The organism is Corynebacterium diphtheriae, assembly GCF_001457455.1.
In the GTDB taxonomy this organism is placed as follows: Bacteria; Actinomycetota; Actinomycetes; order Mycobacteriales; family Mycobacteriaceae; genus Corynebacterium; species Corynebacterium diphtheriae.
The window spans coordinates 459662-517332 of the sequence record NZ_LN831026.1 but is presented as its reverse complement, the minus strand read 5'-3'; the positions used below and the strand labels follow the sequence as shown (position 1 = coordinate 517332).

Sequence of the window (57671 nt, the reverse complement as noted above, 5' to 3'; positions counted from 1 at the left end):
ATGTTTGAAGGTGCGCCACAGTGTCAGGGTCGCATTCTAAAGTCTCTTCGACTCTTAGTAATTCAGTGGGCTGGGAATCAAGATAGCGGGCAGATCCGTCTAGGGGAACGACGGCGTTACGACGTGCTGCAATGATCGCTGTCGGAATATCATCAGCAATGCCGACGAAGCTTTCCATGCCGCTTTTTGAGGTGACGTCCATAATTTTTTCTGTTGTCTTTTCTTCGCTCCCGTGGAAGGCCGCCGCTCCTTGAACGTCGATAAGCACAATACCTGGGCGAGCGATCTCGACATTCGCTGCAACCTGATCGATGTCACGAACAATGCGTTCAAACACTCGGGTATCACGTTCAGGGCTGTAGGGCACCATCGTGACGTTTTCGTCGAGGGCAAGGGCATGTTTTACTAGCATGCCCCTTCGTATTCCAGCTTTTCGCGCACGCGCATTACACACCATTACCCGCCGCTGGTCCACAATCATTACTGCACGATGGCCTTGCGCAATACCGTCACTGTATGCGGCTTGGACCGGCCAATCTGGAAACCATAAAGCCAGCGCACGCATGAGTTTCTTTAGACCACTTTCATCGTTGTTTTCTCAGCAGCAGGAGCTATGTGCTTGCCGACTATGACTCTCGAAGTTCGATAAAAACCCTTGGCTATGCCAGTGACGGTGATTTCTACAGCCTTAATACGCCCTGTCCCTTTCCCGATCCCGTGGTATCCCACCACCGCGGAAGCTAAACGCGCTGCAGGTGAAACGACATGATCTCCCATCATGATCACGCAGCCAGCATCTGATCGTAAAGAATTACGAAATCGTTGAGTTTGGAGCGGCGTGTACGTCCTAGGAGTAGGCCCTGCACGTGTGATCACAAGATCGCATCCGTGTGCAAGGGCTGTAACAACACGTAATGAGGTGCGTTCTTGCTGGGGCACAGCAAAAATCCGCTCATAGCACCCTCCGTATCCCAGCACACCCGCATAGTTAAGATCTGGCCAGCCCACAACACCTACCCTCCTACCTGAACCGCTCACTTGTGCGATAAATAAAATAGCAAGTAATGGGGCAATAGTAGACTCTACAATCATCCCCCGAGGCAGCCCACCCCACGGCAACACGTGGGACAGTGGATCAGATAACGGAATAATGTTTTTATCTGCAGTTTTACAATTAGAATCTAAAGAAAAATCCCCGCTTTTGGATATGGACTGCATGCGCGAACGAAGTAAAGAAATCCGCTCATCAACAGCCATGGAGGCAAGATCCTTCCCCACCGCAAAAGGTCGAACACTCGTTTGAATCATGTGGCTATAATAGAACCTGTGTGAACACCCCGTCAAGCCTTACGTAGCAAAGGAACTGCTAATCTTGCCCATTATGAATGGCCTATCAAGCTCAATTTCCGCAACAGCATTGCCTACGCCCATCCCCACCCCACTAACAGTGCGCTTTATCAGCTCCGCTCTCATTGCTGTAGCAGTTGCAGTCTTGACCACCAGCCTTGCACGCGAGATACAAGTAATCACGCTTCTCATCAGCGCAGGTGTCGCTTTCCTAGTTCTCTTTTCCCACCCTTATCGCAAAGAGATCCGCACATTCCTCGAAAACCGCAACCTGCACTACACCCCCAAGTTTTCCCAGGTTGTTCCCCTATTCTTCGTATGGTTAGCACTCATGCTCGCCACCTTATTAGCACCAGCCCCCTTCTGGGTTACCGCCATCGCATTCTTCATTACCTTCGGATGGATGTGGCTAATATTCCCGCATGTCGACGGCACCAGAGCACTGGCGTTCGTCGACACGCCACCGCGTACGTAACCCTTCGTAGTTTTTACTTCAGGAAGTCCTGACCAGCAACGGTTTTAGGGAGCTGCAGCGCAGGCAAATCCTTCGTAATTCGAAGCCGCCAGCTGCTCCCAGCTCACGGTAGTCCACGTGTCCGAACCGGAATCAAAGACGAAAGCAGTGGGCGCTTTGTCCGCTTCGTCGAGCCTTCTTGCCTGCAAGTCTCACTAATGATGTAAGAATCAATCCCCTGCCCCCTTCAAAGAATCAGGCGTAAGGCTCTTCTCCTCAGACATTCCAGAGTTCCAACCACCGATAAAAATATCTGGGGGTTTAGCAACGACTGCTTCAAAAGAAGGCGAACCTTCCACAACATCTGCTGCAGCACCAACCGACAACACCATCGAAATAATGTTGGCATCATTGACAAACAGATTGTCTGCCTGCGCATAAGTCACCCCCTTACCACAGTTGGTAACCGTCACACCATTATCAGCCGCACTTTGTTGAGGCTCATCCGATTGACCACAGCTAGTAAGCACTACAGAGGCACTCAATACAGGAACAAGCAGAGGGAAAAGTTTAGATTTCACGCGAAAACACTCCTTTTGGGGATCGCAACACGAAGGAAGCGTCGATAAGCATGCTTCTGCCATCAAGCCTTACGCATGTGCCCCCGCCTGCTTAGAACGCGAAACAAACGAAAACCAGCCCCAACTGCGCGCCGCACGTCCCCCACGCGCTAATCCAAATCGTGCGACTGTGCCCACCGAGAAAGCGCATGACGATTCGACTGCTGTGTCTTGCGCAAAATATTCGACGCATGCGTTTCGACGGTCTTCACCGAAATGAACAACTCCGCCGCAATCTCTTTGTAGGTATAACCACGAGCCAACAACTTCAAAACCTCCAGCTCCCGGCGCGTCAACGCATCCACAATAGGATCCGCAACCGGTTTACCTTCCTCAACAGCGCGATCAGATTCTGGAGCATTGACCACACCAGCACCAACCGGATCGGGGCGCGCGAAGGCATCCAAAACAAATCCAGCGAGTCGTGGCGAAAACACTGCATCGCCATCATGGACTCGGCGAATAGCATCGACTAATTCTGCACCCGAGATCGTCTTGGTCACGTAGCCCCGAGCGCCAGCACGGATAACCGAAATTACGTCCTCGGCGGCATCCGAAACACTTAGTGCAAGGAATCGACGATTCCTTCCGATACCTTGCTGCGAAAGGATGCTGCGTACAACAGCTACGCCGCCACCATCGGGCATGTGGACGTCGAGAAGCACCACGTCTGGGTCTGTGGCGTTGATGCCGGCAATGGCGTCGGCGACGGTTCCCGCCTCGCCAACAATATCGACGGCATCGCTAATTTCTGCTTTCACACCAGCCCGGAAAACACTGTGGTCATCGACGAGGAATACTTTCATGCCTTCTATTGTCCGTCAAAAGGCATTCGAATCACGACTTCCGTGCCGTTATTGGAGGTGATTTGTGCTTCACCGCCACAGCGTTGCACTCGAGCGATAATGGAATCACGCACACCGTGACGGTCTTCAGCAATTGCATCCAAATCGAACCCAGGACCTCGGTCACGCACATAGATTTCCACGTTGTCAAAACACTCGGCATAGACGTCGATACTAGGAACTCCTGCATGTTTGGCAGCATTGACCATCGCCTCTCGAGCAGCAAAAACTGCAGCGTGCGTGTTGTGGTCAATAATGCGATCTTCGCCCACCGTGACAGGATGAACAGTCACGCCAAACATGTCTTCGACCTCTCCACAGGCCCGTTCAATCGCAGCGAAAAACGAGACATTATCACGGGGAGCAAAAAGCCATTGCCGTAATTCACGTTCTTGGAAGCGCGCAAGTTTTTGTACCTCCGCTTCGGTGGAACGCTTTTGAATCAACGCCAGTGTTTGCAGGACGGAATCGTGAATTCTTGCCGCAATCTCCGCACGTTCATCTGCTGCAGCGCGTTGTCGGCTTTCTTCGGTGTAACGACGCCACATCTGCAAGCCAAACGGTACAGCCAACGCGGAAACCCCTAAAAGAGTAAGCGCAACAGCAAGCAGTGCTACCCCGAAGCCACTATCGCCACCCCATTCCACGGTGGCAAGAACGATACCGGTAAAAACGAAAACTGTTCCCACAGCAATAATGACAATCGAATATTTGGAATTAAAGCGGTCGTATGCGATCCACGACAGCACAATGCCGATGGCACAAATGGTTAGGGAAAGCAGCAACGGCGTGGAAATTCCTAGGAAAGAATTGGCGATTCTTCCCGTCAACACCGCGCCTGCGAACGCGGCGAAGACTAGAAGCCAGTTGGTCAGCGTGGCTGATGAGCTTTGATCTGTATATATTGTGGTGTCGGCATTATGGCCATTATGGGTAGTGCCAGCGTTATCTTCCGATTCCGGACGCGTCGGGATGAAAAGCCACACGGCGACGTAAAAGAGGATGCCGATTCCGTTAACAAAAGATAACAGTGCGAGAACCCAGCGCACTGTCACAACTTTGACGCCTAGATAGTTGGCGAGTCCTGCTGCGACACCGGCGACTATGCCGTGGGAGCGGTCGCGGTAATAACGGGGAAAAGCTGGCTGCATGTGGATTATTGTTGCATGTGCCGTGGCCACGGGCACATAGGGGATGTCCCTGAATGTTCAGGGTTTTTGTTTTTAAGGGTGAAGTTCAGGGCTATCCCTGATGTGGGGAGGGCGCGGTGGTCGGCACAATGGGGGTCATGGAAACAACGTGGAAAAACATGTGGGATACTCGCCCAGTTCGACTGCCTAGAGATCAGGGCGGCAATGCCAAGATTGCTGGTGTGTGTGAGGGAATCGGTGTGCGGTATCAGATCGATCCCACTTTGATTCGTATCCTTTTTGTTCTCCTGCTGTTTTCTGGCTGGGGACTGGCACTGTACTTAGTGGCGTGGCTGACTATGCCGAAGTATTCAATGCGCTACTCGCCGTGGGAATTGGTTGTACAGAACACCTCTTCCGCAGGGACAGTGGGCGCAACTGGGCAGCCGATGTCGGATGCAGAAAAACAACAGAAGCAGACTGGTTGGGTGCTGATAGCGTTTCTTCTTTTCATCGCGTTTACTACGGCGTGGGGAGATGTGTTTCGGTTCTCTAGTATTGCGGCAATAGCTATATTCGGTGCTAGTTGGTATCTGTTGCATCAGCGCACTCCGATACCACCGGTGGGTTTGTTGTTCCCCACGGATAGGGAGCCAGGCCCTCATGCTGAGGGGTTCTCCACCGCAGCCGACTCTTCTGCGCCAACGGTAGATTTAAGTGGTTATTCTCCCGTGCAAGGGCATGCTACACCGGTCAGTGGTGAGCAACCTCCCGCATGGGATCCGCTAGGAGCAGCTCCGTTTGCTTGGGATTTGCCGGATCCTGCTGAGCAGCCGCAGCCGAAGAGGAAGCATCGTACGCCGTGGGTGATTGGATTGGTAGCGTTGCTATCTGCTGCCGCTATTGGTTGTGCCGCTGTTGTGTTTGCGTTCGTGGGTATAGCTCCGTGGGTGTCTTCGGAGTCGGTGGGCAGCGTTGAGATGCGCCCCGCTACCAGCACGGAGCTTGCGGATGAGTACACCACCGATGTGGGCGATATTTTGTTAGATTTGCGCGATCTTCACAAGCTTGACCGCGATCGTGAGGTTGTTGTTCAATCAACCATCGGCGATATTGATGTTCGCTTGCCTGACGATATCCGCACCACTGTTACCTGCAAGAACAAGGTGGGCAGTTCCTCTTGCCCGCCGGATACCGTCAATAGTAAAGCCGATGGCAGCACGCTTCGTCTTGTTGTCATCAATGACATCGGGGATATCAGCGTCTCTTAAAACCTTTTCGGGTTGCGGCTATGCCTCGAGCTGGGCACGGATCTCCTCGCAAAGATTGCCCAGCTCATACCAGTCGTCCTCATCAATGCCGTGGGAGAAGAGATAATCTTCCGGCGCAAGCGCATAGTGTTTTAGCGCCATGGTGATGGGAAGCAGCTCGTCGGTGGCGGCGTCGATACGCATGAAACGATCCTCCGGGCCCCCAATCCGCGCGATACTAAACCGCCCCACTTTCTTCGATTCCAGCACTAACACCGCTAAATCGATGACAAACTGAAACGCCGAGTCAAAATGCCATCCATCACCATCAAGTGAAGCCTGTGTGTAATTACCGCTGAGCTGCGCGAGCTGAAAGTCTTGGAAAATCTCTGAGGTGGGAAGGACTTCACGATTCTTTCCAGCAAGATACTGCGCCAGACGCTGACTATCGGCGCTATCGCCAAAGTACTTTCCCCAGTACTGATCGATAATCATCGCGAAACCTCCATGCATCACTCTTAACTACTGCCCAGCACACTACTACGTGACCCCACTACGCAAGCACACGCAACAGTGTATAGGCTCACACCCCCACTACCCCCTACACTGATAAGAGTGACTTCCCCCGACCCCACCACCATCCCCACCATCCTGCGGCTTGTCGAAAATATCTGGCAAGGCCAACCAAACCTCAGCCTCGTCGCAATCCTCGACATCCTGTGCAATCATGGCCTCGATTGGGACAGCACCCCCCTCCGACACCATCGCAGTTCTTCGCGCCTACCTCGACGATTTTCCCACCACGCTTAGCGAGGACACCCTAGCAAGCGGCCGCACCTTCCGCATCCGCACCACCTCCCCCACCTCGGAATTCATCATCTGCGGGCATCGCATAGCCGCCCTCGGCAACGCCCCCACGACGTGGGAATTCGAGCACCTCACCCGCGCAGAAATCCACCAACCACTGCGTATCGACGCCCACCGCTACGGCGTCATCACGCACATCGACAACCTCGGAGATCTCACCCCCGCCACCGCCACGAGTCTCCTCGTCACGCTTGCGCCTTTTCTTCACGACGCCCCCACGCTCGTGCTGAGCAATGCCAGTACGCGGAAAGTCATCGCCTACACAACAAAGAATCGTCGGAAAGAATCGTCGATTCTTTCCGGAAATCTCATCAAATATGCGATCGGCGGGCGTTGTGTTGTGGCATCGCCGTCAGGGGAGGTTGTGGATTTAGGTGAGGTGGTGTCAGTAATGGCGGTGGGTTAACAAGCACGAAGCCCCCACGCTGTGCAGTGGGAATTGCTGCATATGTGGGGGCTTGGTGTTGGAACTGTGTGGGGATTATTCCCACTCGATGGTTCCTGGTGGCTTGGAGGTGCAGTCGAGGACGACGCGGTTGACGTCTGAGACCTCGTTGGTGATACGTGTGGAGATTTTCTCGAGCACGTCGTAGGGCAGTCGGGTCCAGTCTGCGGTCATGGCGTCTTCGGAGGAGACGGGGCGTAGGACGATGGGATGTCCGTAAGTGCGGCCGTCGCCTTGGACGCCGACGGAGCGGACGTCGGCAAGCAAAACTACTGGGCACTGCCAGATTTCGCTGTCGAGGCCAGCTGCGGTCAGCTCGGTGCGGGCGATGAGGTCGGCTGCGCGTAGTGTTTCGAGGCGCTCTTCGGTGACTTCGCCGATGATGCGGATGCCGAGGCCGGGGCCTGGGAAGGGCTGGCGGTTGACGATTTCTTCAGACAGACCGAGTTCGCGACCCACTGCGCGTACTTCGTCTTTGAACAGTAAGCGTAGTGGCTCGACGAGTTGGAATTCTACGTCGTCGGGCAGGCCACCCACGTTGTGGTGGCTCTTGATGTTGGCGGTACCAGAGCCGCCGCCGGATTCTACAACGTCTGGGTAGAGGGTGCCTTGGACGAGGAAGTCCACGGTGGAGCCTTCGGGGGCGTCGTCGAGAATGCCGGCGACTGCGCGTTCGAAGGAGCGGATGAATTCTGCGCCGATGGCTTTGCGCTTAGCCTCTGGTTCGGTGACACCTGCGAGCTTGTTCAGGAATGCTTCGCGCTCGTCAACGGTGACGAGTTTTGCACCGGTTGCGGCGACGAAATCGGTTTGGACCTGTTCGCGTTCGCCTGCACGCAGCAAGCCATGGTCGACGAATACGCAGGTGAGGCGGTCGCCGATGGCGCGCTGGACGAGTGCTGCTGCGACTGCAGAGTCAACACCACCGGAAAGACCACAGATAGCGCGGCCTTCTGGTCCGACCTGTGCGCGGACTGCGTCGATAAGCTCTTCGGCGATGTTGGCTGCGGTCCAGTTTTGCTCAAGGCCGGCGATCTCGGTGAGGAAGCGCACCATGACTTCTTGGCCGTGTGGCGAGTGCAGAACCTCTGGGTGGTATTGCACGCCTGCCATGCGCTTTTCGGCGCATTCGAAGGCTGCGACGGGTGCGCCTTCGGAGTGGGCGGTGACAACGAATCCCTCTGGTGCAACGGAGACAGCGTCACCGTGGCTCATCCATACTTTGTGGGTTTCTTCGAGGTCAGCGTGAAGAATGCCGCCATCGACGGTCATTTCGGTGCGACCGTATTCACGGTTGCCGGTGTTGGCCACGGTGCCGCCTAGGGCGTGGGTCATAGCTTGGAAGCCGTAGCAGATGCCGAAGACGGGGATGCCGAGTTCGAGAACCTGTGGGTCAAGCGATGGTGCGCCGTCGGCGTAAACCGATGATGGGCCACCGGACAGGATCAACGCCGCTGGGTTTTTGGCCTTGATTTCTTCAACCGTGGCGGTATGCGGGACGACCTCGGAGTAGATGTTAGCTTCGCGCACACGCCGAGCGATCAGCTGGGCGTATTGCGCGCCAAAGTCTACAACCAAGACTGGATTGTGTTTTTGGGAAGTTTGCTGCGTCACGGCCAAAATCTTACCTGACGTGCCCGCATAATCCCTCACTGTCTGTCATTTTCCTGCGTATCGACGCCCCCAGCACCCCGTCTACACAACATGGCCGGTAATTGTAATCGACGAGTAGAACTCGCTGACATCGCGGATTCCTACTTCTAGAAACACCAGTGGCGTGGTGTCGGGGAGGTTGTTTTGGCTGCGCGTTTCCGCTTCTTTGCGTTCGTAGTCTGCGGGGTGACGTCGATAATGCGGAGTGTGCAACCACGGCCATGCGGGTGGTGCAGGCAGAAACGCGAATTCTTTCCGGACGTTCGATCATGTTGGCCAACGGTTATGTAGATAAAAATTAGGGTAATGACGAAAATTCGGCGGTTGCCGCCATGGTTGCTGGCGTGCGTCGTTGGGTGCGCAGGGGCGCCTATCGACCATAACGTGACCGCGCAGGCACCGGATTGATGATCGACATTGGTTTTGAAGATACCCGTGACGATGAGGGCTACGGCGAGGATGACACCGACGAGAGGGCGAGATCGGGCGACCCAGCTGGGTGTCATTCCTGTTATTGCGCAATATGCTGGGGTGCTTGTATCTGTCCTACTCGCTACTGCTTTCCACTTGCAGCTCCGTATCCGACAGTGCAAGTGATTAATCCAATGAAGCCGCATCCGATCGCTATTTCTTGCGGTAGTGACAGTATCAACAAAACGCAGCTAGCTACGTAAGCAAAAGTTGCAATGAAGAACCACCACGCTGCGGCTGTAGATCTATATCTGACCAGAGGGTGATTTGGTCTGGAACTATAAGCAGCTGGTATAGCAGTAGCGCAAAGGATAGCCGCGCAAATCATCACGGAGAGCGGAAACCAAATACTACCCAAAATTCCTCAACTTAATAACAGCAGCAAGGACGGCACCTGCGAACTTTAGGCGCATCGCCTGACTGCTAAGCGCACCCAATACAGGGCCTCCAGCGCAGCCGAAGATAGCATTCAAAACCCGATCAGGTGGCGGAACGTTCGAATTAGCTTGATGCACCATTGCTTGCAACGCTGAAGGAACGAGACTTGACAACGCCCCCTTAGCACACCACGCGACTCCAGCAAGAGCAAGTGCTGCAACTGCGGGCAATGCTCGAGGCTGCGGTCCAACGACAGTGCAGGCATCAGCCTCTTCGGCTGGGAAAGCCTCTTCGGCACCGGAAACCTAGACCCCATCGGAGTCGCCTTCGTCCTCATCGCCGGATTCTTCTGGGGCATGTACATCCTCGCCAGCGCCAAAGTCGGCAGACTCATCCCCGGCAGCGGAGGACTCGCTCTCGGCATGCTCATCGGCAGCCTGATTCCACTCCCCCTCGGCGCCGTCAACCTTCCCCTCTTTTTCACAAGCTCCCACCTCATCGCGCTTGCCATCGGCACCGCAATCCTCGCCTCCCTAATTCCCTACTCCTTCGAAATGGCCGCGTTACGACGTCTCCCCTCCGCCATATTCGGAATCCTCTGCTCCCTCGAACCCGTCTTCGCAGGCTTCTTCGGCTGGCTACTACTCCACCAACCCATCAGTACCATCAGCGTGATCGCCATGGCGCTCGTCATCACCGCCAGCGCGGGAACCACAATTAATGCGAACCGGAAAAACACGCCAAAAGTTTCTGTCACGCTCAACGAGACGACCTAGCATAAACTAAGGAGCATATTTCACGACGTGACACTAAGACCGGAAAGAATCGACGATTCTTTCCGCGTGGACTATTTCAGTGTGATTCGTGAGGAATGGCCGCAGGTGCAGCAGCGACTAGAACAGCGCGTCGATACGCTACTGGCGCGCACGCGCAACGAGTAACTTCAGCACGGCAACAATAAGAACCACTAGGCTCAGCCCTGCGGTCATTCCAAGGATCAAGAACACTAAGCCAACAGTCCATAGGCCGGTCGCATCGGAAGGCATTGCCATTCCGGACCAGCCGCCGGCGTAACCAGCGATCGCACCCCACGTCGCTGGAACAGCACGCATGAGTATCGACGCCCACCGCCACGTGCACCACACTGCCCACGCGACCATCAGCGCACCCGATATTGCTACCTGTATCGGCGAATACTGCGAAGAATTTCCCCAGCTCATGGTGAGGATCCAGTTCACAAGTCCGACAACAATGCCCCATGCCATGTCGCTTGCTAGCTGCCGGCGAGCATTCCGAGGAACGCGCACCATGGCCCACAAGTACCCAGGCAGTGCTAACACCACGATCACCGTCACTGCTGCCACTATCATGACCATCAATCTAATACATCAGAACTAGCCACGTTCTTATTTCGAGCAATAAGGAAAAGCGCAGGCAAAATAAGTACTGCGTTGCCCACAGCCATCACTGCAGCCATGACGACGACTCCCCAATGGTCAGCAACAAAACCAAGCAGGAATGCGCCAGCCGGAATAAGAACGCGATCAGTTTGAGAAATCCCAGCGAAAAGTCCCTTGTGTTCATCGGGTGCCAGCAGCAGCGTTGCTGTGCGGTTCGAGGTGCGATACAACTGCCCAACGAATCCCAAAAGACACACACAGACTGCACCTAAAATAATCATCTTCGGTAACGCCGCGACCACCGCAAGAAAAACAGTAGGAAGCGTCAACGCAATCGCAGCCCCCACCGCCAACACTGCAGGCGGGGTGGCTAAAACTTTCTTCATCAACACCGCACCGATCACTGCGCCCACGCCACCAGCAGCGGAAAGGATGGCAATGCCCCGCTGCGCATCATCAGCAAACAACGTATGTGCGATCACCGGCATCATCGCAGTATAGGGAAAGACACACAACATGGGACCTGCAGCGATCACAAGCTGCGCACCTAGCCGTGGGTGATCACCGACCACACGAATAGCTGTACGCCACGGGGTTGCAGCTGACGAAGACGGCGCAGCCGCAGGAGGCGTCGATACGCGAGGCAACGCCAACGACGACACCGCCGCCACCGCATACCCTGCCCCACACAACGCCACCACCAGCGCCGAACCGCCCGCCGCCATCAACACGCCGGCAAGCGCAGGGCCAACAACCAGCGACAATGTGATCACCAACGACAACGACGCCATCGCCGACATCAACTCACCCGAACCACTCATCGCAGCAACCGTCGCATTACGAATAGCCGGCTCAGCCGACGTCACCGCAGCACGCACCGCCACCGCAACAACCACCATCCACACCCCGCGTATCGACGCCCCCTCACCCTGCACATACATCACGCACGCCATCAGAACCGTCATCACGGCACCCACTGACAACACCACCGCCAGCAACCGAGTCGGCTCCACACGATCTGCACGTGCCCCCAACCACGGGCCCGCCACCGCGAGCGGAACAAGCCGCGCCAACGTCACAGCACCCACCATCGCCGACGACCCCGTAGCGTGAAAAACCCACCAATTTAACGCCACCAACTCAGCAGCAGCAGAAATACGAGACACCAGCGCCTGGCCCACCATGAGCCGAATCGCTGAACGCATCCTCACAGCTCCTTCCTTATCCTCCCCCGATCTATACGCCTAGGCCCACGCAGGATTAGCCGCCAACGGATTACGCTCCTCTACATAAATATCCGCACTAGACCCCTGCAAACTCATCGACACAAACCCCTTACGCCGGATCGTTTCTCGCCGCATCCACTCCATATCCACAGCCGGCAACATCCCCGCAGCTTCCTGCACAAACCGATTGATCTGCACATGCACCCGCTCCCACAAACTCTGCGCATCCACACCCCGTGCCTGGGAATATTCGTCGACAATGCCATCAAGGTTGCCAAACACCGACGCATAAAAGCCCTTATTCACAAACTCCTCATGGTCATCAGTCAACGTGATCGCGCCGGGTTCAAAAACCTGATCACTGGCCCACTGCTGTAGCCGAGGAGCCCACGCCCGCAAGCCCGAAAAGTCGCGCAGCATTATGCCGCGATACACCGGTGTCTTACCGCTGAGGTCAATGCGCACCAGCGTATTTTGCAGGTGCTGCTCTAACGCAATGCCTTTCACCATCATGAGTCCGAGGACTGTCGACATCAGGTCGTACACATAGTCGTCGAAAAACTCCTCATTAATATCGCGCAGCGGACTTGGAACCACACCTTCATGCCCGCGCAAAGCACACGCACTTACCGCGATTTCACCCGGCGCGAGATACGCTGTGGCGTCGTCACGCAGGAGCACCGAGAGCCCTCTTTGGCGTGTTTTTCGGAAGGAATCGTCGATTCCTTCCGACCTTTCATCGCGGCTAAGGGCTAATCCGCTCAATTCTGGGACCACCACTGCGCGCGGTTGCACATTGGTTTCTCTACGAAGTTGTTCCAATGCGGTGGCAACTAGGCCGGCAACTCGGGGCGTACCGAGTGCGCTGTCTTGGGAGATCGAGCGTCGTGTGGAGGTCAACGTGACATCGACAGCGCATTTGATAAAGGGTCGAGTCCCGCTGGGGGTAGGTGCATGTGGAACTAAGGTGCGCAACGAGATGGTGGGATGTGCGGCGATGGCGATATTGGGAATCGGCACCATCGTGTGGTCAGCAATGTCCTCGGCAAATGCTTCGCGGATGACATGTTCTAGTTGCCAGGGGTGCACGGGGATGATGGCGTAGGAATCTGCGTCGAGTCCCTGTTCGTGCAGGTGAGTACGCGCGTATGCGATGTGGTGTGGGAAGTGGTGGGCGATCAGTTGGACACAGTCGGCTGTGGTGGAGGTGTCGATCATTCGCTTATCGACGCCCACCAGACGCAGGTCGGTACTCATGCCAGCTTCGGGCCCGTAGGCTGCGGATTCTTCGATGCTGAATCCGCGCCGTAGTTTTGCGAGGGGGTGTACGTTGTGACCGCTGATGGCGTAGGAGTCGGCGGCAATCATGGCTGCGTGCGGTGGTAGGCCCTTGAGAAGATCCCAGTAGCTTTCTGGGGTGTTCACACGGGAGGTGACTTGGGCACGAACGAGGGCTAGGTTTTCCTCCGCATTGGCGATGTCGTCTCGAAGGGTTGGGAAGGAATCGTCGATTCCTTCCCTAACAGCAGCATCGTGGAGTCGGGTCGCTAAGGTTTCGTGGGCCCAATCGGAGTATGGTGCGCATGCGGCGCGGAGGGACTCTGGTGTGAGTAATTCGAGGTTTTCGAAAGGGTTGATGTCTGCTACATATTCTTGTTCGGTGACAGCTCCCGATAGCCGCATGCCGAGGACTCGTTTAACTGGCAAAACGGGCCCCAAGATGCGTTGGAAGACGATGGCGACCGTGTCGGCTGGGTGCAGGTGGGAGGCGGTGGTACGCCAATATTCTCGGGCGATGTGTGTTGAGAGTGCGAGGTTAATGCGCTGCTGGGCTGGTTTGGTTATAGCAGCGGCTGTGATGAGGTTGCGGTGTAGGTTGGCTACGAGTGGATAGAAGACTTTGTCGATGAGTCGAATGAGGTCGTTTTCTATCAGTGCGGTGGCGCGCAGCTTGTCGACGATGGGGTGCGCGGCAAGGGGTCCGTTTGCCCAGAGTCGACAGCCGCCTAGGTCACGGACGACGATGCGGTGGGGCATGCCGTCGCGAAGAATGATGATGGTGTTTTGGGGGTGTGGTTCGAGCGCTATTCCCCATCGTGCGATGAGGGCTACGGCTGGGACGAATAGGAGCTTTCCGAGTGCGGTAAACCAGTCGGTGGCGATGTCGTCGCGGTGGCGGTTGTGGCGGTGGCTGAGTTCGTCGATGAGGTCTGCTGCGATGGTGGCGCCGGTGAGTGGGTTGCGTGCTAGCAGCGTTGCGACGGGCATCGCGATCTCGTCATCTGCTTTTCCTGTCGGGTCGTCGCGAAGCACGGCGCCAAAACAGTGGGCGCGGATTCCGCTGTCGGCATTCCAGCGGATGGCGCTGCGGTCATAGGCAACGCTAAATGCTGGTTGGTCGATGTCGGTTCGGGGAATGAACCCGGCGTCGAGGGTGCAGGCGTCGTCGATAATGCTGGCGATGGCGGGCGCTGCGACGGCTCCTGCTGATACTCCTCGCACTGCGCCGGTGAGCTGGATTTCGAGCGCCACTTTGATGTGCATGGAACCAGTAGCGTCGCTGACACGCAGTGTGCGCACGGACATGAGGGGTTCTGCGGTGGCGGTCGTTTCGAGGAGCACGATCGTTCCAGAGGCGATTTCTTCAGCAAATTCGCTGTTAATCACGTTGTCCCATTGGAATGGGTGCACGGGGATCACGCTGTGATGGTGTAATTCACGACGCTCTAGCTCAGCGTTTAGTCGCGCGCCCAATAGCGGCATGGCTTCACTGATGGTTTCTACTGGGTGTCCTCCTACGACGACGGCATGGTCGGTGTCGACGGCGACGAAGCGTAGCTGGATCGTTTCTGTTTGTTCTGGGAGGACGTGTAGGAAAGAATCGCCGATTCCTAACGAAGTCTTAGCCGCAGGATGTGCAGGATGCCCGTCGCAGACGAGTTGTTCGCAGCGTGCCAACATGGCAGACGATCCGCGGTCTTCTAGTCGACAACGCTGTCGCAGGGCTTGGATGAGGTCGCTGTAGGGAGTCTGGGACGTATTGGTTGCGGTTTGTGCATTCAGCGCTTGTTCCCAGCGTTGTGTGATAGCGGTGCGTGCGCGGTGGAGACCCACCACGCTGTCGGCGATTTCGGCGCAGGCACGTTCGAGGTTGGTGGGCGTGATGGTCAGCTGGTTGTCCTGCGCTAGTTGACGAAGCAGGTCGGCTGGCGGGGTTGTGGTGTTGGTGAGTTTGTGGTGTGTCTCAGGGGTGATCAGGTGTTCGTCGATGAGTGCGGCTAGGAGGCGACCGCGGATGTCGGATTCACAATTACTCTGGGATATATAACCATTTTCTAACACATTAGGCGAAGCTACCCTAAACTATCGTTTGATGCCATAGGCAATCGGAAGTTGGCGATTCGTCTCTGGATCGGTCACCATCATGGTAGAAATACCAAAAGCCTGCTCAATCAGCCCAGAATCCAACGTTGACTGCGTTGGCCCTTGCTGCAAAACTTCCCCATTTTTCATCACCACCACATGGTCGGAATACTTTGCCGCATGCGCCATATCATGCAACACCATCACAATCGTGCGGCCTTGCTGATTCAGCTCATGAACCAGATCAAGAATCGCCAATTGATGCGCAGGATCAAGGAAGGTCGTGGGTTCGTCGAGAAGCAAAATTCCGGTTTCTTGCGCCAGCGTGACCGCGATCCACATGCGTTGTTTCTGCCCACCGGACAATGCCATGGCATCGACGTCCAAAAACTCAGTGATACTCGTCGCCGCAGCAGCCCGCTCAATGGCAGCATGATCTGCCGCACTTAACGACGCAAACGCGCCCGAATATGGATAGCGTCCAAAAGAAATAAGCTCACGCACCGTCATGCCGTCTGGGACCACCGGCTGTTGCGGAAGGAATGCAAGATTCCGTGCGAACTCCCGCGCACCAAAATCCGCAATAACTCGGCCATCCAACGTCACCTGGCCGCTTTCTGCACGCAGCTGCCTGCCAAGCACCTTCAGCAGGGTCGACTTTCCGCTACCGTTTGGCCCGATCAACGCGGTAATCTTGCCCGCTGGAACGTCGAGCGAAACATCTCGAACAATCAATTCTGCCCCGTACCCTGCAGACATCGACGTACAGCCCAAGGACTGTTGCGGCATTGTTGCTGTGGAATTACGGTCCATGTTTTATTTCCTCTTCACACTTGTCACGCGATGAACTAAGTAAATAAAGTACGGCGCACCAACGATCGCGATGAGCGCGCCTACTGGGATTTCTGTTGGCGCGAATGCCCATCGGCCAACCGCATCGGTAGCAACCACTAGCGCAGCACCCGCCACCGCAGCCACAGGAATTTGGCGCGATAAGGCCTGCCCTACCAGTAACTTCGCGGCATGCGGAATAATCAATCCGACGAATCCGAGCACGCCTGCCGCAGCCACGGCAGCAGAGCCACATGCGATGGCTACGCCCAGTGCCACTAACCGCAAGGCCCGACTACGCACACCAATGCTCGTCATCATCGCGTCGTCAAGCGCTAATGCATTAAAGTGCTTTGCACCGATTAAAGCTACAACGCATCCGATGATAACTACGGGTGCAACTGTCATCGCATCGGCCATCGTTCTGGCATAAAGCGAGCCTTTAAGCCACGTCATCGCCGCACCCGCTTCAGGGGCAACGCGTACCAGCAACAGTTGGGTGACGGCGGCAAGCCCAACAGACACGGCAACACCTGTCAGCGCCAACCGTGCCGGATCGAAGATCGACTTCCCTGCTGCCAGCAAAACCACCACGGCACCGAGCAGCGATCCCGCAAAGGCGATCGGGGTGAGCGCAAGCGGCGACAGCTGCCCGAAGCCAAGCAACGCCACTACGGCAGCGAGCCCACCACCGGCCGTGATCCCCAGCGTATCGGGGGCCGCAAGCGGGTTGCGTAACGACGTCTGCAGCAAACTGCCTGATACCGCCATACCAACACCCGCTAGTACTCCCACCACGATGCGCGGCATGCGGTAGCGCCAATACAAGCTTTCGCCACTGATGAGCCCAGCAACAACCTCGGGCAAAGATTTTTGCACCGCCCCAATAGCCATGCCCAACAAGCATGCCAACACCAAGCAAGCAGTACTCACAACAAGAGCGATAACAAATGTCTTTTTCTGCGCCATTACTTACCCTGCCTCTTCGTTCCCGACCCCAGCGAACGAATCCCCCACAGCAATAGCGGCACGCCTGCAATACCTGTCAAGATTCCCACGGGCGTTTCCGCAGGAGCCCACAATGTTTGCCCGACAGTATCGGCGACTAGCAGTGTGGTGGCGCCAACGGCTGCAGCGACCACGAGGCTACGTCGATGCGCTCGCCCCGCGATACGTTGTGCCACTACCGCAGCCAGCAAACCCAAAAAACCAATAGGGCCAGCAGCAGCTACACATGTCGCGGTTAGCACCACTGAGGCAACGATCGCCAAGGTCCGTACCCGCGCCGGATGCGCACCAATCGCGCGACTGACGGCGTCTCCTGTCCCAAGAGAATCGAAAGCTCTTCCCCCAGCAACAAGTACCGGAAACAGCATCACGAAAGCACACAACGCTGGCCACAGATCGCCCATACGCACACCGGCGAGGCGACCATTAAGCCACGCCAAAATGGTAGTCAATTGTGCTTCATCGAGAACCAAAAAGATGGCGGTCAAGGCACTAAATACTGCCGAGACAGCAATACCCAGCAGCACCATTTTTTGCACTGCATGGGCGCCACTGAGTTCAGGTCCGGCACCACGCACGCTCAACGAGATGGTAAAACCTGCGGCCAAGGCCCCACCGATGAGCGCCCCAGGCAATAGATAGGCACCGGTAGCAGAACCGGTGATAAAGCTCGAAGCTACTGCACCAAACGCGGCTCCGGCGTTGACTCCAGTGATGTGGGGATCCGCTAATGGATTAGAGGTGGCGGTACGCAGCAGGACGCCGCCAACACCTAGGCATGCTCCAACGATAAGGGCGGCGAGAAGACGATCGCGGGCAAGACTGAGCAATTCTGGGAATAGCTGAGGGGCATCGGCTGGTGCCGATACCCCAGATATGCGCCACCATACGATAGCCACAACAACTATCCCGCAGGCAAACAGGCTCGCCAATACAGCACGGGATTTCATAAACCTACAGTTAACAAATAGTCAGTGTTTTTAAGAGTTGATGATCTGATCGAGCATGACTTCTGCAGCCAGCGGGCCACGCGAACGTGACCACGTATCTTGCTCAACGTCGACGATGTTAGACACAACATCTGCATAAGGGCTAGAACGGAATCCCTCGATGTCGTTGTAGAGGTACATCACGTCAAGCTTCATCTCTGGCAGTTTGTCGCCGGTGAGCTCTGCAACGTCGGTCTTCGATTCAATGGCAGACTTCTCGCCGTCGTAGCCGTAGTCATAACCAGCAGCGGTGAGCAAAGATCCGGCAAAGGAATCTTTCACCCAAGTGTAGAGGGTGTTCTTGGACCAACCAATCAGCGCAGTGCGGGTACCTGGCTCTACTTTGTTTTTCGCTTGGGCAACCTTGGACTCGATACGGGTACGAACTTCCTTAGCTTTGTCTTCCGCACCTACCTTGGTGGCAATGTCATCCATGGCGTCTAGAACTTCGGTGTAGGAGGTATCACCGTAGGCGTGGGTGGGAGCGATCTCTTTGAGCTGATCCATGATCGCTGCTTGGCGAGTAGGGCTTGCCAGAATTAGGTCAGGTTCTAGCGACTGGATGACTTCCAAGTTTGGCTGCTTTGCTTGGCCTACCGACGTCACACCCTCGAGCTTGCCTTTTAGTGTCTGAGGCTCCTTGGACTTGCCGATCTCCACAATGCCTACTGGGGTGATACCCAATGCATGAAGGATTTCCTCATAGCGCCAGTCCAAGGCCACGACGCGGATACTCGATGGGTCTTTTTTCGCCTCTGCGGTCGTCTCCCCTGACTTGTCAGAGGAACATCCAGCAAGGGTTAGCGTGACGACGAGAACCAGCGCGAGTGCTGCGAACAAAGCCGAGGCTTTAGAACGCGCAACAGAGATTAATGGATTTACATGCATAGCTTCCCAAGGTAACACAACCCTAACTATCAGGGGAATGGGGTTAGCCCCATCGATATCTAATCGAAACAAAACGCGCACCCCGCCTCATGTTGGCAGTGTGCGCGTTGTAGCAAACCGTTAACGGCAGTTAGAACTGAACTGTCAGATCCACTTTTTGGAAGCTCTTCAAGTCCGTGTAGCCGCACTTAGCCATCGCACGTTTGAGGCCGCCGACGAAATTCTCTTCGCCGAACACATTCGTAGATGGGCCGTGCAGCAACACTTCCAAGCTCACTTGCTCAGTTTTCGGCATGACACCAGCGGTGCCGACCACGCCACGAGGGAATCGAGGGTGTGCCGCGGCAGATGGCCAGTACAGTCCCTTGCCGCCAGCTTCGGCAGCACGAGCTAGTGGCTCACCCAAGATCACAGCGTCGGCACCACATGCAATCGCCTTGACAGCGTCACCGGAGGTGAAGATTTGACCGTCTGCGATCACGTGCACGTAGCGTCCACCGGTTTCATCCAAGTAATCCCGGCGCGCGGCAGCAACGTCGGCGATGATTGTTGCGAGAGAATCGTCGATTCCTAGCGCACAATCGTTAGTATTTTGCCCACCGCCGGCAATGATGCCTACGGCACCGGCGCGCATGAGATGCAGTGCCGTGGTGTAGTCGTTAACACCACCGGCGATGACTGGAACATCAATGGAGCCGATGAATTCCTTGAGGTTGAGTGGTTCACCGTTTGTTTCCACGTGCTCAGCGGAGATGATGGTGCCCTGCACGATGAGGAGCTCAGCACCTGCTTTGATCAGGATGGGAGCAAGTTCGTGGCAATGCTGTGGCGATACACGTACTGCAACGGTTGCGCCCGATGAGCGAACTTGTGCGATGCGCTCGACGAGAAGGTCGGTGTCGAGTGCAGCAGCATGGAGTTCTTGGAGCTTTTTGGTGGCACGGTTGCATGATCCGAGGTCGAGTTCGTCGTCGCCGTAGGCGGTGATGACTTCTTGGATTGCTGCGTCGAGGTCAGCGTGGCGACCCCAGAGGCCTTCCGCGTTGATCACGCCGAGTCCACCCTGCCTGTCCATCTCGATCACGAAGTCTGGTGTTGCCAGAGCATCGGTGGGGTGTGACATGAACGGGATGTCGAAGGTGTAGGCATCGATGTGCCAGGTGGTGTCTACGTCCTTGGACGAGCGGGTGCGTCGTGATGGCACGATAGCAACGCTGTCGAGGTGGTAGGTACGGCGGGCCTCGCGACCCATTCCGATTTCGACGTAATCACGCATGAAAGAAGACCTTTCAGATTTTCCGGTTTAGTGGTAGTTAGGTGCTTCGACGGTCTGCTGAATGTGGTGAGGATGTGATTCCTTCAAACCAGCAGAGGTGATTTGAACGAAGCGTGCGTTCCACAAGTCATTAATCGTAGCCGAACCGGTGTATCCCATGGCAGCGCGCAGGCCGCCGACGAGTTGATGGGTGATGGCATCGATGGAGCCACGGAATGGTACGCGGCCTTCGATTCCTTCCGGAACCAGCTTGTCTTCGCTCCTTACGTCTGCTTGGAAATAGCGATCCTTGGAATAGGAACGCTTCTCACCAGATAGGCCGCGGCCTTGCATAGCACCCATGGATCCCATGCCACGGTAGCGCTTGTACTGCTTGCCACCGACAACCACGATGTCGCCTGGGGCCTCTGCGGTACCAGCCAGCATGGAGCCGAGCATGACGGTGGATGCACCGGCGGCGAGGGCCTTGGCGATATCGCCGGAGAACTGCATACCACCGTCAGCGATGATCGGTACACCTGCTGCGTGTGCGGGAACGGAGGCCTCCATGATGGCGGTGATCTGTGGTGCACCAACGCCTGCTACGACGCGGGTGGTGCAGATGGAGCCTGGTCCAATGCCAACCTTGATGGCGTCAGCGCCGGCTTCGATCATGGCCTTGGCTGCAGAACGGGTTGCGAGGTTACCACCGATTACGTCGATACGATCGCCCCATTCTTTCTTGACGCGCGAAACCATGTCCAGCACGCCCTTGGAGTGTGCGTGCGCGGAATCGACGACGAGGACGTCCACACCGGCGTCGACAAGCGATCCGGCACGAGTCCACGATTCTTCGCCGACACCAATGCCTGCGCCAACCAGGAGGCGGCCAGTAGCGTCCTTGGAGGCGTTCGGGTACTGCTCGGTCTTGACGAAGTCTTTCACCGTGATCAGACCGACGAGTTTGCCTTGCTTATCGACGATAGGCAGCTTCTCAACCTTGTTGGTACTCAGAAGGCTGAGTGCTTGTTCCTTGGTCACGCCTTCCTCAGCGACGACCAAGGGCATAGGAGTCATAACTTCAGAAACCTTGCGGTCGAAGTTCTGCTCAAAGCGCATGTCGCGGTTGGTACAAATACCGAGAAGTTTTCCTTCAGAATCCACAACCGGAATACCAGAAATGCGAAAGCGTGCGCACAGCGCATCTACTTCGGCGATGCTCATGTCTGGGCTACAGGTTACTGGGTCAGTGACCATTCCAGACTCAGAGCGCTTGACCGTCTCAACGTGAGCAGCCTGCTCCTCAATGGAGAGGTTACGGTGCAAGATACCCATGCCACCTTCGCGCGCCATAGCGATAGCCATGCGGGATTCAGTCACGGTGTCCATAGCTGCGGAAACAACTGGGATGTTCAAGGAGATATTTCGGGTCAGCTGAGTGCAGGTGGACACCTCGCTTGGGATTACCTCAGAAGCGTCCGGAAGTAGAAGTACGTCATCGAAAGTCAATCCCACGAGGGCTACCTTGTTGGGGTCGTCGCCACCAGTGGAAACGCGCTGCTGCGTCATGCATTTACTCCTGAGAAAATACGTTTTGGGCTGCCTTAGGTTATCGCGTGTACACGATGTTCCTAGATTAGCCCCTATACACATAATTGGAGAATAAGTTATAACCACTTAGGCGACGGTTGCCCCACACACTAGCGGGGCAATAGGGTGGGACACGTGAACTTTGATTGGCAAATGCCCCGCGATCCTTTCGCCGACGATCCCAATGATCCGGCGTCGTTTATCGAAGACGACGAACAAGCCCCTCCCCTTACCGAGGCTGAACGTCAACACATCAGAGAAGACCTTGAGCTGGTCAAGCGCTTTAAAGAGGCCTTAGAGCCCCGTGGAATTAATGGAATCTTTTTCCTCTGCGAGGACTGCGGCGAGGATCATTACTACGACTGGGACATCATGGCTGCCAATATGCGAGCCACCCTCGCCGGTGAGCTCGCCCCCGTACATGAGCCTAGTGTGAATCCCAACCCACATGCTTATGTTCCTTGGGATTACTGCTTGGGATACCTCGATGGTTTAGAAGCCCCGCGCATGCGCTTTTTCTAAAGACTGCGCCCCCGCATAGCAAAAGAGCTGGCAGGAAAGAAATAATCTTCCTGCCAGCTCTTTTGCTATCTACTGCAGTGGCTCTAACGAATCGAGGTCGCCACCGAACAGTGGTGCCCGAGGTGCTGGGGACACAGGCGCCTCGGTCGTAGGCGATGGCGTTGGCTCAGTTGAACTCTTCGACGCCCCTGTTGACGGCGTTTCCGATGACGGCGCCACGGTAGTGGTCACCGTACTGGTAACCGTTTGAGTCACCGTTGGCGACGGTGGTGCCGATGGTTCCGGAGCCACTGGTGCTTGTGTTGACGGCGCTAAAGACGCTTCCGCATCATTGAGCTTCTTTGCAGCTTGAGACTGCTCCGGCTCTGCTAACTTTTGCAAAAGATCATGCGCCTGGTCTAAAGCTAACCGAGCACCGTGGCCGTCGCCACGATCTGTAAGCTGTTGAGCTTGCTCTAACTTGGAAGCAAGTTCTACAACTGTGGCCTTAGAAGTAGCAGAGTTACCAAACATTTTCTGGCTTATCGGATACAGCGACGACCCTTCGTCAGCGTTGTAAATCAACGATCCACTACCAGCAATCAGCAAGGTTGCAGCTGCCGCACCAACAAGGCCATGAGCAAAGGAATTACCCCAGCGTCGGCGCGGCAACGCAATAACAGTTGCTTCTTCCGGCTCATCTGCTACAACGTTATCGTCCACGACTGGGAATGTATTCGTGGGGGCATCATCGTACTTGTTCGAGATGCTTGTTACTCCCGTTGCAATCCCTAGGGAAGCAAGCGTTGGAGCTGCAGGAATCTCAGAATTGATACGCTCGCGCTCGGCAAGAAAAAGCTGGGCTAGGTGGTCTTCGCCATGCGAAGGATCGATCCCCCGAGAAAGCTGAGTAAGAAACGCGTCATCGTTCCACAGCTCATCAATCGGCTGAGAGGCGTGCCCATCGGCGCCATCCCAACGGTGTTTGGTCATTCCCCAGTCTCCTGCTCTATTGCCTTACGCAACGTTGCCAGCGCACGGTGTTGCGCGACACGCACCGCGCCCGGCGTACTTCCTACAATCTCGGCTGTTTCCTCAGCCGATAACCCCACAAAGACCCTCAGGGTGAGGATTTCGCGTGGCTTGTCACCTAGTAGATCGAGAAGTTGCTGCACTCTGTTACTTCCCGCCGCTAGCAGGGCAAATGACTCCGGAGTGTCGTTATCGATCTCTGTTTCCGGCACCTCGTCTGTGGGGTTAGAAAGATCACGAGAATACAGGCGGTGTGCGTCAGCCACTTTGTTGGAGGCAATGCCATACACGAACGCCATGAAGGGCTTTCCCTGATCCACAAATTTGGCAATAGAAGTAGCTACGGCAAGACAAATTTCTTGAGCTACATCTTCTGGGGTGGGATGCCGTCCACCACTCAGGCGAGTGCGCGCATAGCGAAGCACCTGCGGATACACGATAGAGATGATGCGCTGAAGGGCGGTCTTATCGCCCGCTGCAGCAGCAGGAACTAGTCGTTCTAGCTCCCTCACCTCTTCGTTCACTGGTCTTCGCGCCTTTCTTTTTGGAGAAACTTATGTGCACCCTTGGTCGAAGCCTATCGAGCACATAATCATTTTAAAAATCTACTGGATAAGTGTTAGTTTTCCTTAAAACACCACATGCCGGTGGGAGAAGACGCTGTTTAAGCGTTTCTCACGCACCGGCATGTGAGTGCATACCCCCTGCTACTCCACCGTTTTTAGTGGTGGTGATGGTGGTGGTGACCAGCCTCAGGAGCTGGTGCAGCTGGCTTTTCTACTACCGATGCTTCGGTGGTAAGAACCATGCGTGCCACGGAGGTGGCGTTCACCACTGCCGAGTGAGTGACCTTCACAGGATCAATAATGCCCTGCTCGATCAGGTTGCTGTACTCCAAGGTGGCAGCGTTAAAGCCTTCACCGTTAGGAAGCTCGGATACCTTTGACACGACGACAGCGCCGTCGAGACCTGCGTTGTCTGCGATCCAGTACGTAGGCTTTGCCAAAGCGTTAGCCAATGCGATGACGCCGATCTTTGCATCACCCTCAAATTCCTGGGCGTACTCGCGCAGCTCCTTGGAGATCTGCACCAGCGCAGAACCGCCACCAGCGATAACGCCTTCTTGTGCGGCGGCACGAGCAGCGTTGATGGCGTCTTCGACGCGCAGCTTACGCTCGGAAACCTCAGTCTCCGTTGCAGCGCCCACCTTGATCACGGCAACACCGCCGGAGAGCTTAGCTAGGCGCTCCTCAGCTTTTTCGCGATCCCATGCGGAATCGGTGTTTTCGATCTCACGGCGGATTTGTGCACGACGGTTTTCTACAGCCTCGGCGGTACCAGCACCATCGACGATGATCGTCTCATCCTTGGTGACGGTCACGCGGCGAGCGGTACCAAATACCTCAGCGCCTGCTTCGTTGAGGTTTACGCCGACCTCTGGGTCGATGACGGTAGCACCGGTTACCACAGCGAGGTCGTCCATGAACGCTTTACGACGCTCACCAAAGTACGGAGCCTTCACAGCAACCGCACGCAGGGTCTTACGGATCGAGTTGACGACGAGTGTCTGCAGTGGCTCACCTTCGACATCTTCCGCAATGATCAAGATTGGCTTGCTTGCCTCAAGAGCCTTTTCCAACACTGGAAGGAAGTCTGGCAGAGAGGAAATCTTGTTGCGGACCAGCAGGATAGCTGGCTGTTCGAGCACTGCGTGCTGGGTGTCAGTGTCGGTGATGAAGTATGGGGACAGGAAGCCTTTATCGAAGGACACACCCTCGGTGACATCGAGGTATGACTCGATGGATTGCGACTCCTCCACAGTGACCACACCGTCTTTGCCCACTTTTTCCATCGCTGCTGCCACCATGTCGCCGACCTCTGGGTCACGCGAAGAAACGGTAGCAACGTTAGCGATGTCTGCAGCCGAAGAAACATCGGTTGCACGCTCGCGCAGCTTTCCTACTACGAACTCGGAACCAGCAGCGATACCGCGGTTGAGCTCGATAGGGTTAGCACCTGCAGCAACGTTGCGCAGACCCTCGGTCACAACAGCCTGAGCGAGCAGGGTTGCGGTGGTGGTGCCGTCGCCAGCGATGTCGTTGGTCTTGACTGCAACGGACTTCACCAGCTGTGCGCCAAGGTTTTCAAAAGGATCGCTGAGATCGATCTCGCGCGCAATGGTCACACCGTCGTTAGTCACGGTTGGGCTACCAAAGGCTTTTTGCAACACAACGTTGCGGCCACGAGGCCCCAAGGTCACCTTGACTGCGTTGGCCAGTGCGTCGACACCCTTGAGGATGCCTTCGCGTGCTTCTTGATTAAATGCAATCAGCTTTGCCATACGGGGGCTGCCTTACTTCTCGATGATGGCGAGAACGTCGCGAGCGTTGAGCAGCAAGTACTCTTCGCCGTTGTACTTCAACTCGGTTCCGCCGTACTTGGAGAACACAACGGTGTCGCCCTCCTTGATGTCCATAGGAACGCGGTCATCACCATCGAAGCGGCCTGGGCCTGCAGCGACGACGACGCCTTCCTGTGGCTTCTCCTTAGCAGAATCTGGAATCACCAAACCAGAAGCGGTGGTGGTCTCAGCTTCGCTGATCTGAACGAGGACGCGGTCCTCCAAAGGCTTGATATTGACGTTAGCCACGATATACCTCCGTTACATGAAGTTTCTCTTTGTGCCGGTTGTGGGAAATCCAGCACAGCCGTCGTCGCGGGTGAACAACTGTGTGAGTTACAACCTACTGGCACTCTACCCCTGAGAGTGCCAGCTCTCAACACCGTACGCCTACAGCGAATGCACCAACGGGATTTCCACTTCCAAAGAAGTATCCGTTCCCACCGACAAGCCCGAAGGCTGCGCACCCTCATGAATCAACTGAGACGCCACCGCAGCAATCATCACGCCATTATCCGTGCATAACTTAAAGCTCGGCACCCGCAACTCAATGCTCGCACTTTGGCATCGCGCCGCCGCCAACTCCCGCAATCGCGAATTCGCCGCCACACCGCCACCAAGCAACAGCACCGAAGCACCCGTATCTTTACACGCCATGATGGCCTTCGACGTCAACACATCCACCACAGCCTCCTGGAACGACGCACACACATCCTCCACAGAAATCACACGGCCCTCGCGCTCCGCCGACTCCACGTAGCGAGCCACCGACGTTTTCACACCCGAAAACGAGAAATCATAGCGATGCTCACCACGCAGATCGTCGGCACGCGAAAGGCCACGCGGGAAACGAATCGCCTTACGATTACCGCGAGCAGCAAGCTTATCCACAACCGGCCCGCCTGGGTAGCCCAACCCAAGCAGCCGTGCCACCTTGTCATAAGCCTCGCCGGCGGCGTCGTCAAGCGTCGAACCCAACTCCCGCATCGGCTTGCCCACCGCCTGAACCTCAAGAATCTGCGTATGCCCACCCGACACCAACAACGCAATCGAATGCGGCAACTCCTCCCCCTCCAAATTCGCCACCGCCACATGGCCACCCAAATGATTCACACCATAAAACGGAACACCCCACGCAGCCGCATACGCCTTAGCAGCCGACGCCCCCACCAACAACGCACCAGCCAACCCAGGGCCCACCGTCGCAGCCACCGCATCCGGACGCTCCACCCCCGCCTGTGCCAATGCCTCCTTCATCACCGGAATCATCGACTCCAAATGAGCACGCGACGCAATCTCCGGAACCACACCACCAAAACGCGCATGCTGCTCCATCGACGACGCCACCGCATCCCCCACAATCGTCATCGTGCCATCATCGGCCAAATCAATAATCCCCACACCCGTCTCATCACACGACGACTCAATACCAAGAACAATCATTTACGCATCCTCACCTTCACTCAACTCAACCCCACAACCAGCAGGACGAACCATCACAAAAGCATCCGCACCCGACGGCTGATAATAATTCTTCCGCACACCCTGGTGCTCAAACCCCAACGACTCATACAACGCAATCGCCGGCACATTCGTCGTACGAACCTCCAAAAAAATCGGGCCACCAGCAGTATCTGCAACATGGACAAAATTATCCATCACCAACCGGCCGAACCCACGACGCTGCCACCGCGGATCCGCACCAACCGTATGAACCTCAAACTCCGGATCATCCGCAGGACCCAACATCGCAAGCCCGCCATACGCCACAACCTCACCATCAACGTCCACACCCACATAAAACGTATGAGGCTGCGCCATCTCCGCAACAAAATCCGCCTCAGACCACGGATTCTCCTCTGAAAATAACAACTGCTCCAGCTCCGCACACCGCGCCGCATCCTCACGACGCAACAACCGCAACTCCACAGCCACTTACAACTCCACATCCGGAATCGCAGGCGACTTAGGCTTCGCCGCAGGCTCCTTCGCATCCGGACGCCTCAAATACAACGGCTCCAACGGACCAGGCTCCACACCAAAATCCGCCACCGCAACCAAACACTCCGGCAACGGCCGCAAATCCACCGTCTTAATCCTCACAGCCGCCTCCGGCAACGACGCCTCCAGCTTCTTCGGCACCGAAATCACCGATGTTCCGGAAAGAATCGACAATTCCTTCGGAGAAATCACATCTGGGCCGGCCACACGCTCCCCATCGCGGTAAGCAGTCCAATACACTTCTTTGCGACGCGCATCCGTGGCCACCAGCACCGAACCCGTCAACTGCGTAGCAATCGCATCATGCGTGGACACGCCATACACCGGAACGTCAAGCGCATGACCCATCGCAGCAGCGGTCACCATTCCCACACGCAGACCAGTAAACGGCCCCGGACCGCAGCCAACAACAATGGCTTCGATATCCAAGAACTCGTGTCCCGATTCCGCCAACAGTTCCACAACAGTCGGTGTAAGCAACTCATTGTGTTGGCGGGAATCTTCATAAATTCTTTGGGCTAGTACGGAAAGAATCGTCGATTCTTTCCGTACTAAACCGACAATAAGGTCTGGGGTGGAGGTATCTATAGCAAGAACAAGCACGCCTAGTAAGCGTAGTCGCTTGCGCTAGGCGTGCTTGTTGCGCGGTGCCGATTTGGTGCAGAAAGTTTTATGAGGCGATGGCCCAGCCACCGTTTTCCTGCTTGATAAACGGCACGAGCTGGCGGGTATCAAAGCCGCCTTGCACAGGGGTGGAGCATACGTCTACTTCCGCACGGTCGAATTGTTCGAAGGTGAAACCGCCTTCTTTGTTGGCCATCACGATGTAGTTGACGTCGTCAGGCACTTTGGTGCCTTTGAGGTGAAGTTGTGCTGGATCAACTCCGTAGTTGTCCTTGATGGATTTTTCATCTTCGCCTGGGCAGATCATGGCTGCGGCGACCCAGTCGGAGCCGTAGACGTCGGCAAGCGATAATGCGGTAATGCGCAGGCCGTTGTTGCTCATGCGGGAGAGCACGGTTTCGAGTTTGCCTTCGGTGTTTGTTGTTCCCACCGCTGCGTGCGCGGAGGCAATCATTGCGCCCACAGCAGCGGTAAAGACGATCAATAGTGCGGCGAGCAGGCCTTTGGCTGTTTTGTTCATGGGTTTTCCTCCGTTTGTATGAATTCCTCTGGAGATTCAGTGAGCTTTAAGCACAGTACTACGCACGAACCGAAAATCCCAGCTTCCCCGCGATGGTTGGTGCGAGGCAAGCTGGGATCTTGGGTACAAACGAGCGCTTATTTCGATTAAGCGATCAGTGCCAACAGTAGCATCTGGCTGGCAATAATTTTGCCGATCATGGCCGTGGGATACACGGTGGCGTACCCACGTGTGGCCAGCTCAGTGCCGGTTTGTCCGTTGAGGTAGGAGATGATGGCGGGGTTGGTGGTACATCCTGCTGCCACGCCCATTGCTTCATCCCATTTCAGTTTGAATAGCGGCATGCAGACCAAAGCACACACGAGTGCAGAGGTGATCGTCACGATGAAGCCGCCGGCGATGACGGTGAGCGAGGCAGGGTCCGTGAGCGCTTGGCGGAAGCCCACGCCAGCGGACGTTCCCACGCCGGCGAGGAAGATGGCCAGACCGAAGGTGCTGATCGTGCGGCTTGCGTGATAAGGCATCTGCCAGTGGATCGGGCCGGTGCGGTTGAGCGCGCCGAGGATCAGGCCTGCGACGATGGGACCACCACCGAAGCCCAAAGACAAGGTGTTTCCGCCTGGCAGCGGGATCGGGATAACACCAATAGCTAGACCGATGACAAGGCCGAATGCGAATGGCATGAGGTCGACGTCGGCAAGCGAGCGTTCAGAGTCGCCGAGGAAGCGACGCACTTCGCTCATGCGGTTAGCGGGGGCGATCACGCGCACACGGTCAGAGTAGTGCAGCACGTCGTCAGGCTCGGGCACAACATCGGCGTCGCCACGACGCAAGCGGGAAATAATGAAGCCGGAACGAACCGTGTCGAGGTCCGAAATCTTGCGGCCGACAACAGCTTTCGACGACACCGTGAACCGTGAGTACACCAAATCGGTATCTTCAATCGGTACATCCTGCTGCTTACCTACCTTGGCGATAGCACGCTCAAGCGCATCAGGGGTGCCATGAATCACCAACACCATGCCCTCGTGCAGACGATCATTCGGCGCAGCAAGAGAGTGGAAAGTCTTGGAGTGCACCACGCGAGTAGCGATGATTTCCTCACCGGCAAGAGTTGGCAGCTGGGCGATCGTACCGTTGATTCCTGGGCCGATGCGCACACCTGTCCACTCCAGCGGATCCGACACCAAGCCTTCTTCGGCAGCGTCGGCGGCATGGTTGATCTTCATCAACTTCGCACCAATGGCTGCAACAAGAATCGATCCGATCACAGCACCTGGGTATGCCAGCGAGTACCCCACGACTGGTTCTGATGCGACAGACTCGTCGATTCCTTCCAGCATTTCGACCATGGCGGCCATGCCGGGGGTTGATGAGAGTGCACCGGCGAACATGCCGGCACCGATGATTTCGTCGAGGCCAAATAGCTTGATGATGCCGTATGCGACGGCCATCATGAGCATGAGCAGGCCGATCATGAACAGGGTGAGTTTCCAACCGCGGTGGCGGAATTCGGCGAAGAATTCAGAGCCGGCAGACAGACCGATGGCGTACACGAACATAGCGAGGCCAAGCTGATAGACCAGTGGTGGCAGTTGGAGGGCTGGGTCCACGGTGGATAGCGCGAGGGCTACGAAGAGGACAGCGGCGGCACCGAGTGAGATTCCGAAGAATCGGATCTTGCCGATAAGCAGGCCGACGGCCAGAATGAGCGCGAGCGTCAGCAGGGGCTGAGCTGCGAGAAATTCGAGGATATGAATTGGAGTTCTCCTGTGAGACGAACGATGAGGAAACGTCCGGCCCCTGTTGCGTTGAGGGACACGTATCTGCACATGATTGTGCTTAGAAACTGCAGGAAAATCAATTCTTTCGGCTGGCCCGCCGAGGCGTTTCGACGCCCCTGTCGCAGGTGATATCGGCAGTTCACGGCATGAATGTTGATATGTTTTCAGTAAACTGCCGGAAACTGCCGGCTGGATGATTTCACGTCGATAGGATGTTACCGACGTAGATCTCTTTTAGGGTTCGATAACTTTCCACGTCACAATTCTGGCCTCCGAATCGGGGTCGTCGATATGCGCTGTGGTCCGATCAAAGGTGATGAGCAGGTAGCTATCAGTAATCTGTTCGACTAGTCCCCCACCCCATTCGGCGACTACAACGGCATCTTCTAGCTCAGTTTCTAGGTCTAGAGAATCGAGTGCACCGATGGGATCGGTGGCACCGGCGGCGTCGTCGATAAGGCGGTATGCGTCGACGTGTACAAGCGATGGTCCACCGCTTAGTGACTTGTGTTCGCGAGCGATCACGAAGGTTGGCGAGGTAACGCGGCCTTTGACGTTGAGTCCGCGGGCTAACCCTTGGGTGAAGGTGGTTTTACCTGCGCCGAGGGGGCCGTCGAGAATAATCACGTCTCCTGCTTCGAGGTGGCTGCCAAGTTCTTCGGCGAAGGCTTGGGTTTCTGCGGCGGTTTCGAGTCGTATGTTTCCGCTACGAGCAAAGGTGGTATCCATGGGGTATCAGCTTTCAGTAGGGTGCGTGGGCGCAACGGCGTCAAGATCACTATAGGTTCTATGGCTTCGTCCGGTCGGGCGGCACAAGATTTCATAGTTGATGGTTCCCGTAGCGCAGGCCAGCTCCGTGGCGGTCATCGCTTGGGTTTCACGTGGGCCAAAAATAATTGCCTTATCACCAGGGGCAACGCCGCGGGAATTATCGCCAAGGAATACCACAATCTGGTCCATACAAACGCGCCCTACTTGTGGGTAGCGCGTGCCGGCGATCGTTACTTCTAAATGTCCTTGTACGTTGCGCGGTAATCCGTCCGCATAGCCCACCGGCACCACGCAGAGGTAGCCATCTGCGGGCGCATGCCATGTCATGTTGTAGCTGGTTCCTTGGCCTGCCGCGATGGGTTTGACCACTGTTACTGAACCAATCCATGTCATGGCTTCGCGCAGCCCATGGTCGAGCCCTGCTATCGGCTCGTGACCATAGAGGGCAAGCCCAGGCCGGACCATGTCAAAGTGCAAGTCGGGGCGGGTTAGTGTTGCTGGTGATGCCGCTAGATGATTAACAGAAAGGTCAAGTCCTACGCGTCTACCTGCAGCAATCGCCCTACGGAATACTTCTGCTTGGTGGTCGGTGTAGTCCGATTCCAAGTCGTCTGCGCATGCCAAGTGACTAAATACGCCCGTGACGTTGACTTGGGGGCAAGCATGAAGAAGCTCAAAGGCTTCTGTCCAGTTTGCTTCGTCAATTCCAGATCGGTGAAGTTCCGTGTCAATTTTCACGGTCACCCGCACTCGGGTACCTGCGGGACGACGCACAGCCTCTGCGATCAGTGCACGAACGTGATCCATGCTGACGGCGGCTAAGTCGATGTCACGGTCAATGGCGGCGGAAAAGTCCTGCTCGGGTGACCAGATCCAGCACAGGATGGGGAGAGTGATACCCGCGTCTCGTAGCTGATGTGCTTCCGCAAGCGTTGCCACACCAAATTGGTCGGCACCGTTACGCGCCATCACAGTAGCAACTTCTGGGGCACCGTGATTGTAGCCGTCAGCTTTTACTACACACATGAGCTGAGCGGGAGCAACCATGTCTTTTAAACGTCGCGTGTTCGCAGCAATGGCGTCGCACGAGATGCGAGTTTCGAGCAGGTTCATAACGTCCTATCATGCCACTGCTATCTTTTCATGCTGCAGCGGCTCCCCCTTTTCTTTCCGGTTTTCCTCACAACTGCACCGGCCACCTGGCAAGAATTCGCTAACTATCACAGCTCCAAGCCTTATTCTTCGGCCACTTAGCCCCGTGGTTTCCACTATCCTTGACTATCGTGGCTGAAAATCTGACTAAACATTTGTCCAATCTTTCCAAGCGCGGTCCGCACCGCGTGCTCGTCGGCGATCTTGACTACGTGGGTTTACCGGGAAAAATTTATACCCCTGCAGAGGGCAACGGTCTTCCGGCTGTCGTGTTCGCTCACGACTGGATGCAGGATATTTCTCGTTATCACGCAACGCTTCGCCACTTAGCATCGTGGGGAATCGTTGTGGCAGCACCGAACACGGAAAAGGGCATTTCGCCAAATCACCGTGGCTTTGCCGCTGATATCGAGACCTCATTGCAGGTGCTCACAGGGGTAAAACTTGGCGCTGGCAATATCTCTGTCGCTCCCGGTCGTTTAGGCATTGTGGGCCACGGCATGGGCGCTGGTGCTGCGGTGCTGGCTGCAGCGGATCGCCCCCAGATCGCGGCTGTTGCGGCTATTTATCCATCGCAAGTCTCGCCTTCTGCTGATGTTGCTGCCCGTAACGTAGAAGCTGCAGGCTTGGTGTTAGGAACGGAAGAAAACGCGATGTTTGATTTCGGTAACGCAGCAAAGTTGGCGCTCGAATGGAAGGGCCCTGTTGCATACCGTGAGATCGACCGTGCGTCACACCAAACACTCACAGAAAACACTTTGTTCAAGCGTGTCACCGGCTTGGGTGGCACAAATACTGCAGCCCGTGAGCGTATTCGCGGCGTAGTTACTGGTTTCCTTTTGCACCAGCTTGCCGACCAGAAGAAATACTCCGGTTTTTCCGAGGCCGACGCTACCGGTAAGAAGGTGCACTCTTATTGGGGCGAAGAGCTGCAAGAACGCGCAAGTTTGACTGGTGATTCCAAGCTCACGCTGTTCAAGAGCTAACCGCTACGTCGCTTTAGGTCAGACTTTCCGTAGGACTCCCCGTACTTTTCCACGCGTGCTCCGCGGGCGTATCGACGCCCCTATCTCTGCCGCAACGGATGCCCGTGCGGGGAGTTCGCGTTTCTTCTTTGCGGCTTCGTGTGCTTTCTTCTGCGCATCGGCAAGCTCTTGTTCAAACTCAGCCATCCGCTTTGCCGTTGTTTGTCTAAAAGACTCCACGAATTCCGCATAGGAGTTGATCTGTTGCTGCGCTTTGTCACTGGAATAGGCCATTACCATGACCCCGCTTTCTTCACGTTAATGTGCGATGACAGCGGTGCAGGAGCAGGTGGCTCAGGCGCTGGTGGCGGTGGAACCGGTGCAGCGGCTGGAACCATCCCTGGAATCTGTTTAGGTGGTGGCGGTGGCTCCGGAACATTGTCAATTACCGGTGGCGGCGCAGGAGCAGGTGGTGGAGGTACATCGGGGGTTGGCGGTGGTGGCACGCACTCGAATGCGCCCATAGATTCTGTTATGCAGTGAATAAGCGCCCCTATCCCAAGAACTGCGATACCTAGCCCTACTGCACCGATAACACCTGATGCTATACATGTCTGTTCACACGACTTTGTCTCTGGCTTACAATCGGCCACCACTACTTCTGATTCTTCCTTCTCAAGGCAGGTTTCAGTCACGCTCGTGGTGGTGGCCACACGTGTGTTTTTCTCATTAGCCTTCTCGCAGGTTTTCTCGACGGTTTCAGTCGTAGTCTGGGTAGCGGCTTCTGTTGTGGCCGCTGTGGTGGTGCTGTCTTTGCATAGACCACTGATAAGTGAACCTACTGCACCAAGGATGTCAGTTGCCCCACCGCCGCCGCTGCTACGGCCTCCGGCTGCAGGTGGCGCTGGTGGTGCTACTACGCCGGCAGGCTGGGTTGCGGGTGCTGGCACAGGTGCCCCGCCAGAAGCGCCACCGGTACAGGCTGGTGGCGGTGGTGGGTCTTGGACGCTGCATTTTTCCTCGGTGCGGTGAGTGAGCGTCGAAAAGCACTGTTCGATGGCCTTGTCTCGGTTTTCGCATGTTTGTTTAATCGTTTTACCTGCGGAATCAATGGCTCGTGCACCGGCGCTGACGCATTCGGCAAAGGCCTCTGGGTTTTCCTTTTTGTCAATACCCGCCAAGGTTGCTACTAGCTGCCCGATCATCGCGGTCAACTGACTAATCACCGTGGCGATGTTGGTAGTAGCTTCTTGGTCCACGCAATCGATCGCATCGGATGCTTGATGGGATTGCACCTGAATGTTATCGGCATCGTCGCTACCACCAAGCCAGCGCTCCGCCAGTGACAACAAACCACTAGCGATAAATGACGTGGCAATTTGGGCCAAAATCTTGATGAGCGAGCCCCAAAACTTGTCGGTCACAAACGCCGTACTGCTACCACCCACCATGGCCTGTGCGGTGTTGCGCAGGGCATCCGTACGCAGCCCCTTCGTTGTTCCTGCCGCCTTTGCTAAAGCTTCTTGGGTGATTGCGGGCCCAGAATACAATCCGGCTGAGGCAGCGTGAAGGTCCGATACTGCCCGCCCATATCCTGTAACATCGGGTGTCATTCCACAGCCCCTAGTCGCGCCGCAAACTCGGTATCAGTATTGGCGAGATCATGAACCCGCTGGCGAGCATCCTCTAGTCCCAGCTTGATCAGCTCTAGACGCTGAGCATTGCGCTGGTGGAGCAACTGAAACAGCGAATTGATCGACTCCCCGTAGGCAACAAACCCCTCCCCCGCTGATGTTGGCTCATAGTGCGGTGTTTCGCGGATATGCGCTTGGTATTGCTGCTCTGCTTCTTCAATCATCGACGCCAGCATGTCTAGCGCACGACCAGAATCAATGGTTATTCCGTGCATGAGAAAACCCCCTTGTTATACGGTCACATCACGTTGTGCCTTCACAATGTTTGGACGTAATCAAGGAGGCCTACGGTTCCCTACTCCCCTATTAGGGGGAGGTATTAAATCTTGGCCACCACCGAAGCCAGATCTGCGGCTATCCGACGAGCCGTCTCCTTACTTGGGGCCTCAACCATCACACGGAACAGTTCTTCTGTACCGGATGGGCGCAGCAGTACGCGACCGCCCTCGCCCAGCTCGTCACTAGCGCGTTCCATCGCCGCAACAACATCAGGGTGCGTTTGGATAATGGTCTTATCTGAAACTGGAACGTTGATCAGCACTTGTGGCAGCACAGTCATCGCAGAGGCCAATACCTTCAACGACAAACCAGTTTCTGCCATACGCGACATAAGAGACAGCCCTGTCAATGTGCCGTCACCGGTCGTACCGTGGTCTGGCAGCACAATGTGGCCAGATTGCTCGCCACCGAGGCTAAAGCCACCAGCGTTGAGTTCTTCAAGAACATAGCGGTCACCCACTTTTGTAGTGCGCAATTCAATGCCGGATTCTTTCATAGCCAACCGTAGACCAAGGTTGCTCATCACAGTAGCTACCAGCGTGGACTTGTGCAGCTCACCGTTTTCTTTCATAGCAAGGGCCAAGATCGCCATGATTTGGTCGCCATCAACCACGTTGCCTTCAGCATCTACCGCCAGGCAGCGATCCGCGTCGCCATCATGAGCAAGTCCCAGATCAGCACCATGCTCGAGCACGGCGGCTTGTACTTGGTCGATATGCGTTGAGCCGCAAGAATCGTTGATGTTGTACGCATTGGGGTGATTGTGGATTGGAATAACCTTGGCGCCCGCGGCAGCATAAGCTAGTGGGGCAACCTCACTAGCTGCACCATTAGCGCAGTCCACCACTACTGTAATGCCCTCGAGGCTGCGCGGTACCGCACCTTTGAGATGCTTGAGGTACGTTTCTTGGGCATCGACAGCCTCTTCAATCACACGACCAATACCGTGTCCGGTCGGACCGCCATCTGGGATGGTTTCCATAACCTTTTCGATCTCGTCCTCGACCGAATCGGGTAGCTTGTGCCCGCCTTTAGAAAAGAACTTGATTCCGTTATCTGGCATAGGGTTGTGGCTCGCAGAAATCACCACACCCATATCAGCACCGTAGAAGTCCGTCAGATAAGCCACTGCAGGCGTGGGCAGCACGCCAACACGCAAAACGTCCACGCCACGGCTGGCCATGCCTGCAGACAGTGCGGCGGCCAGCATTTCGCCGGATACGCGGGGGTCACGGCCCACTACTGCCACCGGACGACGACTCGTGCTCCTGTTGTCTTTGGTCAACACTTCCGCTGCTGACGCGCCTAATTTCAGAGCGAGCAACGCCGTCAATTTCCGGTTGGCCAAACCACGAACACCATCAGTACCAAAAAGTCGAGTCATGCCCTCCATTATGCATGTCCGAAGCTCTAAACCTTATACTCCCCGCGCAGGCATGCTTATCGACGCTTCCCAGCGCTGCCTTAGAACACCTCCTGCACGTTCTTACATGGCGAAAGCCGCCCCACCAGCATTGTGGTGAAGCGGCTTGCCTGTACATAAAGCGATAGATTAACGCTTGGAGTACTGAGGTGCACGACGTGCCTTGTGCAGACCTGCCTTCTTGCGCTCGACTGCACGAGCGTCTCGGGTCAGGAAGCCAGCCTTCTTCAGGGCTGCGCGATCTGCTGGGTTGTACACGTTGAGTGCACGAGCGATAGCGAGGCGGAATGCGCCGGCCTGGCCGGTTGGGCCACCACCGGTCAGCGTTGCCTGGATATCGAACTGACCATCGCGGTCGATCAGGGCGAGAGGAGCCTTGATGAGCTGCTGGTGCAGCTTGTTAGGGAAGTACTCCTCAAGGGTGCGGCCGTTGCAGGTGAACTGGCCGGAGCCTTCAACCATGCGAACACGCACGATAGCGCGCTTACGGCGACCAACGGTCTGGATTGGGCCTTCGTGCAGAACTGGAGCTGCGGTCTCAACCTCAGCCTCAGGTGCAACGACATCACCAATGGTGTTGGTGAACTCTTCGGTAGCTGCAGCTGCAGCAGCGATGTCAGCTGCGTCTGCTTCGAAGTTCTCGGTTACGTTCTGATCACTCACTGGGCCACCTGCTTGAACTCGTAGGTCTCTGGCTTCTGAGCAGCGTATGGGTGCTCAGAACCTGCGAACACGCGCAGCTTCTTCACAGAAGCGCGGGAAAGACGGTTGTGTGGCATCATGCCACGAATCGACTCCTCAACCACGCGCTCTGGGTGAACCTCTAGGGAACGACCCAAGGTCATGGTCTTCAGACCACCTGGGTAGCCAGAGTGACGGTAGCGCATCTCACGCTCGCGCTTGTTGGAGGAAACGTGAACCTTGTCAGCATTGATCACGATAACGTGATCGCCGCAGTCAACGTTCGGTGCAAACTGAGGCTTGCCCTTGCCGCGCAACAAGTCAGCTGCGTGGGTAGCAAGACGACCCAGAACCACGTCAGTGGCGTCGATGACGTACCACTTGCGGGTGATGTCACCGCTCTTTGGGTGGTAAGTAGACACTGATGACTCCTTTTAAGTCTGTCTAGAACTGCCAGCCAGGCGATACCCGAAGAAGAAGCATGAACGGCGGCCGGTGGTGACCCGATCATGTCTGACTGCTTTCCAAAGAAAGCCTTCAAGCACACAGACCGCCAACTTTACGGCACTACCCTGCGTTATCACAAGTAGTTATGCAAAAATCTTTTAAAAATTTCTCAAAAAATTGCCCGCACCGTTAAGCCCAATATAACGGTGCGGGCAATGAGCATCGGCACAATCAATTCATTGCGCGATTCCCCCACTGTGCGTAGTTACAACCTGTGCCCCGTCGATACGCAACTGCCCACCGCTTTTCTCGTGTCGGTGTGTCTGCCTTATATATTCTGTCGGTTCCGTGAATACTTCGACGAGGTTGCCTAGTTGTCTACGCACGCAATGTGTGAAGTTAGCTCCACGAAGCAGCGGCCATACGGTTCACCTCACTCATGCGATCATTGCCTTGACGAACAGTGTTGGAAATCGTAGACAAGATGGTGTTGAGTTCCGCAGCGGAGCTGTCCCACTGCTGTTGTGCCTCGTTATAGGCTTGTGCTGATTCGCCTTCCCATGCTGCAGCCATGGGCCGGATGTGCGCTTTGAGATCTTCTAGCAGGGAGTTGATACGACCGGACGTGGATTGGATGTCCGATGCGGCTGCTTCGATTTCACCAAAGCCATATTTAATCTTTTCCATTGATGTTCTCCTTGGAGTGGATGTATGAGTGTTCGATCGGCTATTTACAGCGCGAGCCCTTGGCCGCCTACTGCAGAGAATGCGGATTGGTTATCTGCTTCGACGTTTTCAAACGAGGTGGCGTTGCCACGAATGTTGTCCGAGATGGACTGCAGGGCATCTTGAAGCCCCTTGGCGGAGGCATCCCATCGCTGCATCAGGTTGTCAAAACTTACTTGTGCGGTGCCTTCCCAAGACGCGCGAACTCCATCCACGATGGAGCGCAGTCGAGATAGTTCCGCGCTTACTTCCTGGTTTGTGTCGTCAACGCGGTGAGCGGTATTGCGCATGACGTCTGCTTCGGTCTTAAAACCTTGAGACATGTGTCCCTCCCTAAATATGTGTCCGATCGTGATGCCGTATGCAGCTGTAGCGTCAGCGGCATCGTCGGATCCCCCAACGATTGAAGTGACAAAACCTTTTGGCCCTGTCACTAAGTTTTGACGTAATGACGACCCTCAGCGGTTCCGTGTTTTCCAAAACTTTTTCTCATCCCCGTGTTACTACCCCCATTTCTCCCCCTGATCACTGCTTGATATGCACTGTTTCAGCGGCTTTCCGACACGCTGCTTTATGCGCGACTTTTTGCGCAGTCTTGCTATGACACCCCACGGAAAACAGGTGCTTATTTTCTACCCACGCCCACCATGCGATGGTAGAACCATCGTCTGGGGTTTCCTGATACGCCAGCACCGGAACATTTTTAGCTAATCGGTCTTCACGTAGAGATAGCGCAGGATCAAGGTCAATAGTGTTGCTTATTTCTTGATGAATCAACGGTGGGTCTGCGGCATCGATAGGTTCAGCTGAAAGCAAGATTCTAAGCTCGGGGTCTGGCCCTGTAGCTACCACGGTACTGGGATCGTTTGGTTTTAACGCCAGTACGTATCCCCGTGGCAATGTCACACGGATTCGTTCGTGTTCAGCGATCATGTCACCTGCAAGATGGATAGGCGCAGAGGCAGTCGCCGATGCTGCTGCCTTTTCAGACGCCTTCGATTCTCCTACCGCAACCTTGGTATCATCGCTGTTCAAAGCCGCATCTGTTGACCACCATGCCACTGCCCCCACTATGCAGATCACCAACGCCATCGCAATATAGAGCGGCTCAATGCGCCTCGATATTTTTTGGTGTCGTCCCCGGCGCGTTTGTTCTTGCGCGTTTAATGCTCGGCGTAAGGCACTAATGGGTTTGGTGATGTCCTCGGTGTGGTCAGCGATGTTGTTTTCTTTTTTGTGTTGTTCTTTCCTGCGACGAATGCGAACGCCGTGATCACTAAGTGGTTGTTCCAGAAGTTCGATGATGCTTGGTTGTGCGTCAATTTCAATGACGCACTTGGGCCACGATGTGTTCAGTAGTTCTCGTATCTGGTCGACAACTGCATCTGTTGCCCAGCCTTCAGTAATACCGTGTCCTGGGAGGTCATAGCGATAAACTGTTGTGGGACCTTCGTAGATTGTGGCGGTATCTAAAACTGTCAGCGTGAGGTCTGTTGGTGTTCGTTGGTACGGCACGTTATTTCCCCCTTTTTTCTCCCCTGTTGTTCTCTAGTTTGATGAGGGCAGCTGCTTTTATGCTTTAGCTGGCTATTTCTGGGATGTTTTGTGCAATATGGCATTGTCCTTGGTTGCTGCCACGGATCACTGCGATGGCGCGTCCTGGTATGAGGCGTTGTGGCCGGATTCCGAATAGTGGCCCATCGTCGCGTTCGCCGTCCATGACGAGCACCATGGGTGATTGGTCTTTAATTGCCGAGTAAAGCGACTGGTAGAGTGCCCGCTGGCTGCCACCAATTTTTCGAGCGGCAACGATGTGTAGACCTATGTCTCTTGAGTGCGGGATGAGTTCGACTAATCGGTGCCATAGTGGCTCTGGGACTAAGTCTGCATCGTCGATGACAAGAAAGATGTCTGGGCCGGTCCACCATGAGCGTTGTTTGAGTTGTCTGGGTGTGATTTCAGGTCCTGGGAGTCGACTTTCAAGAGTGATCACGGTGCTTGCCAAGGTTTGTTCGGTCGCGGTGGTGCTCGCGGAGTATGCGGCAAGCATGGTGGGGTCGATGGTTCCTAGGTGTGCTCGTCTATGGTCAATGACCACGCATCGAGCTGTTTCGGGGCCGCGTTCGCAGATACCGGCCAAAATAGTTGCCACGGTTGTGCTTTTGCCGCAGCCTTGTGATCCGAAAATAAGCAGGTGGTTACTGGTTTTTGTATCCCATGTAAAGGTTGTTAAATCGCGCCCGTGAATTCCTAGCCGTATTCCGGTTGTGTGTTCTTTTTCGCTTAACGACGCTAATTCGTGTAATTCCACAGCGGTCGGCAGGAGTTTAAGCTGCGGTACCTGCGGTTGGTTGCTGCATAGTTGCGCCACATGTGCGATGTCTTGGTTGCTGCTGCGTGCCAGCATCATGTGTTCTTTGGTTGGTGTCAATCCAACACCTGGGCGTGTGGGTAGTTTGCTTTGGGCTTTTCTATCGATGAGGGAATCGAGGGCCTCGCCGAGTTTAAGTTCAAGGCGTTGGGTGATGAGGTCCCTGATCGCTGGTCGCAGGGTAGTCCACCGTGGAGTAGTGATGATCAGATGGATGTTGGCTGCTAGTCCATCTGCAGCAATACGATTAAACGATTCCACTAGGTGTTCGTGTTCTTGTGCAACAATGTGCCAGCCATCGATGATGAAAAACGTGTGGCGTTGCTCGGGGTGATCGATGAGGTGCAGGATGTCGTCCACCATGCGCCCAAGTTTTTCGGATTCGTGGCGCGAAGCAATTCCTGCTACGTGTGGCAATGTTTGAAGCTGTGCTAGGCCTTGACCTGAGAGATCAGCTATATAGAACCTCACGGCACCGGTGTGGTTTCCCGCAGCGAGTGCAGTAACGATCGTGCGCAATGCTGCTGTTTTTCCTGTTTGAGGTCCACCGCATATGGCTGCATGCCCATTATGTCCTTCAAAGCTCATCGCTAATGGGTCTTGGCGTTGCCGGTATGGGCGATCAATTAAGCCGACATGTGCAGTTAACTGTCCCGGCGTTGCCGCTGGTACTTCAGATATTTCGAGTGTGTTGGGAAGCGGTGGAAGCCAGATTTTATGGGCATTGAGTCCAAGTTCTGTTGCTCGCTGTTGGGCGGCGGTGACCACTGCGTCGACAAGCGTGGGTAACGGCATCGAGGGTGCTTCGTTGGTGATAGATTCTGTGTCGCTGTGTTCGTCTTCCCACCCGTTCCAGGGTCGCACTGTCGTGCTCCCAGTGGCGCTGATGCCGCGGGCTTGTTTCATGGGTCCAGAAACATATGACGCGCGAAACTTCACAATCGTATCGGCTCCAGTTTTAATAAATCCGGTACCTGGCTGATTAGGGATTTCGTAGGCATCGGGAATTCCTAACACCTGCCGAGATTCTGCCGCGGAAAATGTTTTCAAACCGATCCGGTAACTTAAGTGCGAATCGAGGCCACGCAATCGGCCTTCTTCTAGTCGCTGGCTAGCAAGCAACAAGTGAATATGCAGTGATCGCCCTAGGCGGCCCACGGCAACAAAAAGATCCGCAAAATCTGGATGCTGACCTAGCAACTCGGAAAACTCGTCAAGGACGATAAATAGCGCAGGAATCGGATCGTGCGCTATCTGCCCCTGCGAACTAGCCTGGTTAAACTCCCCCACATTGATAAAATTACCGGCCTGTCGCAGCAACTCTTGGCGCCTATTCATCTCTCCTGAAATCGCATCATGCATGCGTTCCACCAACACTGCCTCGTCTTCGAGGTTAGTAATCACCGCCGATGTATGAGGAAGTGCATCAAGACCCAAAAACGTGGCCCCACCTTTGAAATCCACTAACACGAAATTCACACTTTGGGGGCTATGCGTTGCTGCCATCGCGACCACAAGTGTCCTAAGTAGCTCAGATTTTCCGCTACCTGTCGCCCCTACACATAGCCCATGTGGCCCCACACCACCGTGGGCGGATTCCTTGATGTCAAGCATCATCGCGGTACCGGCATCGGTTAGCCCTAACGGAACTGTTAGTCGTTGCGCGCCGCGTTCCTCCCAACGCACAGAAACAGTATCTGGGGTAGGAATTCCCAGTCCTAACAAGAATCTCAAGTCTGAGATGGTAGCCACTTGGTGCTGCGGCCGAATTTTCCCAGTAAGACTTCGGGCAAAATGCTCCGCAGCCACTTGACTCAACGTATCTGACTTGCCGAGTATTTCCCGCCCCGACTCCGTTACTGCTACAAGATTGGTACCTGCATCTAGTTGAAAACCAGACTCCCGCATGATGCTCATAAAGTCGCTGCGCTGAGGCGCATGCGAATCAGGTTCGCCCAGAATAATCACTGTGGTAGCGCTGGACTGGAGAATCTGCGTGATCAACGCATCGTGTTGCTCAGGATGCGCCACGGTGAAATCTACTATGAGCACTTCGAATCGCGCCGACTGTGGGTCTTTGGTGTGTGGTAGCCACTTCCACCATCTAGGCTGATCCGCACCAGTAGTGGCAACTGTAATCCCCACGCATTCAGGGCCGTGGTGAAAGCATAACTGGGCGATAATTGCTCGCACTAAGTCGTGTGCGCGATCCCCTGTCACTATCACAAAGGGAAACGCTTGCAACTGCACACTAATTGGCACCTCGTGCACAGTTCGCACCGCACGAATCGTGGATCTCAAACTCACGGCACATACCGGATCAAGGTCCTCAGGTGCTCCAGGATTTTTCATCTCGATAGGTGTGCACAACAAGGTGGGGCCCACGCCAATACGTACTTCTAATGCGTCGGAGTCTTGTGATTGGCGTTCCCATAACCGGAGGGTTTCTACCCATTGCACGAGATAATGCGGTGGCGGGTTGCGGTAGCACTGATGTTGTCGCTGCTGCTCCCCATAGTGCAACGCGGTATCACGTAAGGCGATCAAATGTCGCAGGTAGACTCGACGCATTTCGTTGACGTCTTCACCATGTGTTGGCGACATCATCATCAAAAGCGACATTCCCATCATCAGCGGGAAAATCAACATCATGGGGTTAAGGGATCCACCAGAGATCACCATGAGCCCAACCATGGCGATGACCACGGTAATCATGATGACTGGCATCAGTATTCGCAGCAACGACACCGGCTCCGGTTTGATCGCATCGGGAACTTTTTCTGGTGTCAGTGACCCCTGTGGTAGCGGTGGCGCCGGCTCGCGTTCCGCCAAGCTAATTGGTGGTATTTCCTGCCATGACGATGTCGCTGTTGTGCTCAACGTATTCCCCCTTGTGCCCCGTGTTCGTCTCCCCCAATTCCCCCTTGAGGCTAGACATGTTCTGAATCATAGGCCATGATGGGTCTAGATCGGTAGGGGGTACCGACATTTGAGGGGGTAAATGTGCAATCCATGCTTCACGACGTCCGACTGCGGTTCCAGATAGACACATCCAATGGCGGTCACGATTCGCTGGCTGAGGTAGATATTTCTGTTCCGTCGCAGTCAACATTTTCCGAGATAGTCCCCGAAGTTTTGGGCTTAGCTCAACAAGTTTCCGAACAGCCACTCATTGATCCGGAAGCTCCTGTGTGGCAGGTGATCAGCCCAGCTGGCTTACCTTACGACATGTACACGCCAGTACATACGCTTCAGTTGTCTCACGGCAGTAGCATGATTATTCGTCCCCATAGACCGCAAGCAGCCCCGGTAATCCGCGATTCCGCAGAGGCACTTGCGCATTGTGGTCGCAGCAACGCTGCAGCCCGTGGCACCACCGAATGTGCTGCAATGGCTGGTGCGCTAGTAATCGTGTTACTGGGGCTTCGGCTCCCCGTGGATTCAGTGCCATTATCAGCGCGCTGGGGTGCTATCGCAGCCCTACTGAGTATCGCTTTTGTGATCACCACGCGCCCTTTGCTCTTGGTTCCTTGGTTGTTGGCCACATGGTCCAGCGTGTTCTTCTTTTTGCTCGGCGATTCCTTCACCGCTGTATCACACGCTACGTCGCTGAGCATTGTTCATACGGTGCTAGCAGCGGGAACAGTTGCAATTGTGGTTTTAGCAGGAATCATGGTGGCCGCGCGGGTGTCTCTTTGGCCGATAGCTCATTGGTTAAGCGGCATTGTTACTGTCGTGGTGTGTTCTTTCGCGAGTGCCCCTGCTGGGTGGCTGCATCGCGATCGCGAGTTTGATGTACACGGTTGGTTTAATGGAGCCGCTTCTGGTGTCATTCTTTGTGCGGTAGCGGTCATTGTTGCTGGCCCGTCGCTTGCTTTACGTGTTTCTGCTATGTCTATCCCGAGGTTGCCTAATACTGGCCAAGATCTCACGGTCAGCGACAAGGTCGAATCCCCTTCGGACATGACGTTCAAGGCGCAAAAAGCCAGTGCGATTTTTCAAGGAATGTATGTAGGTTCTGCTCTCTCGTTAGCTTTTGCGATGGCGTATCTTGCGGTCAGTCCCTCTGTTTCTGGTTATTGCGTAGCACTGTGCACATTTACCACGATTGTGTGTGTTTTCCATGCGCATCGTTGTCCTGATGCTTATAGCACGTGGGCGTTGTGGACAGCTGGAATGCTCGGAATGATCGCCGCTACTAATGGTGCTCTTGATCTGGTTGCGTGGCCGTGGATCGTGGTGAGCATCCTTGCCGCAGGTAGCACGATTAGTGCTCCGGTTTGGGTGCATAAGTTAAGCAGTGTTGCGCCCACTACCACCCAGTGGCTCCATCGTGTGGAATCGTTGGCAGTTGCTGCGATTGTTCCGCTAGCTGTACACCTTATGGGTATTTTCTCATTGATTCGTGGGTTGGGTTAGGACGATAGTCGGATGAAGACCGCTGGAATTATTGCCATTGTCCTCGCCGCAGCGTGGTGTTGTGCGTTCCCTGAATCAGTTAGCGCTCAACAACGCTGTGCCGTTAGTGCGCCGCTATCGGGCAAGCAACAATCCGCATCAGATCAATGGCAGGTTCTGCCTGAGCTGCATCGTATTGCTACTGGCCGTGGGGTCACTGTTGCGGTTATCGATACAGGCATTTCACCGCATCCACGCCTACCGAGGCTTATCGACGGCGGCAGCTACCTAAGCGGCAGTTACACCCCCACGGGAGGTCTGCACGATTGTGATGCCCACGGCACAGTTGTGGCAAGTATTATCGCTGGTCAACCTGGACCCGACCCAGTCCTCGGTGTTGCTCCGGAATCCCAGCTTATTTCTATTCAGCAAACCAGCAATACTGTAGCTTCAGGCACTGTGGCTTCTTTGGCTCATGCGATACATACCGCCATCGATCAGCATGCTCAGATCATTAATATTTCCGTTGTCTCCTGTGTTGCTAGCGATCATGCAGTTGATGATGCTGTACTCGTTGAGGCCCTCCGGCGCGCTGAAGAATCGGGCATTGTGGTGGTATCTGCAGCGGGCAATGCCACCGGTAGCACAGATGATTGTGTTCATGGCGCTCGCGTTTTTCCGGCGCACTACCCCACTGTGTTAACGGTCGGTGCATTAAAGGATCCGTATCATTTCGCGGATTACTCTATGCCTTCGCCTTTCCCATTAGTCAGTGCGTTAGGTTATGTTCCAGCGGCTCTAGCTCACGACCATCCTGGTATCTCCGGAGGCACTCTCAACCACCGCAGCGTGTATCCCTTCCAAGGAACCAGTTTTGCGGCCCCCTATGTTTCAGGTGTTGCTGCATTGATAAAGCAGCGTTTCCCCGCTGAAAGCCCAGAGCACATTCGGCAAAGAATTTTGATGAGCTCAGATCCCACCGTGGGAAAAATCAACCCAGTCCATGCACTCACAATGGAATTTCCTGCGCCTCGCACGCATCACCAGGTGAAGGTCAAGCCGCTGCACCGTCAAAAATTCATCCGTGAGCACGCAGTTGAAGTGATTTTTTGGGGACTCGTTGTTCTGATTCTTACTGAGGTCATCCAGCATAAACGTGCTAAGAAAAAACGGGAGTAAAGATGGGGTTCAAAATCCCTAGCATGCCACATTTCCACATTACGATGGCAATGCCACCACCGACGATCCAGCAGGCGGCAATGGTTGCGGCGATGAGGCTGTAGCGCATACGGGTCGACTGCACGTGATACCAGCTGAAAAATCTGTCATAGAGCCGCACTCCCCAAGCAAGAAGGTTGCTGGCCCAGTGCAGCTCTAGTGACAAAATAGCGATACCAATAAAAACGGTGAGCCAGCCAGGCCCTGGGAACGGGATGGTGATAATACCCACGACAACAACGATCCACCCCAAGGTAAGAACAAGAGGGCGAACGATAAAGCCGTATCGGGTGTGTTTAAGGTTCTCGTGGTGTCGATTCAACCGTTCGAGATGGTCTGCTACAGAATCGCGCATGGAACTCATGATTGCTGCTAAGTTCCTTTCCGCGTTAGGTGCCAGTCGCATGTGTGCGCAGTGGCTGGTTTGATAACAATTGGATAACCAATTGGTCTTCCCTACTTATACACCACGCTAGTACAGTGGCGCGAGCGCCGCCTCGGCTGTCAATGCGCTGCCTTCAGGAAGCAATCCCACAACTTCCCACGGCACTCGGTAGAATTCCTTAAACCCTAGGATGTGGGCATTTTCTTGTGTCATCAGTGTATGGCGTTGCCCGTGCTCAGAAACAACATGCCATCCGCTACCGGTATCTACCGCTTGAGACATTCCTGTACCTGCATAATGCGTAGCCGGTGAATCTCCAGAAAGCTCTACCGCAAGGTTTTCTGCGTCTTTATCCCGTTGAAACACCTTAAGATCCCAACGGGGTTGGGTGTCGTGGTCGTCTTGCCATATAAATCCAATGCACAGAGGTGGAAGGGCTGCCTCCTCAAAAGTGTATTTCCGCTCGGGAAGCCGCAGTGGTTCCTGCGAGTCGGGTAGGTCGTTGATCGCCGTTGGTGGTACGTGGCTAGCGCGCCATCCGAGATCATTGAGGATGGCTAAATGTAGGTCAGAAAGCTCCACCACGTGGGCATTGATGTTGAGCCATGAACTTTTACCGCTATGCAGAATCTCTGATTCTGGGGCCGGAAGTGCTATGGGTGGCCCTTCTGGTATCAGCGATATTACTTCCGCGGGTGGGCGCCACCGCACTGTTGATTCTGTCATCCCAATTCGCCTGCGAATACTACGTCCTTCTGGTGAGTCCGCCGGAGGCAGCAGGTAGCGTGTCGAATCCACAATGAGGTATTCCACAAACGGTGTCGCCGCGACAAGTGCAGTATTGTCCGCTACTGCAGGAAAGTCCCGCTGATGTGGATCGTGTACTTGTGTTACTTCCACGGCGTCGTCCCAGTGGCACACATGCCATGCGGGTTGTTCTTGGGATTTCTCGGGAACAATGCGTGGCGCGTCGGGGATGCCGATGGGAACCCCAATGTGTTCACGGGCCAATACTGAATCGGATGCTTTTACTGGTTGTGCGGGCTCGCCGGCAACCAGTCGTGCGGAGGCAAGATTTGCTACGGGGTGAATCTGCTGGTCTACGCGTACGAAAAGATCACCGCTGTCGCTACGCATGATCGGCGCATCGCCGGGGTCGGCGGCGGGGCTAAACACAGCTAGCGCACCTGATCCCACGCCTAACAACACCGCAGCACTGAGGCCAAAAAGTAGGCCTCTTCGTAGTTTTGCAATGGGATCGTGCAACATGCGGACGTCGCCAAGCAAAAGGCCTAGCTCGGCGCGTCGTTGGAGAAATTTGTACCCTGAAACTTGCGCTTTGCTTGCTGGACTAATACCGCGTGCTGGGCGTTGATTATTTGTCACTGCGGACTACGTCTCCTTATTCAACACATTCTGGTGTCTGCTCGGTCGCACTGCGATGAGCAAGGAGATAGCCGATGTGTGAACTTCCCCCATGTGTTTAGACGTAATCAACACCTAGGAAGGTTCCCAGATAACGCAATTTTTATAGGGAAGGCAATTCATCGTGGGTCCGATAGGCACGTGCTTGCTCAGCACGTGCACCTAATTGATCGTCGCTGGGGTAATCGACGCCGACCAAACTGAGACCGCACGCCGCTGCTACGGGGATTGAGGATGAGCGCTTGGTTTCTCCGAGAAGGTGTTCGGTGAAACCATCAGCACGCTTGCCCTCCCCCACGACTAGGCATGCTCCGACAAGGGAGCGAACCATCGACCAGCAGAAGGCATCGGCGGTGACGTGGGCTTCGTAGAGCTGGGGCTCTTGCGGAGTTGAAACGTCATGCCAGGTGAATTCTTGTAGGTCGCGGATGGTGCTAGCGCCTTCGCGATACTTGCAAAACGCTGCAAAGTCATGCATGCCGATCAATGCGTCGGCGGCGGCCTGCATTGCAGAAATATCGACGCTGCGTGGCCAGTGGGCGGTGTCGCGTGCGCGGGTGGGTAGTGCGCCTCTGGGGTGGGTGGTGACGCGGTAGATGTAACGCCGGCGTAGTGCTGAGAATCGGGCGTCGAATTCTGCTGGTACGAAGCTCATATTGTGAATACGAACATCGGCTGGCATCAATCGTGCTAATCGACGTATCAACCTGGCGGGGTCGCCTGCAATACTGCGGGTTTCTAGGGCTGCTGGGTCGACGTCGAAGTGTGCTACTTGTCCGGTGGCGTGTACGCCTGCGTCGGTGCGTCCTGCGACGGTGAGGTCGATGGGGCGTTGGAGGACGAGTTTAAGGGTGTCTTCGATTATTTTTTGTACGGTGCGTAGATCTGAGTCGCCTTGTCGCGCCCAGCCGTGGAAGTCGGTGCCGTCGTATGCGAGGTCGAGGCGGATGCGTACCGTGCCGTTAGTCATAGCGATTAATGCTAGCAGCAACGAAAAACCGCACCACGTGTCCCTCGCGTGCGGGGAATTTGTGTGGTGCGGTTGTAGGCTATGGGGCGCATTTGGTGCGCTCCATAAGAGAATTTACTTCTCTTCTGCCTCGTCAGCAGCTGGTGCTTCTGCTTCTACAGCTTCTGCAGGCTCTTCAGCCTTCTTGGAAGCAGCAGCGCGTGCGGCACGGGTAGCTTCTGCGGAGACAGTCTCCTCGAGAACGAGGGAGATCTGGCTCATTGGAGCGTTGTCGCCCTTGCGGTTCTCCAGCTTGATGATGCGGGTGTAGCCACCCTCACGGTTTTCAAACTTTGGAGCCAGCTCGTTGAAGAGCTTTGCGACGATCTCTTTGTTGGTGATGAACTTAGCAACGTTGCGACGATCTGCAACGGAGCCGCCCTTAGCCTTGGTGATTAGCTTTTCCACGTATGGGCGCAGAAGCTTTGCCTTGGCGTCGGTGGTCTTGATTGCCTCGTGCTCGATCAGCTGAGAAGCGAGGTTAGCCAGAATCTTCTTCTGGTGGCTCGCGGAACCGCCGAGACGGGCGCCCTTCTTAGGGGTAGGCATGGTGTACTCCTCGTATACAGGTTTATTGAGCGCTAGACCAGCGATTGTGACGGTGCCACTGTGCTGGTCTTAGTGGCTTTTTACTCGGTTTCTTCAGGATCCGTGTCGATGTAGTCGCCGGTTGCAGCGTCATAGCCATCGAGCTGAGTTGGATCGAAGTCCTCTGGAGCATCCTTGAGGGTCAAACCCAAGCCAGCGAGCTTGATCTTTACTTCGTTGATCGACTTCTGGCCGAAGTTGCGGATATCCAGCAGATCGGATTCGGTGCACTCTGCGAGCTCACCGACCGTGTGGATTTCTTGGCGCTTCAGGCAGTTGTAGGAACGAACAGAGAAGTTCAGATCCTCGATTGGCATGCCGTAAGCAGCGATGTACTCGGTCTCCTGTGGAGAAGGTCCGATCTCGATGCCTTCGGCTGCGGTGTTCAGCTCGCGTGCGAGGCCGAACAGCTCAACAAGGGTCTTGCCTGCAGACGCGAGTGCGTCACGTGGAGCCATAGAGTTCTTGGTTTCCACGTCGATGATCAGCTTGTCAAAGTCGGTGCGCTGCTCAACACGAGTAGCTTCAACCTTGTAGCTGACCTTTAATACTGGGGAGTAAATCTGGTCGACTGGGATACGGCCGATTTCAGCTGGGCCGGAGTAAAGAGTTGCTGGAACGTAGCCACGGCCACGCTCAACAATCATCTCGATGTCCAGACGCCCCTGCTCATTAAGGGTTGCGAGGTGCAGATCCGGGTTGTGAATCTCCACGCCTGCTGGTGGCTCGATGTCACCAGCAGTAATAACGCCAGCGCCTTCCTTGCGCAGGTACATAACAACTGGCTCATCGGAGTCAGAAGAAAGCACAAGGCCCTTGATGTTCAAGATGATGTCGGAGACATCTTCCTTCACACCGTTGATGGTGGTGAACTCGTGGAGCACACCATCAATCTTGATGCTGGTCACTGCTGCGCCTGGGATGGACGAAAGCAGGGTACGACGCAGCGAATTACCTAGGGTGTAGCCGAAGCCAGGCTCAAGTGGCTCGATAACGAAGCGCGAGCGAGCGGAATCGACGCATTCCTCGGTAAGGGTTGGGCGCTGAGAAATGAGCATGAAGTACTCTCCTGTAAGTGACGACCGCTATTTGACGTCTGTAGGCGGAAAGGATGGATAGAGGGTGAAGAATTGTAAAAATTACTTCGAGTAAAGCTCGACGATGAGCTGCTCTTGCAGCGGAACGTCGATCTGAGCGCGCTCGGGCAGCTGGTGCACGAGGATGCGCAGGGTGGACGGAACGACCTGCAACCATGCAGGTACAACAGCGTCAAGCAGGTTCTCCTGAGCCTCTTCGAACCAGATCATCTTCTGAGACTTCTCGCGAACGTCGATGATGTCGTACTGGGAGACGCGGTAGGAAGGAACGTTGATCTTCTTACCGTTCACGGTGAAGTGACCGTGGGAAACAAGCTGACGAGCCTGACGACGGGTACGTGCGAGACCTGCACGGTACACTACGTTGTCCAGACGGGACTCGAGCAGGATGACAAGGTTGTCACCGGTCTTACCTGGCAGACGGTTAGCCTCTGCGTAGTAACGGCGGAACTGCTTCTCGAGAACACCGTAGGTGAAACGAGCCTTCTGCTTCTCCTGGAGCTGCAAGAGGTACTCGGACTCCTTGATGCGAGCACGACCAGCCTGTCCTGGAGGGTATGGGCGACGCTCGAATGCCATGTCTCCGCCGACGAGGTCGACGCGGAGGCGGCGGGACTTACGGGTTGCTGGGCCGGTATAACGAGCCATAGTAAGTTACCTTTCCTTTCCTATTAAACGCGACGACGCTTTGGTGGGCGGCAGCCGTTGAATGGCTGAGGAGTGACATCGGAGATCGAGGTGACCTCGAGGCCAGCAGCCTGGAGGGAACGAATAGCGGTCTCACGTCCAGAGCCTGGGCCCTTAACGAATACGTCGACCTTCTTCATGCCGTGATCCATTGCCTTGCGAGCAGCGTTCTCAGCAGCAAGCTGTGCAGCGAATGGGGTGGACTTACGGGAACCCTTGAAGCCAACGTGGCCAGAGGATGCCCATGCGATAACAGCACCGGAAGGATCCGTGATGGAAACGATGGTGTTGTTGAAGGTGGACTTGATGTAAGCGTGGCCCTGAGCCACGTTCTTCTTAACTACACGACGACCAGAGCGACGTGCAGTGCTGCGAGTCTTTGGAGGCATGAATTACTTCTTCTTTCCGGCGATCGTCTTCTTAGGACCCTTACGCGTACGAGCGTTGGTCTTGGTGCGCTGGCCACGGACTGGCAGACCACGACGGTGGCGCAGGCCCTGGTAGCAGCCGATTTCAATCTTGCGACGGATGTCGGCTTGAACCTGACGGCGGAGGTCACCCTCTACCTTCCAGGTTGCTTCGATAACGTCACGAAGAGCAGAAACCTGCTCGTCGGTGAGGTTGTCGGTGCGCAGATCTGGGGAGATGCCGGTCTCCTCGAGCAGCTGAGCGGCACGGGCTGGGCCGATGCCGTAAATGTAAGTGAGTGCAACCTCCATGCGCTTATTGCGCGGAAGGTCAACTCCAGCGAGACGTGCCATAAGGGCAGTACCTTTCCGGTTGTTACGGTGGTTTTCTCCATGCTCGTCCTCATCACTTGCCACTTTGCCCGGTCGGAGCCGGACGATGGGGCACACAAATGAGGCTTCGGCCACCGCAGCCAAAGGTGTGGGTGACGCAGAAACGTCAGTGAAGCATGGAGGCTTCTGAATTGTGTAAGTACGACTTACTTGTAGCGGTATACGATGCGACCGCGGGTGAGGTCGTATGGAGACAGCTCAACAACTACGCGATCCTCAGGGAGGATACGAATGTAGTGCTGACGCATCTTGCCACTGATGTGAGCAAGTACTTTGTGTCCGTTATCGAGTTCGACTCGGAACATTGCATTCGGCAAAGGCTCGATAATACGACCCTCGACCTCGATTGCGCCTTCCTTAGCCATATCCTCCACATTCCTGACACCGTCAGGCACCTCACACACATGCGAGCTACCATTAGTGTCGCTTCGTTCGCTACTTTTACTGAGTCCCCACAACAAGAACATGAGGTCTCGTAGGCGCACGTGCCATTTGGCAATACACCAAACGAAAACATTACCGCGTAGATCTAGATATTTCAAGCGTTTCTTAAAAAATTTGCAAAGTCTCTTACACCCCCACCTAAGACAAACGCAAAACTCCCCGCTTCCCTACCTCAATCCTTTCGGGATATTACGAGGTAGTAAGCGGGGAGAAAGCAATATGAGAATCTAGTAAACGTACACCATATCGCCATACTGCAGTGTGTTAAAGAACGTCACCGCATCGTTGTGCCACAGGTGAATACATCCGTGCGACATCACATTCGGATTGTCTTGGTGGAATGCAATACCGTTGTTTGTGAAATACACCGAGTATGGCATCGGGGCATTGTTAAACTCACGCGAGATTTCATCCTTGACCTTGCGGTTCACATGGAAAACACCTCGAGGTGTTTCCCAACCTGGACGACCCGAAGAGATCGGCACCGCACCATAAACCACACGACCATCTTGCTGGAGCCACGCACGCTGCTGGGCAAGATCGATGCATGCACGTGCTGCCGGTGGGCAGGATCCACGATCAAACGCAGGAGCAGCTGGCGCAGGCGCCGGTGCAGGTGGAGGCGCAACAAAGGTGCGCTCTTGGATTAGTCCTGGGAAAAACAGGTTAACGGTGGCGTCGATACCGTTTTTAATTGGCGCTGCTACCTCAATGGGGAGCACATCAGCCTGCGAGATAAGGGCATTGCGCAGGTTCCATGCACCATCACGAGTCTGCTGCCCAATTGTTTGCAGCTGATCATTAATGGAGCTGGTAGCGGAGGAACCAGAGCTTAACGGCGCTGCAGAAGCAGTGGCCGGCTGTGCGGTAAGCAACGCGGTCGAGGTGGCCGTTGCGCCGATAACCGCAGTAACACGACGGCGCGTTGCCGACGGCTTTGCGTGACGAGGCTTATAGGACATAAGAGTAACTATAGTCACGCTCATTAAAAATATGAGAAAACTTACCACCGTCGGCATGTCGCATATCACTTGCAGCAGATGAAGTGGGATAAGCCAGTAATAAACGACCTACCCCACTTGATAAATATTTACCTACCTCATTCCAGGAATGTTAAAAGGCAAACGGAATGTTTGGAATATAGTCGCAATGATCGCTACCAGCGGAATGATGCCCGCAAGCACTTTCAAGATTCCCATCAAGCCCATAGCAGGCTTTTCTTCATCTTGCTTTTGGCCAGAAAGTGCACCGTTTGCATCCGTAGCAGCGCGACGAGCTGCATCAGCAGCATCCTTCGCGGTGCTTGAAAGGTCTGCGATTTCTTCTGCTTCTGGATTCTCCTTGACAGTAAGAATGCTTCCTTCAAGTCTCTCCAGCTTTTCGCGCAATGCTTGAGCTTCTGCGGCTGCAGATTCAGCCTTAGCCTTTTGCTCTTCCGCAATCGACTCAGCTTTTTGTAGCTGAGTGACAGCGTCGGATGCTGCTTTTTCAGCCACAGTAGCTTTCTCTTTTGCTTCCGTGACGGCGGTCTCCAGCTTAAATACCTTGTCAGCTAGATCCTCAACCTCATTCGCAAGATCTCCAACAGCTTCTTTGGATCCCTTTACCTGATTCTTGAGCTCGTCATTTTCTTTACGAGCAGCAGCCAACTCTTCAGTTAGCTTTTGAACTTTCTCTGCAGCTTCTTGAGCTTCCTTGGTTGCTTCAGCTGCTTTTTCTTGCGCCTCGACAATTTCCTTATCAATATCGCCGGTCAGACCCAACGCCTCATTGCTGAGACAATCCGCACCTAGCCATGCCATGTTGAACTTGGCAAATTTCAGGTTCATTCCGGTACTAAAGTCTCCACTCTCGTACACCATGCCGATGTTGCCATCAGACATAACTGTCATGCTTGAATACTGGAAACGGTTCTTTTCAATTTGGCGACCAAAGGACCATGTCTTTCCATCATCACAAGATCCCATGACCCAGCCATTATTACGACCATCCTCAGTATGCTTATGAGAATAACGCTGATCTATAGGAGCGGAATACAGCAGTACTCGCGCCGCGGCACTATTTTCCGGAGCATTAGGATAAGCCCGAATCAGCCCCACATTTATTCCCGTGTTGTGCTTTTCCGGATGCTGTGGAGGTGCAATTATTTTACGCTTAGGCGTAGACCAATTCTCACCTTGGTCTTCAGAATAGGAGACCCAGCGAGGTTTATCATTATCTTTCGAGCTCATCATCAAGCGACCATCAGATAACTCGACTATTTTACTTTCATCGCCCGAAAATCCTGCTCCACCAGCAGTTCCTATACCTGCCTGCCATGTCTGTCCATGATCATCGGAATAGATGGCCAGATTAATAAACTTGGCCGAATCCTTCGGATCAATATCCACCGATATCGGAACTATCAACCTTCCAGCGTGCTCCCCATATTGCAACTGAATACCCGCACCCGATGTTACGAATCTACCGCGTCCATCAAAAATAGTATCCCCCGTAGAAATGCTACTAACTTTTGCAGTTAATGCACTAAGAAGACGCATATTCCCCCAAGTCTGCCCCCCATCCAAAGATTCCACCACAACCGTATCTTGCACATCACGTTTTTGAATCTCGGCCTCAACGTCCCCCTCATTAAAACCTGCCGAAGATTGACCCACACGATAGTCGTACGCCCGAACAAAGAAAGCAAAAATTTTTCCAGTTGTTCTATCAGTAACCAATGCAGGATCCGTATAGGACAACTCCCTTACGTCAGCTGTCCCCTGAGCTATATATCCAAAATCTTCAAAAGATTGTCCATTATCAACAGAGCGATACAACTGTATATCGGTTTGCATATTCTGCCTGTTAATTCGCTTCATATTCTCATAGGGCGCATCCCTACACCAAGTCTTAGCGCCATCTCCACCGCCATACCGATTATCAAAAGCAAGAAGAAGATCACCATTCTTCGCTGTTACCAACGCCGGAATTCGATAGCATCGGCTCTGGTCAGGCTCCGGAGCTCGGATCACTCGCCCCTCTTCAAAAACTTCTTTTTCATTCACTGCTGGCAATTGCAGGTCTCCAGCCGCCCCGCGGGCAACAGGCTTTGGCGGCGCTGCATCAAAGAGCCCTGTTTCAGCACTCGGCAACGTCGCAGCCACTTCTCCTTCCAGTTCTGCGGTAGCAGGCACAACAGTCTCGGGCTCTTCTGCATTCACTGGCGCGACAAGCGATGTGAATGAAAGTGTTAATACTGCACTGAGGCCGAGAATCGCCCGGCTATAGGTTCGGTTTGAGGAATACACAGGCCAACCTTTCAGGGAGGAACAACACCCACCATCCGACATCAGACGTCTGATGTCCTATAGATAGAGATTGCTCATGAGGGATTTGAGGGGAGATCGGAGCACGTCCCGAAATTCACATGTCCAATGGGTCGCGCACCATTGAGTTTTAGCGTAGCGAGATTCCCGCTAGAGGTCACAAAATGAACAAAATTGTGTTCCACAACATTACATAACGGTAAAGATTAGACCTTAATGAAAGTAAATAGCCCCCACCCCGTACCCCCATACCGAAAAGAAATTGGTGGTCGATTGTGTATTACCACAACCAACCACCGATTAGCTATCCGAAAGTTTTATTACTTTCGCGGAGTCAAAATCCTAGGACCATCGTTGGTTGCCGCAACCGTATGCTCCCAGTGTGAGGACCAAGAGTTATCGTCGGTAACTACGGTCCATTCGTCGGCAAGCACGATGGAATCTACGGATCCGAGGGTCAGCATGGGCTCGATGGCTAGTACCGATCCTTCTTGGATCATGGGGCCGCGGCCGCCTTTGCCCTCGTTTGCTAGGTAGGGCTCTTCGTGCATTTCGTGGCCGATTCCGTGGCCACCGTAGCCGTCAACAATGCCGAGTTGTACGTTGAATTTCTTTTCCGCTGCGCGGGTGGCCATCTCTAGGGCGTGGGAGACGTCGGTAAGCCTGTTACCGGGGATCATTGCCTTCATGCCTTCATAGAGAACCCACTCGGTGGCCTCGTTCAGTGCGCGCACGTCGTCGGTAATGGTGCCAATACCGAATGTCCATGCGGAGTCGCCAACCCAACCATCCAAGGTGGCACCGCAGTCGATGGAAACTAGGTCGCCCTCTTTGAGGATGGTTTCTTTGTTGGGGATTCCGTGCACGATAACGTCGTTGACCGAGGCGCAGATAGAGCCTGGGAATCCGCCGTAGCCTTTGAAGGTCGGG

At 55.0% G+C, this 57671-nt stretch carries 59 protein-coding genes and 1 pseudogene (2 of these 60 running past the window's edge); 10 read left to right on the top strand and 50 right to left on the bottom strand.

Annotated features, from left to right (window positions below; translation table 11 throughout):
• Positions 1-565: the beginning of a Y-family DNA polymerase gene (locus tag AT687_RS02605; RefSeq protein WP_074513116.1), read on the bottom strand. The gene continues 974 nt to the left of window position 1, outside the view; 565 of the gene's 1539 nt are visible here — the first part of the coding sequence; the start codon lies at positions 563-565; its stop codon lies off the left edge, out of view.
• Positions 566-573: 8 nt separating this feature from the next.
• The gene (locus AT687_RS02600) at positions 574-1257 is read right to left on the bottom strand and encodes a hypothetical protein (protein WP_014317621.1); all 684 of its coding nucleotides are present in this window, start codon (positions 1255-1257) and stop codon (positions 574-576) included.
• Positions 1258-1381: 124 nt separating this feature from the next.
• Between AT687_RS02600 and AT687_RS02595 the strand changes: the two genes are divergently transcribed.
• On the top strand, positions 1382-1822 hold the full coding sequence (locus AT687_RS02595) for a hypothetical protein (protein ID WP_014317620.1): 441 nt from the start codon (positions 1382-1384) through the stop codon (positions 1820-1822).
• A 209-nt stretch (positions 1823-2031) separates the two neighbouring features.
• On the opposite strand, the gene AT687_RS02590 is transcribed toward AT687_RS02595, so the two are convergent.
• The 3 genes from AT687_RS02590 to AT687_RS02580 form a co-directional block, all read right to left on the bottom strand.
• Positions 2032-2382, bottom strand: coding sequence for a TroA family protein (locus AT687_RS02590; protein WP_010934411.1), 351 nt, complete (start codon positions 2380-2382; stop codon positions 2032-2034).
• A gap of 149 nt (positions 2383-2531) precedes the next feature.
• On the bottom strand, positions 2532-3227 hold the full coding sequence (locus AT687_RS02585; RefSeq protein WP_004566936.1) for a response regulator: 696 nt from the start codon (positions 3225-3227) through the stop codon (positions 2532-2534).
• 5 nt (positions 3228-3232) lie between these two features.
• Positions 3233-4453, bottom strand: coding sequence for an ATP-binding protein (locus AT687_RS02580; RefSeq protein ID WP_014316420.1), 1221 nt, complete (start codon positions 4451-4453; stop codon positions 3233-3235).
• Between the two features lie 92 nt (positions 4454-4545).
• Between AT687_RS02580 and AT687_RS02575 the strand changes: the two genes are divergently transcribed.
• Complete coding sequence (locus tag AT687_RS02575) at positions 4546-5667, top strand: PspC domain-containing protein (protein WP_014301471.1); 1122 nt, start codon at positions 4546-4548, stop codon at positions 5665-5667.
• Between the two features lie 18 nt (positions 5668-5685).
• On the opposite strand, the gene AT687_RS02570 is transcribed toward AT687_RS02575, so the two are convergent.
• Positions 5686-6141, bottom strand: a complete 456-nt coding sequence (locus AT687_RS02570) for an imm68 putative immunity domain-containing protein (protein ID WP_014317618.1) — start codon at positions 6139-6141, stop codon at positions 5686-5688.
• 232 nt (positions 6142-6373) lie between these two features.
• On the opposite strand from AT687_RS02570, the gene AT687_RS02565 reads away from it, so the two are divergent.
• Positions 6374-6919, top strand: a complete 546-nt coding sequence (locus AT687_RS02565) for a hypothetical protein (RefSeq protein ID WP_014317617.1) — start codon at positions 6374-6376, stop codon at positions 6917-6919.
• 75 nt (positions 6920-6994) lie between these two features.
• Here the strand turns inward: AT687_RS02565 and guaA are convergent, their stop codons facing one another.
• Positions 6995-8572, bottom strand: a complete 1578-nt coding sequence (gene guaA, locus AT687_RS02560; RefSeq protein ID WP_041740616.1) for a glutamine-hydrolyzing GMP synthase — start codon at positions 8570-8572, stop codon at positions 6995-6997.
• Positions 8573-8718: 146 nt separating this feature from the next.
• A complete protein-coding gene (locus tag AT687_RS12585; protein ID WP_041740442.1) occupies positions 8719-9117 on the bottom strand; it encodes a hypothetical protein in 399 nt (132 codons plus the stop codon).
• Between the two features lie 600 nt (positions 9118-9717).
• On the opposite strand from AT687_RS12585, the pseudogene AT687_RS02545 reads away from it, so the two are divergent.
• Both AT687_RS02545 and AT687_RS12385 read left to right on the top strand, forming a co-directional pair.
• A pseudogene (locus AT687_RS02545) lies at positions 9718-10236 on the top strand (EamA family transporter); the annotation flags it as partial.
• Between the two features lie 27 nt (positions 10237-10263).
• Positions 10264-10401: a hypothetical protein gene (locus AT687_RS12385; RefSeq protein WP_155520098.1), complete on the top strand. Its 138-nt coding sequence runs from the start codon at positions 10264-10266 to the stop codon at positions 10399-10401.
• Here the strand turns inward: AT687_RS12385 and AT687_RS02540 are convergent.
• The 9 genes from AT687_RS02540 to guaB form a co-directional block, all read right to left on the bottom strand.
• Positions 10375-10836 (bottom strand): hypothetical protein, encoded by a 462-nt coding sequence (locus tag AT687_RS02540; protein WP_041740437.1) that lies wholly within the window; start codon positions 10834-10836, stop codon positions 10375-10377. The two genes, AT687_RS12385 and AT687_RS02540, sit on opposite strands and share 27 nt — an antisense overlap.
• On the bottom strand, positions 10836-12065 hold the full coding sequence (locus AT687_RS02535) for an MFS transporter (RefSeq protein ID WP_014318716.1): 1230 nt from the start codon (positions 12063-12065) through the stop codon (positions 10836-10838). The genes AT687_RS02540 and AT687_RS02535 overlap by 1 nt, the downstream gene beginning before the upstream one ends.
• A gap of 39 nt (positions 12066-12104) precedes the next feature.
• Positions 12105-15428, bottom strand: a complete 3324-nt coding sequence (locus AT687_RS02530) for an IucA/IucC family protein (RefSeq protein ID WP_014318715.1) — start codon at positions 15426-15428, stop codon at positions 12105-12107.
• 21 nt (positions 15429-15449) lie between these two features.
• Positions 15450-16262 carry an ABC transporter ATP-binding protein gene (locus AT687_RS02525; RefSeq protein WP_014318714.1) on the bottom strand — a complete coding sequence of 271 codons (813 nt, stop codon included), beginning with the start codon at positions 16260-16262 and terminating at the stop codon, positions 15450-15452.
• A gap of 3 nt (positions 16263-16265) precedes the next feature.
• Positions 16266-17249, bottom strand: coding sequence for a FecCD family ABC transporter permease (locus AT687_RS02520; protein ID WP_014302976.1), 984 nt, complete (start codon positions 17247-17249; stop codon positions 16266-16268).
• Positions 17249-18238: a FecCD family ABC transporter permease gene (locus tag AT687_RS02515; RefSeq protein ID WP_042381592.1), complete on the bottom strand. Its 990-nt coding sequence runs from the start codon at positions 18236-18238 to the stop codon at positions 17249-17251. The genes AT687_RS02520 and AT687_RS02515 overlap by 1 nt, the downstream gene beginning before the upstream one ends.
• Positions 18239-18268: 30 nt before the next feature.
• Positions 18269-19165 carry an ABC transporter substrate-binding protein gene (locus AT687_RS02510; RefSeq protein WP_014318713.1) on the bottom strand — a complete coding sequence of 299 codons (897 nt, stop codon included), beginning with the start codon at positions 19163-19165 and terminating at the stop codon, positions 18269-18271.
• A 130-nt stretch (positions 19166-19295) separates the two neighbouring features.
• Positions 19296-20441 carry a GuaB3 family IMP dehydrogenase-related protein gene (locus AT687_RS02505; RefSeq protein WP_014318712.1) on the bottom strand — a complete coding sequence of 382 codons (1146 nt, stop codon included), beginning with the start codon at positions 20439-20441 and terminating at the stop codon, positions 19296-19298.
• A gap of 27 nt (positions 20442-20468) precedes the next feature.
• Positions 20469-21989, bottom strand: coding sequence for an IMP dehydrogenase (gene guaB / locus AT687_RS02500; RefSeq protein ID WP_014318711.1), 1521 nt, complete (start codon positions 21987-21989; stop codon positions 20469-20471).
• A 156-nt stretch (positions 21990-22145) separates the two neighbouring features.
• Here guaB and AT687_RS02495 point away from each other — a divergent pair, with 156 nt between their 5' ends.
• Positions 22146-22532, top strand: coding sequence for a DUF5319 domain-containing protein (locus AT687_RS02495; RefSeq protein WP_004566901.1), 387 nt, complete (start codon positions 22146-22148; stop codon positions 22530-22532).
• Positions 22533-22601: 69 nt separating this feature from the next.
• Here AT687_RS02495 and AT687_RS02490 read toward each other — a convergent pair whose 3' ends face one another.
• The 11 genes from AT687_RS02490 to alr form a co-directional block, all read right to left on the bottom strand.
• On the bottom strand, positions 22602-23504 hold the full coding sequence (locus AT687_RS02490; protein ID WP_014318710.1) for a hypothetical protein: 903 nt from the start codon (positions 23502-23504) through the stop codon (positions 22602-22604).
• Positions 23501-24055: a sigma-70 family RNA polymerase sigma factor gene (locus AT687_RS02485; protein ID WP_014306532.1), complete on the bottom strand. Its 555-nt coding sequence runs from the start codon at positions 24053-24055 to the stop codon at positions 23501-23503. The genes AT687_RS02490 and AT687_RS02485 overlap by 4 nt, the downstream gene beginning before the upstream one ends.
• A 209-nt stretch (positions 24056-24264) precedes the next feature.
• Complete coding sequence (groL, locus tag AT687_RS02480; RefSeq protein ID WP_014318709.1) at positions 24265-25884, bottom strand: chaperonin GroEL; 1620 nt, start codon at positions 25882-25884, stop codon at positions 24265-24267.
• Positions 25885-25896: 12 nt separating this feature from the next.
• Complete coding sequence (groES, locus tag AT687_RS02475; RefSeq protein WP_004566891.1) at positions 25897-26193, bottom strand: co-chaperone GroES; 297 nt, start codon at positions 26191-26193, stop codon at positions 25897-25899.
• Positions 26194-26334: 141 nt separating this feature from the next.
• Positions 26335-27387 (bottom strand): tRNA (adenosine(37)-N6)-threonylcarbamoyltransferase complex transferase subunit TsaD, encoded by a 1053-nt coding sequence (gene tsaD, locus AT687_RS02470; protein WP_004566888.1) that lies wholly within the window; start codon positions 27385-27387, stop codon positions 26335-26337.
• Positions 27388-27879, bottom strand: coding sequence for a ribosomal protein S18-alanine N-acetyltransferase (rimI, locus tag AT687_RS02465; protein WP_021334886.1), 492 nt, complete (start codon positions 27877-27879; stop codon positions 27388-27390).
• Positions 27880-28548 carry a tRNA (adenosine(37)-N6)-threonylcarbamoyltransferase complex dimerization subunit type 1 TsaB gene (gene tsaB / locus AT687_RS02460; RefSeq protein ID WP_014318707.1) on the bottom strand — a complete coding sequence of 223 codons (669 nt, stop codon included), beginning with the start codon at positions 28546-28548 and terminating at the stop codon, positions 27880-27882. It lies immediately after the preceding gene.
• Positions 28549-28615: 67 nt separating this feature from the next.
• A complete protein-coding gene (locus AT687_RS02455) occupies positions 28616-29089 on the bottom strand; it encodes an ACT domain-containing protein (protein ID WP_004566884.1) in 474 nt (157 codons plus the stop codon).
• 146 nt (positions 29090-29235) lie between these two features.
• Positions 29236-30843: an aspartate:alanine exchanger family transporter gene (locus AT687_RS02450; protein WP_041740612.1), complete on the bottom strand. Its 1608-nt coding sequence runs from the start codon at positions 30841-30843 to the stop codon at positions 29236-29238.
• 264 nt (positions 30844-31107) lie between these two features.
• On the bottom strand, positions 31108-31602 hold the full coding sequence (gene tsaE, locus AT687_RS02445; RefSeq protein ID WP_014306528.1) for a tRNA (adenosine(37)-N6)-threonylcarbamoyltransferase complex ATPase subunit type 1 TsaE: 495 nt from the start codon (positions 31600-31602) through the stop codon (positions 31108-31110).
• Between the two features lie 6 nt (positions 31603-31608).
• Complete coding sequence (gene alr, locus AT687_RS02440) at positions 31609-32757, bottom strand: alanine racemase (RefSeq protein ID WP_014318705.1); 1149 nt, start codon at positions 32755-32757, stop codon at positions 31609-31611.
• A 170-nt stretch (positions 32758-32927) separates the two neighbouring features.
• On the opposite strand from alr, the gene AT687_RS02435 reads away from it, so the two are divergent.
• Positions 32928-33782 carry a dienelactone hydrolase family protein gene (locus AT687_RS02435; protein WP_004566880.1) on the top strand — a complete coding sequence of 285 codons (855 nt, stop codon included), beginning with the start codon at positions 32928-32930 and terminating at the stop codon, positions 33780-33782.
• An 18-nt stretch (positions 33783-33800) separates the two neighbouring features.
• Here AT687_RS02435 and AT687_RS02430 read toward each other — a convergent pair whose 3' ends face one another.
• The 6 genes from AT687_RS02430 to rplM form a co-directional block, all read right to left on the bottom strand.
• Positions 33801-34055: a hypothetical protein gene (locus tag AT687_RS02430; protein ID WP_014302964.1), complete on the bottom strand. Its 255-nt coding sequence runs from the start codon at positions 34053-34055 to the stop codon at positions 33801-33803.
• Positions 34055-35374, bottom strand: a complete 1320-nt coding sequence (locus AT687_RS02425; protein WP_014318704.1) for a hypothetical protein — start codon at positions 35372-35374, stop codon at positions 34055-34057. Before AT687_RS02425 ends, AT687_RS02430 begins: the two co-directional genes overlap by 1 nt.
• Positions 35371-35670, bottom strand: a complete 300-nt coding sequence (locus AT687_RS12580) for a hypothetical protein (protein WP_014302962.1) — start codon at positions 35668-35670, stop codon at positions 35371-35373. Before AT687_RS12580 ends, AT687_RS02425 begins: the two co-directional genes overlap by 4 nt.
• Before the next feature lie 104 nt (positions 35671-35774).
• Positions 35775-37118, bottom strand: coding sequence for a phosphoglucosamine mutase (gene glmM, locus AT687_RS02415; RefSeq protein ID WP_021334883.1), 1344 nt, complete (start codon positions 37116-37118; stop codon positions 35775-35777).
• A 168-nt stretch (positions 37119-37286) separates the two neighbouring features.
• A complete protein-coding gene (rpsI, locus tag AT687_RS02410) occupies positions 37287-37820 on the bottom strand; it encodes a 30S ribosomal protein S9 (RefSeq protein WP_010934383.1) in 534 nt (177 codons plus the stop codon).
• Positions 37817-38260: a 50S ribosomal protein L13 gene (gene rplM / locus AT687_RS02405; protein WP_014318702.1), complete on the bottom strand. Its 444-nt coding sequence runs from the start codon at positions 38258-38260 to the stop codon at positions 37817-37819. Before rplM ends, rpsI begins: the two co-directional genes overlap by 4 nt.
• A 240-nt stretch (positions 38261-38500) precedes the next feature.
• Between rplM and AT687_RS12575 the strand changes: the two genes are divergently transcribed.
• The gene (locus AT687_RS12575; protein ID WP_162139729.1) at positions 38501-38659 is read left to right on the top strand and encodes a hypothetical protein; all 159 of its coding nucleotides are present in this window, start codon (positions 38501-38503) and stop codon (positions 38657-38659) included.
• Positions 38660-38684: 25 nt separating this feature from the next.
• Here AT687_RS12575 and AT687_RS02400 read toward each other — a convergent pair whose 3' ends face one another.
• The 4 genes from AT687_RS02400 to AT687_RS02385 form a co-directional block, all read right to left on the bottom strand.
• Entirely contained in the window at positions 38685-38972 is a 288-nt protein-coding gene (locus AT687_RS02400) for a WXG100 family type VII secretion target (RefSeq protein ID WP_004566873.1), read from the bottom strand.
• Positions 38973-39016: 44 nt separating this feature from the next.
• Complete coding sequence (locus tag AT687_RS02395) at positions 39017-39334, bottom strand: WXG100 family type VII secretion target (protein WP_010934381.1); 318 nt, start codon at positions 39332-39334, stop codon at positions 39017-39019.
• A gap of 202 nt (positions 39335-39536) precedes the next feature.
• Entirely contained in the window at positions 39537-40526 is a 990-nt protein-coding gene (locus AT687_RS02390) for a type VII secretion-associated protein (RefSeq protein WP_014318699.1), read from the bottom strand.
• A 64-nt stretch (positions 40527-40590) separates the two neighbouring features.
• Positions 40591-44076 carry a type VII secretion protein EccC gene (locus tag AT687_RS02385; protein WP_041740610.1) on the bottom strand — a complete coding sequence of 1162 codons (3486 nt, stop codon included), beginning with the start codon at positions 44074-44076 and terminating at the stop codon, positions 40591-40593.
• Positions 44077-44385: 309 nt separating this feature from the next.
• On the opposite strand from AT687_RS02385, the gene eccD reads away from it, so the two are divergent.
• The gene (eccD, locus tag AT687_RS02380; protein WP_014310047.1) at positions 44386-45801 is read left to right on the top strand and encodes a type VII secretion integral membrane protein EccD; all 1416 of its coding nucleotides are present in this window, start codon (positions 44386-44388) and stop codon (positions 45799-45801) included.
• 12 nt (positions 45802-45813) lie between these two features.
• Complete coding sequence (locus AT687_RS02375; RefSeq protein ID WP_014318697.1) at positions 45814-46959, top strand: S8 family serine peptidase; 1146 nt, start codon at positions 45814-45816, stop codon at positions 46957-46959.
• Here AT687_RS02375 and AT687_RS02370 read toward each other — a convergent pair.
• The 12 genes from AT687_RS02370 to map all read right to left on the bottom strand — a co-directional run.
• On the bottom strand, positions 46940-47362 hold the full coding sequence (locus tag AT687_RS02370) for a TIGR02611 family protein (protein ID WP_004566864.1): 423 nt from the start codon (positions 47360-47362) through the stop codon (positions 46940-46942). The two genes, AT687_RS02375 and AT687_RS02370, sit on opposite strands and share 20 nt — an antisense overlap.
• 108 nt (positions 47363-47470) lie before the next feature.
• Entirely contained in the window at positions 47471-48769 is a 1299-nt protein-coding gene (gene eccB / locus AT687_RS02365) for a type VII secretion protein EccB (protein ID WP_014310045.1), read from the bottom strand.
• Between the two features lie 142 nt (positions 48770-48911).
• Positions 48912-49778, bottom strand: coding sequence for a tRNA pseudouridine(38-40) synthase TruA (gene truA / locus AT687_RS02360; protein WP_014318695.1), 867 nt, complete (start codon positions 49776-49778; stop codon positions 48912-48914).
• 114 nt (positions 49779-49892) lie between these two features.
• A complete protein-coding gene (gene rplQ / locus AT687_RS02355) occupies positions 49893-50366 on the bottom strand; it encodes a 50S ribosomal protein L17 (RefSeq protein WP_004566860.1) in 474 nt (157 codons plus the stop codon).
• A gap of 80 nt (positions 50367-50446) precedes the next feature.
• Positions 50447-51463, bottom strand: coding sequence for a DNA-directed RNA polymerase subunit alpha (locus AT687_RS02350; protein WP_004566858.1), 1017 nt, complete (start codon positions 51461-51463; stop codon positions 50447-50449).
• Positions 51464-51544: 81 nt separating this feature from the next.
• The gene (gene rpsD / locus AT687_RS02345; protein WP_004566857.1) at positions 51545-52150 is read right to left on the bottom strand and encodes a 30S ribosomal protein S4; all 606 of its coding nucleotides are present in this window, start codon (positions 52148-52150) and stop codon (positions 51545-51547) included.
• Positions 52151-52173: 23 nt separating this feature from the next.
• Positions 52174-52578 (bottom strand): 30S ribosomal protein S11, encoded by a 405-nt coding sequence (gene rpsK, locus AT687_RS02340; RefSeq protein WP_004566855.1) that lies wholly within the window; start codon positions 52576-52578, stop codon positions 52174-52176.
• Between the two features lie 3 nt (positions 52579-52581).
• Positions 52582-52950, bottom strand: a complete 369-nt coding sequence (gene rpsM, locus AT687_RS02335) for a 30S ribosomal protein S13 (protein WP_004566853.1) — start codon at positions 52948-52950, stop codon at positions 52582-52584.
• Positions 52951-53135: 185 nt separating this feature from the next.
• Entirely contained in the window at positions 53136-53354 is a 219-nt protein-coding gene (infA, locus tag AT687_RS02330; protein ID WP_004566852.1) for a translation initiation factor IF-1, read from the bottom strand.
• Positions 53355-53660: 306 nt separating this feature from the next.
• Entirely contained in the window at positions 53661-54452 is a 792-nt protein-coding gene (locus AT687_RS02325) for a L,D-transpeptidase (protein ID WP_014318694.1), read from the bottom strand.
• A 75-nt stretch (positions 54453-54527) separates the two neighbouring features.
• Positions 54528-56723, bottom strand: coding sequence for a sialidase family protein (locus tag AT687_RS02320; protein WP_014318693.1), 2196 nt, complete (start codon positions 56721-56723; stop codon positions 54528-54530).
• A gap of 338 nt (positions 56724-57061) precedes the next feature.
• Positions 57062-57671, bottom strand: the 3' portion of a protein-coding gene (map, locus tag AT687_RS02315) for a type I methionyl aminopeptidase (RefSeq protein ID WP_014318692.1). The gene runs 185 nt beyond the window's last position; the window shows 610 of its 795 coding nt (coding positions 186-795); the start codon falls outside the window, past its right edge — the gene reads right to left on this strand; its stop codon occupies positions 57062-57064.

Bases quoted from the DNA above. Each gene is read 5' to 3' on its own strand.
- AT687_RS02600 (WP_014317621.1), bottom strand. From the start codon at position 1,257: ATGGCTGTTGATGAGCGGATTTCTTTACTTCGTTCGCGCATGCAGTCC.
- AT687_RS02595 (WP_014317620.1), top strand. From the start codon at position 1,382: ATGAATGGCCTATCAAGCTCAATTTCCGCAACAGCATTGCCTACGCCC.
- AT687_RS02585 (WP_004566936.1), bottom strand. From the start codon at position 3,227: ATGAAAGTATTCCTCGTCGATGACCACAGTGTTTTCCGGGCTGGTGTG.
- AT687_RS02575 (WP_014301471.1), top strand. From the start codon at position 4,546: ATGGGGGTCATGGAAACAACGTGGAAAAACATGTGGGATACTCGCCCA.
- AT687_RS02570 (WP_014317618.1), bottom strand. From the start codon at position 6,141: ATGATTATCGATCAGTACTGGGGAAAGTACTTTGGCGATAGCGCCGAT.
- AT687_RS02565 (WP_014317617.1), top strand. From the start codon at position 6,374: ATGGCCTCGATTGGGACAGCACCCCCCTCCGACACCATCGCAGTTCTT.
- AT687_RS12585 (WP_041740442.1), bottom strand. From the start codon at position 9,117: ATGACACCCAGCTGGGTCGCCCGATCTCGCCCTCTCGTCGGTGTCATC.
- AT687_RS02540 (WP_041740437.1), bottom strand. From the start codon at position 10,836: ATGGTCATGATAGTGGCAGCAGTGACGGTGATCGTGGTGTTAGCACTG.
- AT687_RS02535 (WP_014318716.1), bottom strand. From the start codon at position 12,065: ATGCGTTCAGCGATTCGGCTCATGGTGGGCCAGGCGCTGGTGTCTCGT.
- AT687_RS02525 (WP_014318714.1), bottom strand. From the start codon at position 16,262: ATGGACCGTAATTCCACAGCAACAATGCCGCAACAGTCCTTGGGCTGT.
- AT687_RS02520 (WP_014302976.1), bottom strand. From the start codon at position 17,249: ATGGCGCAGAAAAAGACATTTGTTATCGCTCTTGTTGTGAGTACTGCT.
- AT687_RS02515 (WP_042381592.1), bottom strand. From the start codon at position 18,238: ATGAAATCCCGTGCTGTATTGGCGAGCCTGTTTGCCTGCGGGATAGTT.
- AT687_RS02510 (WP_014318713.1), bottom strand. From the start codon at position 19,165: ATGCATGTAAATCCATTAATCTCTGTTGCGCGTTCTAAAGCCTCGGCT.
- AT687_RS02505 (WP_014318712.1), bottom strand. From the start codon at position 20,441: ATGCGTGATTACGTCGAAATCGGAATGGGTCGCGAGGCCCGCCGTACC.
- guaB (WP_014318711.1), bottom strand. From the start codon at position 21,989: ATGACGCAGCAGCGCGTTTCCACTGGTGGCGACGACCCCAACAAGGTA.
- AT687_RS02490 (WP_014318710.1), bottom strand. From the start codon at position 23,504: ATGACCAAACACCGTTGGGATGGCGCCGATGGGCACGCCTCTCAGCCG.
- groL (WP_014318709.1), bottom strand. From the start codon at position 25,884: ATGGCAAAGCTGATTGCATTTAATCAAGAAGCACGCGAAGGCATCCTC.
- tsaD (WP_004566888.1), bottom strand. From the start codon at position 27,387: ATGATTGTTCTTGGTATTGAGTCGTCGTGTGATGAGACGGGTGTGGGG.
- AT687_RS02455 (WP_004566884.1), bottom strand. From the start codon at position 29,089: ATGAACAAAACAGCCAAAGGCCTGCTCGCCGCACTATTGATCGTCTTT.
- tsaE (WP_014306528.1), bottom strand. From the start codon at position 31,602: ATGGATACCACCTTTGCTCGTAGCGGAAACATACGACTCGAAACCGCC.
- alr (WP_014318705.1), bottom strand. From the start codon at position 32,757: ATGAACCTGCTCGAAACTCGCATCTCGTGCGACGCCATTGCTGCGAAC.
- AT687_RS02430 (WP_014302964.1), bottom strand. From the start codon at position 34,055: ATGGCCTATTCCAGTGACAAAGCGCAGCAACAGATCAACTCCTATGCG.
- AT687_RS02425 (WP_014318704.1), bottom strand. From the start codon at position 35,374: ATGACACCCGATGTTACAGGATATGGGCGGGCAGTATCGGACCTTCAC.
- AT687_RS12580 (WP_014302962.1), bottom strand. From the start codon at position 35,670: ATGCACGGAATAACCATTGATTCTGGTCGTGCGCTAGACATGCTGGCG.
- glmM (WP_021334883.1), bottom strand. From the start codon at position 37,118: ATGACTCGACTTTTTGGTACTGATGGTGTTCGTGGTTTGGCCAACCGG.
- AT687_RS12575 (WP_162139729.1), top strand. From the start codon at position 38,501: ATGAGCATCGGCACAATCAATTCATTGCGCGATTCCCCCACTGTGCGT.
- AT687_RS02400 (WP_004566873.1), bottom strand. From the start codon at position 38,972: ATGGAAAAGATTAAATATGGCTTTGGTGAAATCGAAGCAGCCGCATCG.
- AT687_RS02395 (WP_010934381.1), bottom strand. From the start codon at position 39,334: ATGTCTCAAGGTTTTAAGACCGAAGCAGACGTCATGCGCAATACCGCT.
- AT687_RS02385 (WP_041740610.1), bottom strand. From the start codon at position 44,076: ATGGTTGGGCTCATGGTGATCTCTGGTGGATCCCTTAACCCCATGATG.
- AT687_RS02375 (WP_014318697.1), top strand. From the start codon at position 45,814: ATGAAGACCGCTGGAATTATTGCCATTGTCCTCGCCGCAGCGTGGTGT.
- AT687_RS02370 (WP_004566864.1), bottom strand. From the start codon at position 47,362: ATGAGTTCCATGCGCGATTCTGTAGCAGACCATCTCGAACGGTTGAAT.
- truA (WP_014318695.1), bottom strand. From the start codon at position 49,778: ATGACTAACGGCACGGTACGCATCCGCCTCGACCTCGCATACGACGGC.
- rplQ (WP_004566860.1), bottom strand. From the start codon at position 50,366: ATGCCTACCCCTAAGAAGGGCGCCCGTCTCGGCGGTTCCGCGAGCCAC.
- AT687_RS02350 (WP_004566858.1), bottom strand. From the start codon at position 51,463: ATGCTCATTTCTCAGCGCCCAACCCTTACCGAGGAATGCGTCGATTCC.
- rpsD (WP_004566857.1), bottom strand. From the start codon at position 52,150: ATGGCTCGTTATACCGGCCCAGCAACCCGTAAGTCCCGCCGCCTCCGC.
- rpsK (WP_004566855.1), bottom strand. From the start codon at position 52,578: ATGCCTCCAAAGACTCGCAGCACTGCACGTCGCTCTGGTCGTCGTGTA.
- rpsM (WP_004566853.1), bottom strand. From the start codon at position 52,950: ATGGCACGTCTCGCTGGAGTTGACCTTCCGCGCAATAAGCGCATGGAG.
- infA (WP_004566852.1), bottom strand. From the start codon at position 53,354: ATGGCTAAGGAAGGCGCAATCGAGGTCGAGGGTCGTATTATCGAGCCT.
- AT687_RS02325 (WP_014318694.1), bottom strand. From the start codon at position 54,452: ATGCCGACGGTGGTAAGTTTTCTCATATTTTTAATGAGCGTGACTATA.